Consider the following 57671-nt stretch of genomic DNA (forward strand, 5'->3'; position numbering starts at 1 on the left):
TGTCATGACTTACGTAGTCCCAAACATATGCAACGCTTGTTACAAGGCGATGTAGGGAGTGGGAAAACAGTTGTTGCAGCCATTGCCTTATATGCCACAGTCACAGCTGGTTTTCAAGGGGCGCTGATGGTTCCGACAGAAATTTTAGCGCAACAACATATGGAGAGTTTGAATCAGTTATTTGACCCAACCAAGGTTTGTGTGGCATTATTGACAGGTTCAACTAAAACGAAAGAACGCCGAGAAATTCTTGAAGCACTGGCTAATGGTGAAATTGACATTATTGTGGGTACGCATGCTTTAATTCAAGAAGGTGTTGATTTTGCCAATTTAGGTTTGGTTATTACTGATGAGCAGCATCGCTTTGGTGTCAATCAACGCCGCGTATTACGTGAAAAAGGCTTGCAACCAGATGTCTTATTTATGACAGCCACACCAATTCCAAGAACCTTAGCGATTACTGCGTATGGTGAAATGGATGTCTCCATTATTGATGAGATGCCTGCAGGAAGAATTCCAGTAGAAACCCGTTGGATTCAACCACCTCAATTGAATCAAGTGTTGGAATGGACATATAAAGAGTTAAATGCGGGCCATCAAATGTATGTCATCTGTCCATTAATTGAAGAGTCTGAAATGCTCGATGTCCAAAATGCTGTATCGATTTATGAAGAACTCAAAGAATTTTTCGCTCCTAAGTTTGAAGTAAGCCTGCTACATGGGAAAATGAAGAACAGTGAGAAAGACGAAATTATGGAAGCTTTCAAAAATAATGAAAGCCAAGTCTTAGTATCAACGACCGTGATTGAAGTTGGAGTGAACGTTCCGAATGCCACGATGATGTTAATTATTGATGCGGATCGCTTTGGGCTGGCTCAGTTACATCAATTACGTGGTCGTGTAGGTCGGGGTGCCGAGGCTTCATATTGTGTACTTGTCGCAAATCCTAAAAACGATACTGGGAAAGAACGCATGAAAATCATGACCGAAACAACAAATGGTTTTGTGGTCAGTGAGAAAGATTTGGAGCTTCGTGGACCTGGCGAGGTTTTCGGATTCCGTCAATCAGGTTTACCTGAGTTTTCAGCGGGCGATTTAGTAGCAGATGCGCATATTTTAGAAGTAGCTCGTGACGAAGCACAAAACGTATGGCAGATGGAGCAGTGGCAAATTTTACCAGAATATGCCGCCTTAGCGACCTATTTAGACCAAGAAAGCGAAAATCAATTCTTTGATTAGTGAAGTATGATATACTATGAACGGTCTAAAAAATGTTAGTTTACTAAAAACAACTGAAACTAAGACTTACAAATTAATAGAATAAAAAGAACGAGGATGTCAGTTCCACTTAACAAAGGTTGTAAACTAGTGGAATGATATACGGAGAGAAAATCAAACGAAAATTTTGTTAAAAATTTTAATACAATAAAAAGAACGAGGATGTCAGTTCCACTTAACAAAGGTTGTAAACTAGTGGAATGATATACGGAGAGAGAATCAAACTAAAATTTTGTCAAAAATTTTAATACATTAAAAAGAACGAGGAGTGCTTACACATGAAAATTGCTGTGGATGCCATGGGTGGCGACAATGCCCCTCAAGCGATTGTCGAAGGTGTCATGTTAGCGAAAAAAGAATTTCCTGACATCGAATTCCAATTATATGGTAAAGAAGCTGAAATCAAAAAATATGTAACCGATGAAACGAATATTACTATTATTCATACTGATGAAAAAATCGCAAGTGATGATGAACCAGTAAAAGCTATTCGTCGTAAAAAACAAGCATCGATGGTTTTAGCTGCACAAGCAGTTAAATCAGGAGAAGCAGATGCTATTTTTTCTGCAGGGAATACTGGTGCGTTATTAGCAGCAGGTTTATTCATTGTTGGGCGAATTAAAGGTATTGAACGTCCGGGTTTGATGTCAACTTTACCTGTGGTGGGACAAGACAGTGGCTTTGACATGTTAGATTTAGGCGCGAATGCTGAAAATAAAGCCGAGCATCTATTACAATATGGTATTTTGGGTTCTTTTTATGCTCAAAATGTGCGCAATATTGCCAAGCCACGTGTTGGTTTATTGAATAATGGAACAGAGGAAACCAAAGGTAGTGAAGTAACGAAAAAAGCCTTTGAATTATTAGCAAATGAACCAACAATTCATTTTGTAGGAAACGTTGAAGCGCGTGAAATTTTAAATGGCGTAGCTGACGTCGTCGTGACAGATGGATTTACCGGAAATGCTGTCTTGAAATCAATTGAAGGTACGGCATTAAATATTGTAAGTTTACTGAAAAAATCTATTTTAGGTGCTGGTGTTAAAGGGAAAATCGGTGCGTTACTATTGAAAGATGCGTTGAGTGGTTTAAAAGATGAAATGGACTATGCAAAATACGGTGGTGCCGTCTTATTTGGTTTGAAAGCACCTGTGATTAAAACCCATGGATCAACGGGTCCAGAAGCTGTCGCAACTACTATCCGACAAATTCATACGATGTTAGCAACAGATGTGGTAGGTAAATTAGTTAAACAATTTGAGCAAATTGAAAAAGAGAATTAGTGTCATAAAAATGCAAAGAATGTTACAAAATCGCAAAACAACTAGACAAATAGCGAATAAAATCGTAAAATATGGCGTAGCTCTTTAAAGATTATGTTCGAAAAAGCGTGGAGGTGAATACAGTTGACGCGTGAAGAAGTATTTACAAAAGTAGCAAATGTCATTGCAAACCATTTTGAAGTGGACGCAAGTCAAGTAAACGATGCAATGAGTATTAAAGACGATTTGAATGCTGACTCAATCAGTGTAATGGAATTCGTACTAGAACTTGAAGAAGAATTTGGTACTGAAATTTCTGATGAGGATGCAGAACAAATTCAAACAGTCGGTGCAGCAGTAGACTACATCGCAAACAATTTAGCTTAATAGAAAAAATGACTGAGTAGGGATGAATCTAGCTCAGTCATTTTTATTTTTATACATGTTAAACGTCTAATTACTAGTCTAATGAGTTATTGAATGATTTTTTATGTACAGAAAAGAAAAAAATTTTAATTTTCATGTGTTATTTTAAAATCGAATGAAAGAATAAATCAATTGGAAAAATAGAAATATTCACGAAAAAATAAAGAATTGCAAAAAAAATGAAAGTTTTTAGTTATTTTATGATTAAAATAGCAATTCCTCTATTGCAATTTTAATCAAAATTCTTTAAAATCTTAATTAACTTCAGAGGCGTTTAAATTTTCTGAAAATAAAAATAACGAAAAGAGAGGTTATAAAATGAAGAAGAATATTCTTTTTGGGTTACTTGCAACTAGTGCATTAGCTCTAGCTGCTTGTTCAACTGGTGGAGATACGACAGAATCTGGCGCAGCTTCAGGATCTGGTGAGCCTTCTGGTGAACAAGTATTAAATTATGTAGAAACAGGGATGATGCCAACGGCTGATTTGTCATTAGCAACAGATACAATTAGTTTTAAAGCATTAAACTCTGTTTATGAAGGGTTATACCGTGTTAATGCAGATCAACAAGTGGAACCTGCAGGCGCAGCAGAACTTGCAGAAGTCAGTGAAGATGGTTTAACTTATACACTTAAATTACGTGAGGATGCTGTATGGTCTAATGGTGACCCTGTAACAGCAGCTGACTATGTTTATGGCTGGCAACGTACCGTAGATCCAGCAACAGCTTCACAATATGCTTACCTTTATGCTCCAGTGAAAAATGCCAATGATATCATGGAAGGTAAAGCAGAAGTATCTAGTTTAGGGATTGAAGCAGTTAGTGATTATGAATTGAAAATCACATTAGATGTAGCAACACCATATTTTGACTATCTATTAGCATTTGTATCATTCTTCCCACAACACCAAGCAACAGTGGAAGAATTTGGCAAGGACTATGCAATGAATAGTGACAATGCTGTGTATAACGGACCGTTTACATTGACTGATTTTGATGGACCAGGATCTGATACAGAATGGTCTTACACAAAAAATCCTGATTACTGGGATGCAGACAATGTAAAATTAGATAAAGTTAATGTCAATGCTGTAACTGAAGTTGCAACTGGCTTGAACTTATTCCAAGATGGTCAAGGCGATTACACAACGCTTTCTGGTGAATTAGCACAACAAATGTCTAGTGACCCAGAATTTGTTACTGTCCCTGAAGGAACAACAGCTTACTTGGAAATGAACCAAGAAAAAGAAGATTCTCCATGGAGAAACGAAAACTTACGCAAAGCCATTTCTGCTTCTATTGACCGTGAATCATTTGTAAATAACATTTTAGCAAACGGTTCTGTTGCAGCACCTGGTATTGTACCTGGCGGATTAGCAGTTAGTCCAGAAGGTGAAGAGTTTACAGAAGCAACTGGTTTAGATGGCTTTAAATATGATCCGGAAGCAGCTAAAAAATATTGGGAAGAAGCTAAGAAAGAATTGGGTATCGACTCATTAACATTTGAAATTTTAAGTGATGATACAGACGGTGCAAAACGCTCAACTGAATATTTACAAGGTGCTATTTCAGATACATTAGACGGTGTCAATGTAAAAGTTGCCAACGTACCTTTCTCAGTTCGTTTAGATCGTTCAACAAAAGGTGATTTTGATATGGTTATCTCTCTATGGGGCGCTGACTATGCAGATCCAAGTAGCTTCTTAGATTTATTTACAACAGGTAACTCATACAACCGTGGGAACTGGAGTAATGAAGAGTACGATAAACTTGTTGAAGCAGCAGCAACAACAGATGCAAATAACCCAGAAGCTCGCTGGAAAGATATGATTGAAGCAGAAAAAGTTATTTCTACTGATTTAGGAGTAATTCCTGTATACCAACGTTCAACAGCGACAATGCAATCTTCACGTGTTCATGGATTAGTTCATCATGCGTCTGGTGTAGCACTTGACTTCAAATGGGCTTATATGACAGAAGAATAATCAGTTAATGATTAGAATTTTTTAATAAAAAAGACGAGGCGTATCTGAAAAGATACGCTTCGCCGTTGTCAAGGGATATGGTGGAATTTCATGTTACTTTCAATTTACAAGACACTGTAAATACCACCGTTATTTTTAAAAATTATATGTTAAAATACTTTACATCTACTAATTAAAGTTATATAAAAGAAGTTAGCAAAAAAATTAAAGAAAGTATAAATAAGATTCCGGTTGTTAGTAACCAGAAACGATAATTTTTTGCACCAACTTCGGAAAATTTAGTATAGGGCAAATCTCTTTTTTCTTTTCTAGCGACTGATTTTCGTATAGAATGTTGAAAGAAGTCAAAAAAGCCAGAAGCAAAGACGCTTAAGAAGCCGCCGATAATTAAAAAGAAGAGTGTGAACATAAATAAATAATCTGACATGGTACTCAAGGATAAGGTATTCTTGATAAGTGCAATTATTATACTACCAATCACACACAAGGCGCTAACAATTAAGGGATATCGCAATTTTTTCAAAGGAAGTCACTTCTTTTCTAAGATTTTGTTTTCGATGCTTACTGTACTGGATTTTTGATGAGAAGTCAAAATGTTTTAGGAGGCGAAAATTTTTGAACAGTTTTGTTAAGTATTTCTTGAAACGTGTATTTTTCATGCTGATTACATTATGGTTGATTGCGACAATTACTTTCTTCCTAATGAAACTATTACCAGGAACACCATACACAAACCAAGAAAGATTGAGTCCAGAAGTCATTGCACAGTTAAATGCGCAAAATGGTTTGGACCAACCAGTTATCGTTCAATATGGCATTTACTTGAAGAATTTAGTTCAAGGAAACTTTGGGATTTCATTCCAATTCCAAAACCAACCCGTGGCAAAATTATTGTCAGCTAGAATCGGACCTTCAGTTCAATTAGGACTGCAAGCAATTCTAGTAGGGACAATCGTAGGGATTGTATTGGGGACTATTTCAGCTATGCGTCAAAATTCATGGATTGATAGTATCTCTACATTAATTGCAATTTTAGGACGCTCAATCCCTAACTTCGTATTCGCAGTATTATTGCAATACATTTTTGCAATTCATTGGAAAATTTTACCAATTGCTCAATGGCGTGGATTTGAATATACAATCCTTCCGACAATTGCCTTAGCAATGTCTCCATTGGCAGATTCGGCTCGATTTATTCGAACTGAGATGGTTGAAGTCTTGCACAGTGATTATGTCGAATTGGCTCGTGCAAAAGGTTTAAGTCGCTGGCAAGTGGCTTTCCGTCATGGACTTAGAAACAGTTTAATTCCTTTATTAACATTATTAGGACCATTAGCTGTTGCGTTGATGACTGGTTCATTAGTAGTAGAGAATATCTTTGCTATTCCTGGAATCGGGGATCAATTTACGAAGTCTATTTTAACGAATGACTATCCAACAATTATGGCAGTAACCATGATGTATTCAACTATGCTTGTTGTGATTATTCTGGTTGTCGATGTCTTATATGGAATTGTTGATCCACGAATTCGTGTTTCAGAAGGGAGTAGAAGTTAATGGAATCTTTTAAACTAACAGATATCCCACAAAAAATTAAAGATCTTCCCGCTTCCAAATTTGATATTTTAACAAGAAATTCTGTGGAAGAGCGAGAAAAAATTGCTGCACCATCTTTGAACTTTATTCAAGATGCATGGCGTCGCTTGCGTAAAAATAAAGCGGCTGTTATCTCAATGGTTTTATTAGGGCTAGTTATTTTAATCTCAATTGTCTCAATTTTCTGGTCACCATTTGACCCAACAAAACAAAATATTGCCTATACAAACTTACCTCCACGTATTCCAGGGTTAGATATCGCTGGTTTAAATGGAACTGCTTATGTCAGTGGTAATTTAGTAGACCGTTATGCGCAAGCAAATGTTCCCGATGGCGTGAACTATTTACTAGGAACTGACAGCTTAGGTCGTGACTTATTATCTCGTTTATTAATGGGTACACGTGTATCCTTAATCATTGCCTTCTTTGCGGCTTTCTTAGATATTTTCTTCGGTGTAACATACGGAATTATTTCTGGTTTAGCTGGAGGTCGTGTGGATACAGTAATGCAACGTTTTGTTGAAATTCTATCAGGAATTCCCAACTTAGTTGTGATGATTTTGATGTTAGTTGTGTTTGATCCAGGTATTTTCTCAATCGTTGCGGCGATGGCAATTACCAACTGGATTTCAATGGCACGGATTGTACGTGCACAAACATTGAAACTAAAAGATCAAGAATTTGTTTTAGCAGCAATTACATTAGGTGAATCGAAATTTAAAATTGCCTTTAAGCATATTTTGCCAAATATCTCTAGTGTAATTATTATTCAAATGATGTTTAGTATTCCATCAGCGATTTTCTTCGAAGCGTTCTTGAGCTTCATTGGTTTAGGTATGTCTGCACCAACAGCGTCACTAGGTACCTTGTTAAATGAAGGGTATAAGACTTTCCGTTACTTGCCAAACTTAATGTGGGCACCAGCTATTACATTGTCAATCATCATGATTGCTTTCAATATGTTGGCGGACGGTTTACGTGATGCATTTGATCCGAAAATGAAAGAGGGATAATTTTGAAAAAAGTACTCGAAGTTAAAGACTTAAAAATATCTTTCGATACCTTTGCCGGAAAAGTGCATGCGATTCGTGGTGTCAGCTTTGATTTGTTTGAAGGGGAAACTTTAGCAATCGTAGGTGAGTCTGGAAGTGGGAAATCAGTTACCTCTCGTAGTGTAATGCAATTACTATCTTCTAACGCGAATATCGATAGCGGAGAGATTCTTTTCAAAGGCGAAGATATTGTTAAGAAAACCGAAAAAGAAATGCAAGGAATTCGTGGAAAAGAAATTGCCATGATTTTCCAAGATCCAATGACATCTTTGGATCCAACGATGCCAATTGGGAAGCAAGTAGCTGAATCATTGGTAAAACACAATAAAATCTCTAAAAAAGAAGGCTTAAAAGCCGCTTTAGAATTATTAAATTTAGTTGGTATTCCAAACGCTGAAAAACGTTTGAAAAACTATCCGCATCAATTCTCAGGTGGACAACGTCAACGTATCGTCATTGCGATTGCTTTGATTTGTTACCCAGAAGTATTGATCGCTGATGAACCAACTACTGCCTTGGACGTAACAATCCAAGCGCAAATTTTGGAATTGATGAAAGATATTCAAACGAAAATCAATACATCAATCATCTTCATTACACATGATTTGGGCGTTGTAGCCAACGTCGCTGATCGTGTAGCTGTGATGTACGGTGGTCGAATTATTGAAGTTGGAACATCCGAAGAAATCTTCTATAATCCACAACATCCATATACATGGGGCTTATTAGGTTCTATGCCTTCAATGGATGGTGGCGAAGAACGTTTGTATGCTATTCCTGGTTCACCTCCAGACTTGCTTGATCCACCAACTGGGGATGCTTTCTATCCTCGTAATGAGTATGCGTTGACGATTGATACGGAAGAAGCTCCACCGTTCTTTGAAGTATCAAGCACACATAAAGCAGCAACTTGGCTTCTTGCACCACAAGCGCCTAAAGTTGAACCGCCAGTTGAGATTCAACGTCGCTGGAAGATTTACGAAGAAAAACAAGCGGCAAAACAAGGATAAAGGGGTGGCAGAATGTCAAATAAAATCTTATTAGATGTAAAAGGCTTAAAACAATATTTTAATGTTGGACGTCCAGATGAAGTCAAAGCTGTGGATGACATTAGCTTCCACATTTATGAAGGAGAAACCTTTGGACTTGTGGGTGAATCTGGTAGTGGGAAATCAACAACTGGCCGTACAATCATTCGTTTGAATGAACGTACAGATGGTGAAATTCTGTTTGATGGCACAGATGTTGCAGCGATTAAATCTCGTTCTGATTTAGAAAAATTCCGTCGTGATGTGCAAATGATTTTCCAAGATCCTTATGCGTCATTAAACCCTCGTATGAAGGTCAATGACATCATTGCAGAAGGAATTGATATCAACGGTCTAGCTTCTTCTAAAGAAGAGCGTATGAAGCGCGTAACGGACTTATTACGTACCGTTGGATTAGATCCTAACCATGGCACACGTTATCCGCATGAATTTTCGGGTGGGCAACGTCAACGGATTGGGATTGCTCGTGCATTAGCAGTAGAGCCACGCTTTATCATTTGTGATGAGCCAATCTCTGCTTTGGACGTATCGATTCAAGCGCAAGTTGTAAACTTATTGCAAGATTTACAAGCCGAGCATAATTTAACGTATCTGTTTATTGCCCATGACCTTTCAATGGTAAAACATATCAGTGATCGTATTGGTGTTATGCATGGCGGTAAATTACTAGAAGTGGGAACAAGTGATGAGATTTATAATCACGGTGTACACCCATATACAGAAAGCTTATTATCAGCAATTCCATTGCCTGATCCAGATTATGAACGTTCAAGAAAACGTATCAAGTACAAAGATGATGTGGAACATGATGGCAAAACACGTTCATTAAAAGAAATTACAGAAGGTCACTATGTCTATGCAAGTGATGATGAAGTTGATTTCTATCGTGAAAAAATTGCGAAAAGTAAAGCAAAATAAAGTAAACCTTACTTATGACGATGTTGTAAGTAAGGTTTTTTTATGGTTAAAGTAAAACTTGCAAAAAGATGGCAGATTCTATATAATTATTAAGAAAATATAACATTCTAGTGAAAAAGTGGGAAGAAAAATCGATGATTTATTTTCTCCACGTTTTTTTGCGTGGTGCGAATATTAGAGAAAAGGAGGATGGCGATGAAAAAAATGTTGATAGGCAATTTGGTAGCCATAAGCGTACTATTTGCTGGTTGTGATGAGATTCAAAATGTGCCGACCACGCAATCGACAACGGTAGAACAATCAACAGATTTTCAACCAAAGGTATCGGCTACCGGTCAGCCAATAGATGATCAGACACTTAAAATCGCACAAGCCTCTGAAGGAGAATTTACTGGCATTTTATCATCGGTCTTCTCACAAAATACTGTTGATTCCCAATTTTTTGAACCAGCTAACGAATCGCTTTTTTATTATGACGAAAATTTACGCCTAATTGATGGCGGTGCAGCAAGTATCGATTTTGACGAAAAAGAGAAGCAAGTGAGGATTACTTTGCGCGATCGTATCACATGGAACGATGGCACGAAAGTCACTGCCGATGACCTAATTTTTCCATATGAAGTGATTGGGCATCCCGATTATCAAGGGGTACGTTACGATGCAAGTAAACAAAATATTGTTGGAATGGAAGAATATCATGCAGGTAAAGCTTCAACGATATCGGGGATTGAAAAAGTGAATGATAAAGAAATTCGGATTCGTTTTAAAGAGATGACACCAGCGATTTTGCAAGGTGGGGGGAGTATTTGGAGCGATGCAATGCCAAAACATGTATTTGAAGGGATTCCAGTGAAAGAGATGGCAACTTCTGATCCTGTTCGCAAACAACCAATTACATTTGGTCCCTATTATGTGAGTAAAATAAATGGGAAGAATTCGGTAGAGTATGCACCTAATCCTTATTATTATGGAGAAAAGCCCAGTTTAGCTAAAATTGTGATGACGAAAATTCCTGTTTCAGAAGCTGTTCCGTCCTTGCAAGCCAAAGAGCATGATATCTATATGGATATGCCGGCAGCTGAGTATTCTTCGTGGCAAAGCGTTGATGGATATGAAAATATTGGGCAACCTAGAACAGCTTACAATTATCTTGGTTTTCGCTTAGGTCATTGGGACGAGAACAAAAAAAAGAATGTGATGGATGTCAATATCAAGATGGGAGACAAACGATTGCGTCAAGCCATTGGGTATGCAATTGACAACGAAACAATCGCTAAACGTTTGTATAATGGCTTACAAATTCGTGCGAACTCTTTAATTGTGCCGGCATTTACGACACTTCACGATGCAAATTTTACTGGTTTTGACTATAATCCGACGAAGGCAAAGGACTTATTAGACGAAGCTGGTTACAAAGATATTGATGAAGATGGTGTGCGAGAAGATCCAGAAGGCAAACCATTCACTATTCAATTTGCCGTGCGTGAAGGTGGCGATACGGCAGAAGCTTTGGCAAATTTTTATATTCAACAATGGGAAAAAGTTGGTCTAGATGTTCGACTTGCTACCGGCAAATTAATTGAAGCAAGGACGTTTTCAGAAATGCTTAACAACAATGATGAACGCATTGATATGTATAGTGCAGGGTGGTCGACTGGTTACAATCCAGACCAAACGAATTTCTTTGGTGAAACCAATCGTTTTAATTATACGCATTTCGTATCGAAAGAGAACAATCAATTATTAGCAGCGATGAGTTCCTCTCAAGCACTGAATGAGAAAAACGCGAAAGAAATTTATCAAAAATGGCAACAATATGCCTTTGACCAAGCTTTTGCTATCCCAACAACGTATATTTATCAAGTCTACCCTGTTTCCGAACGTGTCATTAATTATAATCTGTCCTATACAGCGACACAGAATCGTTATGCAACGGTAGGAGTTATCAAAGAAAAACGCTAAAAAAAGGAAGTGAACAAGCATCGTTCGCTTCCTTTTTTTTTTACCAAATATTTAAGACATGTTGCACGGCTAAACTGGCCAGCATAATACTAATCCAACAAGTGAATCCTAATAGAATTGGTTTGCCACCACTTTTGACAAGTTTGACAAGATTGGTGTTCAATCCAATGGCAGTCATCGCCATCGTAATCATAAATTTTCCAAGAGCTGTCAAATTCGTTGTTAGGGTTGCTCCTAAAGGAAAAATCGTGCTAATAATAGATGCTAACAAGAAAAACAAAATGAACCATGGAAATGTTTTGGTTAATTTAACTGAAGCATGACTGTGTTTCTTGGTTTGGTAGACGGATAAAGTTAGCGTAATTGGAATAATCGCTAGTGTGCGTGTTAATTTGACAATCGTAGCATAATTTAATGCAGTATCGTTGCCGTGTGTTAGTGACCATGATTGACCGGCTGCAACGACCGAAGACGTATCATTAATGGCAGTTCCCGCCCACATGCCAAAACCAGTGTCAGACATTTGGAGTAATTCACCAAATGTTGGGAAGAGCAGTGCCGCCAAAATATTAAACAAAAAGATAACCGAAATAGAAGTTGCAATATCTTCATCTTCTGCTTGAATGACAGGTGCGGTGGCAGCGATGGCTGACCCACCACAAATAGAAGACCCGACACCAACTAAAGTAGCAACGACTGCTGGAATATTGAGCCACTTACTGACAAAATAAGCCACAACTAAAGCGGTCGTGATTGTGGAGAGAATGATAATAAGCGACTGACTGCCGACAGCCATTACTTGATACAAATTCATGCCAAATCCTAAAAGAATAATTGCATATTGTAAAATCTTTTTTGATGTGAAGCTAATTCCTGATTGAAATGCAGTAGGTCGTGGGAATAAAGCGACTAGCAGACCTAATAAAATCCCAAAAACAGGTCCGCCAATGACAGGAAATTGTGTACCTAAAAACGCAGCGACACCGCCGAGAACTAAGGAAAGCAGGAAGCCCGCATAATTTTTTTTGATAAACGACATAAAAAACATTTCTCCTTACTAAATGAATTGAGATTATCGTATCATAAGAGTAAGATAAATTATAATTATTTATTATTATTTAATGATAACTATTCGTTATGAATGGGGGACAAGCATGTTAGATTTTAGAATAGATACTTTTTTGAGTGTCGTGAAATGGATGAATTTTACTAAAGCAGCTGAGGAACTATGTATTACACAACCCGCTGTATCTCAACACATTAAATATTTAGAAACAGCATATCAGACCAAATTTTTCTCCTATGAAGGGAAAAAATTACGTTTAACAAAAGCCGGTCAAGTATTCTATGAAACAGTTTCAGTCATGCAACAAGATGCACAACGTCTAAAAGAAATGATGCATCAAACCCAGCCAACCACGCATTTGAAATTCGGTGCAACTTTAACGATTGGAGAATATATTTTACCTAAGAAAATTGAGCAGCTACTAAAGAATTATCCCAACGCAAAGATTACCATGCTTGTAGAGAACACTACCATGCTGCTGGAAAAATTAACGCAAGGCGCACTCGATTTTGTGGTTTTGGAAGGCAATTTTCCCAAGCAAGAGTACGACTATACTAAGTATTCACAAGAAAAATATATTTGTGTAGCAAGTGCAAATTATCCTTTTCAGCGACCGATTCAAAAAATAGAAGACCTCATAGTAGAACCATTGATTGTGCGTGAAAAAGGCTCAGGGACGCGTGATATTTTTGAACGAAATTTAGCGAATGATAATTTACAGTTGAAGGATTTTAAGCAAGTATTGGAAGTGGGAAATATTCAAGCAATTAAACAATTAGTCCAACAGCAAGTAGGTCTCACAACCATTTATGAAGTAGCTGTAAGGGAAGAATTGGCGAGTGGAAACATGCAAGTCGTACCACTTAGTGATTTGAAGGAAATGCATGACTTTTATTTAGTTTGGCGAAAGAACAGTGTCTTTTCAGCAGATTATCGCAAATTGGCAGAAATGATTTGTTAAGAATAGCAGGGTGATTGATTGTTTTTAATTTTTCGTGGGACAATCGTTTCCTATTTCACTAAAAACCAGTATAATGGAGCAGTGTGAATAAATAAAAAAGGAATGGAACGAATGGATAATCAGTTAATTAGTGAATTAAAAGAAGAATTTAATATTGTTTTCCATGATGTCAGCTTATTGGAGCAGGCATTCACCCATTCATCTTATGTGAATGAGCATCGTAATTTGCAACTATCGGACAATGAACGCTTGGAATTTTTAGGAGATGCGGTGCTAGAATTACTTGTTTCACGTTTTCTATATCATCAATTTCCAACTGTCCCAGAAGGTAAATTAACAAAATTACGTGCAGCAATCGTTCGAGAAGACACGCTAGCGAAATTTGCGAAAGAATGTCATTTTGATTGCTACATTCGTCTTGGTAAAGGAGAAGAAAATTCTGGTGGGCGTAATCGTCCGTCCTTATTATGTGATTTGTTTGAATCATTTTTAGGTGCATTGTATTTGGACCAAAATTTGCAAACAGTCAATGAATTTTTGAAGAAGGTTGTCTTCCCTAAAGTCCAAGCAGGTGCTTTTTCACATGAGATGGATCATAAAACAAGATTACAAGAAGTACTACAACGAGCAGGTGATGTCTTCATCGATTATCGTTTAGTCAAAGAAGAAGGACCGGCGCATGAACGTCTGTTTTGGACGGAAGTTTTTTGTGATGAAAAACTAATTGGGAAAGGTCACGGAAAATCAAAAAAATTAGCAGAACAAGCAGCAGCAGCCGATGCGTTGTTGCGTCTTGAAGAGTAAGTGAGGAACGCAAGTGTACTTAAAACGAATTGAAATAGCAGGTTTCAAATCTTTTGCGGATCGAACCGTCATTGATTTTGAAAATAGTGTAACGGCCATTGTGGGACCAAACGGCAGTGGGAAAAGTAATATTACAGAAGCCATCCGCTGGGTGTTAGGGGAACAGTCTGCTAAAAATTTACGTGGAGGCAAAATGCCCGATATTATTTTTGCAGGATCTGATTCACGTAAATCATTGAATATCGCTGAAGTCACCGTTGTGTTAGATAATACCGACCATTATTTACCCGTTGATTATAGTGAAATCAGTGTGACACGCCGTTTACGCCGCACGGGGGAAAGTGATTTTTATCTAAATAAGCAAGCCTGTCGCTTAAAAGACATTCAAGAATTATTTATGGACTCTGGTTTAGGAAAAGAGTCCTTTTCCATTATCTCTCAAGGGAAAGTGGAGGCTATTTTTAGCAGTAAACCAGAAGATCGCCGTGGCATTTTTGAAGAGGCTGCAGGCGTCTTAAAATACAAACAACGCAAGAAGCAAGCGGAGCAAAAACTATTTGAGACAGAGGATAATTTAAGTCGGGTACAAGACATTATTTATGAACTTGAAGATCAGATGGCGCCCCTTGCAGAACAAAGTAAAACAGCTAAATTGTATTTAAAACTAAAAGAGACCTTTACCCAAATTGATGTTGCCTACACGGTTGCTGAAATGAAGGAAGCGAAGGCAGTTTGGGATAAGACGCAGCAAGAATTAGAAACGATTGTTGAACAGCTAGAGACAATTGCCCAAGCAATTCATAGCGAAGAAACCAAATTGCATGATTGGCGTTTACGTCGTAGTGAACTGGATCAACAACTCGAAGAGGGCAATCAAAAACATTTACGCTTAGTCGAAGCGCTGAAGCAAGCTGAAGGACAACGTGAAGTCTTATTCGAGCGCTCCAAACATACGCAAAAAAGCAATCAGGAATACCAAGAAAGTTTAGAGAATGTTTCTCAAAAACTAGAAGAACTGGAAGCTGAGAAAGCCCAGTTAATTAAAGAATTATCACAAAAAAATGGTTCTGTTCAACAATTAGAGAAACAAATGAAAGAAACGGAAGCAGAATTGCATAAATACCAAAAAACGACCAAAGAATTGATTGAAGACTTGCGAGGTCAGTATGTAGACTATATGCAAGAACAAGCCAATATTGGGAACGAATTGAAGTATTTAGAGCGTCAGCACCAACAAGAACTAGCGAAAAACCAACATGCTCTAGAAAAACAAGCGACTGTCAGCGCCGAAGTTCAAGAAAAAGAAGCGCAATTGCAAGCAATTGTGGCTGCTTTAACGGTTGAGCAAGAGAAGCTATCCGAACAACGTCGCACCTATACACAAACCCAAGAAAAAGCGCAAAAAAACCAACAACAATTTATTGATGCCCAAAAGAAAATGTATCAATTGATGAATGATTTGCAACAAGTCAAAGCGAGACAGAAAAGCTTGCAAGACATTCAAGAAAATTATACTGGTTTTTACCAAGGGGTACGTTTGGTTTTACAACATAAAAAAGAATTATCAGGAATTGTCGGAGCAGTTGCCGAATTGATTGATGTACCAAAAGAATACACTTTGGCGATTGAAACAGCTTTAGGTGGTGCAGCGCAACATATTGTCGTGGAAGAAGAACGTGATGCTCGTGCAGGAATCACCTTCTTGAAAAACCGTCGGGGCGGGCGAGCAACCTTCTTACCGTTAACTACGATTAAGCCAAGACCGATTTCAGAAGTCATGCGTAACCAAGCAAGTATGGTCGAAGGCTTTTTAGGAATGGCGAGTGAATTAGTGTCCTTTCCTGACCATGTCCGTACAATCGTGGAAAATTTATTAGGACCAATTGTCATTGCCCAAGATTTACAAAGCGCCAATCAATTAGCACGTACCATGAATTATCGCTACCGTGTTGTTTCTCTTGAAGGAGATGTCATGAATGCGGGTGGTTCAATGACTGGTGGAGCTACGAAACGTGGCAATCAAGGCAATTTATTTGGCCAAACCAATGAATTGCAAGAACTAACCAATCAAGTGAAACAATTGGATGAACGACTGCATGTAACTGAAAAGCAAGTTCAACAATTTGAATCAGCGGCGAAAGAAGCACAAGCAGCACTGGAAACCTTACGACATTCAGGAGAAGCGGCGCGCATGAAAGAGCAAGAATTATCTAGTGAGCGTCAGCATTTACAAACAGAGTTGGACCGTTTGAAAAAAGAACAACAAATCTTTGCATTTGAAAACCGCGAAGTGCAACTTTTCTTTGAAGAATACGCAGAGCAAAAAGAAGTATTAACCGAAAAACAACAAACCGTTGAAAAAGCTTTAGCTAAAGTGAATCAAGAAATGGAAGAATTAGGTGCCCAAGAAGATTTGATTGAAGAAAAGCGGGCAACGTTAAGTCAAACGTTGAGTCAGTTGCAAGCAGATTTTGCCGTAAATAAAGAACAAGCGACTCATTTGCAACAAAAAATTGCGACGTTAAGTCAATCAGAAGCCGAATATGGTGCGCGAAAAGAATCGTTAGAACGTCAAATCGCAGCTTTATCAATGAATTTTTCAGACCATGAGATGACCGAAGAAGCGCTAGACAAACAAGTGAGCGAATTGACAACCGCAAAAGAAACCTTACAACAAGAGCTACAAGCGTTTCGTGATGAACGCTATCAATTACAACAAACGATTACTTTGAAGGACGAACAAGTCAGTCAGTTGAATATCCAACAAAAAGAAACATTGGCAAAACAAACCAAGGTGGAAGTGGAGAACAACCGTGCAGAACTCGTCTTAGATAATCGATTGCATTACTTGCAAGAAGAATATCAAGTCACTTTTGAAGCAGCGGAAACAATGTATCCAACTGTTGAAAAAAATGACGAAAACAAGCAAGAAATTCAACGTTTGCGTCGTGAAATTGATGCGTTAGGACCGGTAAACTTAAATGCGATTGAATTGTATCAACAAGTCAAAGAACGCCATAGTTTCTTGACTGGTCAACGTGATGATTTGTTATCGGCCAAAGGTCAATTATTTGATACGATGTCAGAAATGGATGAAGAAGTCAAAACACGCTTCAAAGCTGTTTTTGAAGGCATCCGCCAGCAATTTAAAGTCGTCTTTCCTAATATGTTTGGCGGCGGACGTGCGGAATTAATTTTAACGGATCCGACCGATTTATTAAATACAGGGATTGAAATAGAAGCACAACCACCAGGGAAAAAATTACAAAATTTAAGTCTATTATCAGGTGGCGAGCGGGCGTTAACTGCCATTGCGTTACTATTTTCTATTATTCAAGTTTGCCCAGTTCCTTTCTGTGTGCTTGATGAAGTGGAAGCAGCCTTGGATGAAGCGAATGTCTTGCGTTTTGGTCATTACTTACGGACATTCCAAAACGATACACAATTTATCGTAGTGACACATCGTAAAGGCACAATGGAAGCAGCCAATGTTTTATATGGTGTGACGATGCAAGAATCAGGCGTTTCCAAAATCGTTTCTGTACGGTTAGAAGATGTTTCTGAAGAAGGAAAAATAGTGGAAAAAGGAGAATAACATGATTAAATTAATTGCCATTGATTTAGATGGTACATTACTTGATGGACAGAAGCAGATTTCAGAACGTAATAAGCAAGCCTTGAAACAAGCGAAAGCGCAAGGCGTAAAAGTGGTCATCTGCACAGGTCGTCCATTACGAGCGATTGAACCGATTTTAGAAGAGTTGGATTTATTAGATGAAGGTGACTACAGCATTACGTTTAACGGTGGCTTAGTGCAAAAAAATGATACTGGTGAAGTCATGGAACGTGCAGGTTTACAATTAGCTGATGTGCATCGCTTAGTCGATTTAGCCAAAATGTTAGATTTACCATTGGATGTATTATCACAAGAGCACGTGATTATTTTTAATACGTCAGAGAACCACCAAACGATTTATCCGGAACTTTCACCATTGTTATTGCCAGAACCAGCTCATACAGCGGATTTATCAGAAGAACGTCTGTATAATAAAGCGGTCGTAGCTTATCATCAAGAGTATTTAGACCAACAAATTCAAAAAATTCCAGATGTTTTCAAAGAAACTTATGAAGTAATTAAAACTCGAGAAAACTTGCTGGAATTTATGCCAAAAGGAATTACCAAAGCCTATGGGATTTCCTTATTAGCGCAAGATTTAGATATTTTACCAGAAGAAGTGATGTGCATTGGTGATGAGGAAAATGATTTACCAATGATTGAGTATGCTGGTATCGGGGTAGCGATGGCAAATGCCATTGACCGTGTGAAAGCAATTGCGGATGTCGTGACGGATTCAAATGAAGCAGATGGTGTTGCAAAAGCCGTTGAAAAATATGTGTTACAATAAAGAAAAAGGATAGAAAAAAGGAGTGAATCGGATGGGATTATTTGATAAAATCAAAAACGCCTTTGTCAAGGATAAGCAAAAAGAACAAGAAGTCAAACCTGAAATAGATGACGTATCTGATATTGATGAATCAGCCGATGTCGAAGAGACCGTTGATTCAGCTGAGGAAGTCATCCATGAAGAAGCTCCCGAAGTGACAGAAACACTAGAAGAAACGATGGAAGAGGTTATTGAACCTGAACCTGAAGCAGAAGTCTCTGTTGTGGAAGTCGAAGAAGCAGTTGAAGAACCTGTTGTAGAAGAACCGATTGCTGAACCAGAGCCAATCGTTGAAGCGCCAAAGGATACCCAAGAAAAATACAACAAAGGGTTGGCTAAGACACGTAAGACCTTCAAGCAACGCATGAATGAGTTATTTGCGAATTTCCGTTCAGTTGATGAAGACTTTTTTGAAGAAGTCGAAGAGACCTTGATTGGTGCTGACGTCGGTTTTGAAACGTCGATGCGGATTGCAGATGAGCTACGTCAAGAAGTCAAATTACGTAATGCCAAGAAACCTGCCGCTGTTCAAAATGCCATTATTGAAAAATTAGTGGACTTGTATGAAGAAGAAGGTCTAAACGAAGTCAATGAACTAAACGTACAAAAAGATGGCTTATCTGTTTTCTTATTTGTGGGTGTCAATGGTGTTGGTAAAACCACAAGTATCGGTAAATTAGCACATCAATACCGTTTAGAAGGTAAAAAAGTCTTGCTGGCTGCAGCAGATACCTTCCGTGCAGGAGCGATTGATCAGTTAGTTGTTTGGGGCGAACGTGCAGGTGTTGAAGTGGTACGTGGCAAAGCTGGTGGCGATCCAGCTGCGGTTGTCTTTGATGCAATGCAACGAGCAAAAGAAGAAAATGCTGATGTCTTATTAGTCGATACTGCTGGACGCTTGCAAAATAAAGTTAACTTGATGAATGAATTAGATAAAATTAAACGAATCATTCAACGTGTCGACCCTCAAGCACCACACGAAGTATTACTAGTGTTAGATGCGACAACTGGTCAGAATGCCATGACGCAAGCCAAACAATTTAAAGAAACAACCGATGTGACTGGTCTAGTATTAACTAAATTAGATGGTACAGCAAAAGGTGGCATTGTTTTAGCCATTCGTAATGAACTGCATTTACCAGTGAAACTAGTCGGACTAGGTGAACGCATTGATGACTTAGAAACATTCAATCCAAATGATTTTGTAATGGGACTATTTAAAGACTTGTTACAAGAAGAATAGCTGAAAAAACCAACGGACTTTTGAGAAGGACGTTGGTTTTTTTGTAGTGGATAATTGTCTTTTCAATGAGCAACCATTAGTAGGTGGTTCATTATTGATGATGTTTTCATTAAAAATTGTGATGTTACTAAATGCCAGTGCATGATTTTGACAGCTATTCTCTATTTTTGTAATAAGTCGATTTATGGCTTAGAGACGGTAACCCAGATCCAGCCTGTAACGAATGAAGCACTATGAAGGTGAGACCATGCCAGCAATAAATTTCAGTGAGGCAGTATTTAAAGGCACACTTTTTAAATAACAAATACCGATGGAACGTTTGGGGATTTGCTCGGTTAATTGAATTTCGGTCAAGCTACCGTCTTTGAGATAATCTGCTGCAAACTCACGAGTGACACAGGCAATTCCGAGATTGATTTTAGCAAAGTCTAACAATAAATCATGCGCACCTAATTCAAATTCTGGCACGAGTTGGATGCCGTGACTCTCCATAAACTCGTCAATAAACTGGCGTGAAATCGAGGCATTATCTAAACAAATTAAAGGATACTTCACTAGCTCGGTTAAGGAAATCGGGTTGGTGAAGTCTTTTTTATATTGTTCTCCGCAAACGAACGTATCTTGAATTTCTTGGCAAGGAATTAATTCTAGTTTGTCGTCTTCAATTGGGAAATTACAAATCGCAATGTCGATTTGTCCGGTTTTTAAAATTGTACAGAGCTCGGACGTGGTCCCGTTGATTAGTTTGAACTTAATATCAGGGTAGCGGCGATGGAAATTTTCTAAATAAGGTAGCAAATAATACCGAGAAATAGTATCTCCAACCCCAATCGTAATAGTACCAGCGGTGAGTGTTTTCAGTTCTTGCACTTTATTTTCACCCGATTCGATTAAATGGATGGCGGAATGGACGTAGTCGTATAATAACGTGCCTTCTTGTGTTAAGGTGACGCCTTTCGATGTACGTTTGAATAAGCGAACAGCTAATTCATTTTCCAGTTGCATGATAGATTGGCTCACTGCGGGCTGAGTCAGAAATAATTGTTTGGCTGCTTGTGAAAAACTACTGTTTTGTGCAACAGCATCAAAAATCCGATACAAATCTAATTTCGATAACATATAAGCACTCCTTATATCTATCATAATATATATTCACTTTATTTATAACGCAAAAAGCGCTATAGTACAATAGTAATGCAATAAAATAGGCTACATAAACTAAAGGAGCGAATATAATGGGTCGAACAGTCGGTACTGTGACAAGAGGATTACGTTGTCCAATTATTAATGAAGGAGACAATATCGAACAAATCGTTGTTGATAGTGTCTTACAAGCATCAGAAGCAGAAGGTTTTTCATTTGAAGACCGTGACATCGTGGCAATTACAGAGTCCATCGTAGCACGAGCACAAGGAAATTATGCAAGTGTAGACCAAATTGCAAAAGACATCAGCAATAAGTTTGGTGACGATACAGTCGGTGTGATTTTCCCGATCTTAAGTCGTAATCGTTTTTCAAACTGTTTGAAAGGAATTGCTCGTGGAGCGAAAAAAATCGTCTTAATGTTGAGCTATCCTTCTGATGAAGTCGGAAATCATTTAATTTCATTGGATGCATTGGATGAAAAAGGCGTAAATCCTTGGACAGACGAATTAACAGAAGCCGAATTTAGAGAATTATTTGGTTATAACAAACATCGCTTTACCGGTGTGGATTATATTGATTATTACAAAGAATTAATCACATCAGAAGGTGCATCATGTGAAGTAATTTTCTCTCAAAAACCAAAAACAATTTTGAAACATACAAAAAGTGTGTTGACATGCGATATTCATACACGTTACCGTACAAAACGAATTTTAGAACAAAATGGTGCTGAAAAAGTATATACAATGGATGACATTTTATCTGAATCTGTGGACGGTAGTGGCTACAATGAACAATATGGCTTATTAGGCTCAAATAAATCAACTGAAGATGCCGTGAAGTTATTCCCAAGAAATTGTCAACCAGTCGTTGATAAAATTCAAGAAATACTTCAAAAAGAAACTGGCAAAAACATTGAAGTAATGATTTATGGTGATGGTGCCTTTAAAGATCCTGTAGGTAAAATCTGGGAACTTGCTGATCCAGTTGTTTCACCAGCGTATACTGATGGTTTGGACGGTACACCGAACGAAGTGAAATTGAAATATTTGGCAGACAATAATTTTGCCGGTTTACGTGGTGCGGAATTAGAAGCAGCTATTAAAAAACACATTAACGATAAAGAGGACGATTTAGTTGGCGCAATGGAAGCACAAGGTACAACACCTCGTCAATTAACTGATCTAATTGGTTCATTAGCAGATTTAACTTCTGGTAGTGGCGATAAAGGGACACCCATTGTCTTCATTCAAGGTTACTTTGATAATTTTACAAAATAAGTTTTTCCCCTATGCAAACAGTAAGGATTGCATAGGGGCTTTTTTATAAACAAAAAGTAAGCAAACCTCTTTGAAAGTTTGCTATAATACGTGTAGCGAAAATGAAAAGAGGGGACACCCATGAATATACAAGCACTGTTACAAAAAAAGTCGGTTCAACCGTACTTATTAAAAGCACGTTATGGTTTAGAAAAGGAGAGCCAACGAACATCATTAACTGGTGAGTTAGCAACAAGTGACTATCCAAGTTGTCTCGGAAATCGCACGCACCATCCATATATCCAAACTGATTTTGCGGAAACACAAATGGAATTAATTACACCGGTAACTAATAGCATTCCAGAATTGTTCCGTTATTTAGCAGCGATTCATGATGTTGCTTATCGTTCAATGGATCAAGTAGAAATGTTATGGCCATTAAGTATGCCACCGGCGTTACCTGAAAAGGAAGAAGAAATTGTCATTGCAAAATTGGATAATTTTGAAGGCGTACTTTATCGCCGTTATTTAGCAAAAACGTATGGCAAACGTAAACAAATGGTAAGTGGCATTCATTTTAATTTTGAATTTGATGACGCACTTGTGCAACAATTATTCAATCAACAAACAGCGTTCACTGACTATTTAAAATTCAAAACAGAATTATATTTAAAAGTAACCCGTAATTATATGCACTATCGTTGGCTTGTTACTTATTTTTATGGCGCTTCTCCTGTTAGCGAGGCCTGTTATTTTGTTGATGAAAAAGGGCCAAAGGAACCTGTACGTAGTATTCGTAGCAGTCAATATGGCTACACGAATCATGAAGACGTTAAAGTGACTTATCGCACATTAGAGGGCTACTTATCGGACATTGCTCGAATGGTTGAAGAAGGAAAATTATCTGAAGACAAAGAATATTATGCCTCTGTCCGTTTGCGTGGTGGCAAGAAAGTAGCCGATTTAGCTGATGCGGGAATTCGTTACATTGAGTTAAGAAACATTGATTTGAATCCGTATGAACCATATGGCATTAGTGAAGAACAAGTAGCATTCTTGCATGTCTTTTTACTATTTTTATTGTGGAAGGACGAAGGTGCCGATGCCGATGCTTGGATTGCTGAAGGTGAACGCAAAAATAATCTGGTTGCATTGGAACATCCATTGGCGGTCACAGCTTTTGCGGAAGAAGGTAGACAGCTCGTGGCAGAGTTAGCAGCCTTTATCGAGCAGTTTGACTTATCTGTACCTGCTGATATGATTGTTCATCTGGAACAAATGCTGGCAGAACCGACCCAGACATTAGCTGGAAAAATATATACCGACAGCCAACCAAGCCAACAGGCATTTGCTGTTGAAAAAGGTCGTCATTATCATACACAAGCGTGGAAGAAACCTTATCAATTAGCAGGTTTCCGCGGGATGGAATTGTCCACCCAAATTTTATTGTTTGATGCGATTCAACGCGGCATTCAAGTGGAAGTCTTAGATGAAAGTGATCAATTCGTGAAATTAACTGCCGGCAAACATGTGGAATATGTCAAGAATGCCAACATGACAAGAAAAGATAGCTATATTGTCCCTTTAATCATGGAAAATAAAACGGTGACTAAAAAAGTCTTAAAAGCAGCGGGCTTTCGTGTTCCGGCAGGGAGTGAATTCGCTGATGTGCAATCCGCGCTACAAGCTTATCCAGAATTTGCTGAACAAGGATTTGTTGTGAAGCCAAAATCCACAAATTATGGGCTAGGCATTTCTATTTTTAAAGAAGGTGCCTCTTATGAAGCTTATCAAGAAGCGGTAGAAATTGCTTTTTCGGAAGACTCGTCTATATTAGTGGAAGAATTTTTACCTGGAACAGAATATCGTTTCTTTGTGTTAGATGGAGAGACACGTGCCATTATGTTGCGCGTACCAGCTAATGTCAAAGGTGATGGCGTGCATACTGTTGCCGAATTAGTGGCAAAGAAAAATGAAGATCCATTACGTGGTTCGCACCATCGTTCACCATTAGAATTGATTCAATTAGGAACAATTGAAAAATTAATGCTAAAAGAACAAGGCTATACGATTGATAGTATCCCTGAACCAGAAACAATTGTATACCTACGTGAAAATTCCAATATTAGTACCGGTGGTGATTCGATTGATGTGACCAATCAAATTCCACAAGGCTATAAAGATATTGCTGTCAAAGCAGTTGAAGCGTTGGGTGCGGTGATTTGTGGCATTGATTTAATTATCCCTGATACGACCCGTTCAGCGGACGAACCGAACGCTTACGGTATTATCGAAGCCAATTTTAATCCTGCGATGCACATGCATATGTATGTTTATCAAGGAGAAAATCGTCGATTAACAAAAGATGTGTTAGATCTATTATTTCCAGAAGTATAACTAACTATGAAACCCTTACTAGCTCTGGTTAGTAAGGGTTATTTTTTGGTGTCAAATCGTTGAATGATCAGTATTACACTTATTGTCTAAGAATTGAATTTTTGATTATATCAAGTGGTTGCGAATTATCCGTCCGACTATTTCAATTAGAGCTATTTCTAGATTTGTTAGATTGTGTTATTATGAACAATGTGTTGTACATAGTAAAAATAGAGTGTAAATCCCAAGTTATGTATAACAAGAAAGCGAAGAGGAGGAAAAAAGATGTCATTATCACCGAAAGAATTAGTTGATGAAGCAATTATTAGAGGGAAAGCCAAAGCCAACTATAGCTTTTTGACAACAGCAACCTTAGGAATTATGGCGGGAATATTTATTGGTTTGGCAGGTGCTGCGATGATTCGGGGCATGGGCAGTATGCCAGCTGAATGGGGAACGTTAGTGAATGTTATCGGCGGGCTAATCTTTCCTTTTGGGCTGATTTGTTTGCTATTGGTTGGTGGCGAACTGGTGACTGGCAATATGCTAGTTGTGACGATGGCTTTATATGCAAAAGCCATCACGTGGAAACAATGGGGGCGTAATATGTTGTTGGTTTCCATTTTCAATTTAGTTGGGACAGTGGTTGTTGCAGTATTTTTTGGTTATTTTTCTTATACATTACAAGGGAATTTTGTAGATAGGACGATTGCTGTGGCGGCAGGCAGAACAGCGGATGCACCGTTGCAAGCTTTTTTATCAGGGATTGCATGTAATATTTTAGTATCAACGGCTGTTTATATGAATATTGCAGCTAAGGATTTTATTGGTAAAATTTTTGGAACCTTTTTGCCAATTGCCGGCTTTGTCATTGCGGGGTATCAACACGTGGTTGCGAATATGTTCTTACTAGCTGCTGGTATGTTAGCAGGGGGCGTGACGATGGGGCAATTTGTCCAAAATATTGTTTTTGTATGGCTAGGAAATCTTGTCGGTGGTGGCGGGATTTTAGCTGGCATGTATTACTTGGCATTCAAAGTAGGAATGAAAAAATAAAAGAAGCGATGACTAGTTTAGTCATCGCTTCTTTTGCTAATTATTTAAGCTTTCAATTTCAATTGTTTGTTTGCTGTCATCCACGTGGAGACCTGTTAGTTGTTCCCACCAGACTTTCATCTCCTTTTCATAAGTAGTCGGAAAGAGTTGGACAATTTCTTCTAGTGAGCGTTGTTGTAAATGAGCATGTGGATAATTTAGTCGAAGATTGTACTTTAATTCACTTAATAGGCTATAATACTGAAACATCAAAAAATTCATCTCTTCTGGATTTTCTTCTAGCAACACTTTGGGTGCTCGGTCAAGCATAAACCCAAAGCTACGCATCATAAACATAATTCCATCCAGATGCTCTGGATCAATCAACGAGGTATCTTTTAGAATGTCGATATGAATATCTAATGCGCGAACAAGCTCCTTTTTTAATTCATCATAAGTTGGTGTGTGCATGAGTCATTCCTCCTTTAGTGAAATAATTTGTGCCAAAAACTCTTTTTTTCTTGTATATCAGACGACGGACTGGGTGCTGAAGGGGCAAATTTTTCTTCTATATCAATGGTTTGCTCATTGACGGCTGTTTTAGCAACCACTAGTAAACCAATGCTATCGGGAGAATCTGTTGCTTGATCGATAATGGTAAAAGGAATGCCAGTTTGTGTCGCAAGTTGGATGTAACTTGTTTGCACATTTTCTGGTAATTGACCATTTAGTAAGATACTACTATTTGAATAATCTGCTACATGTTTTGCAAGTAATTTTTTATTAGAAGGTTTCTTCATTTGAGCAATCGTCATGCTGAGGTAACAACGCTCGCGAAAGGTACCTAAATATTTTCGTTGTTCATCTGGTTTAACTAAGGGCGCGCCATAGAGACTTTTATCCAAATGTTTTTGTAATTCATCAGACATTTGTCTTCCTCCTAACGTGTACTTTGTTGTATTATAACACACAAGAGGTGAGGAAAAACAGCCTGAATGATGACTTGCTAATTTTTTTGTGAGCTGTATAATAGATTGTTAAAAAGGACGTGGTACAATGGAAACACCATTGGTTTTAGCAGAAAATAATCGAATTGAAACAGAGCGTTTGGTTTTACGTCCTGTCACGCTGGCAGATGCACAAGATATGTATGAATACGCAAGCGATGAAGAGACAACAACTTTTGTTTTCCCGAGGCATCAAAGTTTAGCAGAAACCAGACAAGCAATTGCTGAATTTTTCATGGCTGCGCCGTTAGGAAAATTTGCGATTGAATATAAAGAGAACCACAAAATGATTGGTACGATTGACTTGCGTGTAAATCCAGATAGTACGGCTGAACTTGGTTATACGATTAATAAAGCCTACTGGGGACGGGGTTTAGTACCAGAAGCAGCAAGAGCTTTGTTGGCATTAGGGTTTGAGCAATTAGATTTGGTACGCATTTTTGCTATTCATGAAGTCGAAAATCCCAATTCTGGACGAGTGATGGAAAAGATTGGCATGAGCAAAGAAAGTACCGTTTATGAAGCGAAAAAAATGCGTGATCGTGTCGTCAATATTGTTAGATATAGTGTGTCAAAAAAAGAATGGAGCGAGCAACGATGAAATTGCATTTTACAGAAGAAGCACAAGCAAGAATAAAGACTTTCATGAAAGAAGATGACCGATTATTACTTGATTTTGAAGATGCGCAAGGACCTTTTGTGGATTCGGCAGCTTCATGTCAATTGTATCCAAATTTTCGTTTTTTGATTGTACCAGAAGCGTTATCGGAAGAATTAGCTGTCTATGACGATCAGTTAGCGACGGAATTGGGGACAGTATGGATGAAGAAAACATCGGAGCGCTATTTGGATCAATCGGTCTGTGTCCGTATTGAAAAGGCCTATCAACGACTACAATTAACATCAGATAACGGTATTTTAGTGGCGAATGTACCGATTAAGCGAATTGAATTAGATGAAATGAGAGGATCATATGGGGAAATTAGCAGTAGTCACCGACCTTCATGCTGATATCAATCATTTAACGATTGCTGATTTGCAACGATTTCGTGATTATTTAGAAGCACAGGAAGTCACACATTTTCATCTAGCAGGTGATATTGCGAATAAAGTGAAGACAGCAGTAGAAGTTGTCGAGTTTTTTCAACAAGGCTTGCCGACAACATTTCATTGGGGCAATCATGAAATGGCAGATATTGGCAAAGAGCAGGATTTTGAAGACTACAATCACCAACATTTCTTGAACTTTTCGACTGTGGAGTTATCTTCCTCGCATGTCTTACTCGGAGTCAATGGTTGGTACGATTATCAGTTTTCGGATATAAAAGATGCGAATGAAATTTTGCGATTGAAAAATTTATTTTGGTATGACCGCATGATTCAGCGTGCTGGGACGGATCCTGAAATTAGTCAGCGAGTATCCGAACGCTTAGGAAAGGTATTGACGACCATTCCGGCAGATAAAAAAATTGTGGTCGCCACTCATTTCGTTCCTAAAGAAGAATTTATCGTTCAACATACAGGAAAGTACCAACGATGGAATCATTTAAATGCTTTCTTAGGTGCCAAAATATTTGGCGAAACTTTGGAACAATTTCCAGCAGTAGAGCAAGTGGTTTTTGGGCATACACATCGTCGATTTGGTACCCAAACGATTGACGATATTATTTACCATTGTCGTCCGTTTGGTTATTATTTTGAATGGCAATTAACACGCGCCTTTGTTTTAGATAACCAATTGGCGGAAGTATTTAATCCAACGAAAATACGCGGGATTTTACGACGAAATCAACCAGCTTTTGATAGGTATAAAGAACAACACGTATTGGATGAATTTAAGCGAAGCGTCACGATGATTGATTATTAAAAACGACTTGTTTTTTTTAGCAGGTCGTTTTTTGTTGTGCTATACTAAAACCAACTATTTAAAAGGAGGAGCCTATGAAAAATTATGTGAAAAATATTTTGTTGATTATTGTGGTTGCGTTTAATTTAAGATTGGGTATTTCTAGTGTCCCACCAGTCATGAATGAACTAAAAGAGACGTTACATATCTCAAACTTTCAGGCAAGTTTATTGCCGAGTATCCCTGTTTTTTGTATGGGATTATTTGCTTTTTTTATTGGCCGTTTTCAACAACAATTCGGTCGTAGGAAAAGTATTTTCTTTCTGCTGATTTTGATGGGATTAGCCACCCTAAGCAGAGGATTAATGCCAAGTTATGTTATTTTAGTTTTCTCTGCTTTTCTGATTGGTTTGAGTGTTGCAATTATTGGTCCGATGCTTTCGGGTTTTATTAAAGAAGAGTTTCCAAATCAAGCAGGATTATTAATTGGCATCTATTCATTGGCTATGGGCTTAGGTTCAGTCTTTGCCTCAAGTTCTAGTTCGAAATTAGCGGGAGTGTTTGATAGTTGGTTACCTGCTTTAGCGATTTGGGGAGTAATTGCGTTAGTGGCAGCCATTTTATGGCTACTGTTTTCCCCGCAAGAAAAAGCAGTAACGGTTCAATCAAGTCATTTGCCATTAAAAGAACGGCAAGCTTGGAAAATGGTCATCTTTTTTGCGATTCAATCGGGAATGTTTTATAGTCTGCTGACTTGGATTACCGAATTTTATCGTCATGATCCAGAATTAGCTAGTCGAAGTGTTGTTTTATTAACTACTTTTACGGTGATACAAACGACTTGTAGTTTCTTGATTCCGACATTTATGGATCGCATTGGTCAGCCGATTTATTGGATTTATGCTTGTAGTGGGGCAATGCTACTGGGAACGATTTGTTTTAGTATGTCGCATTTGGTACCAGCTGTTTTAGCGATGTGTTTATTTGCTTTTGGGACGGGCGGTTTTTTCCCGATTGCGATGTTATTGCCTTTGGTACACACCAAGACCCCGAAAGAAGCTAGTTTGTGGACGGGAATGACGCAAGCTTTTGGTTATATGATTGGTGGGCAAATCCCCGTATTAATTGGGTCATTAATTGATGCAAGTGGTGATTTTCAAATTTTAATTTATATGGTTGTATTATTTAGTGGGGTATTAGCCTTTTTAGGTTGGCAAATGTTAAAACCAGGTGATGCGTAGTCGACTGGTTTTATCGATATATAATTACCGCATGTGAAAAAGAAAGGTGAGAAAAGCATGGCGTATCCTTTGCTGGTCAATCAAATGCCAGAAAGAATCAAAAAAGTTTGGCAACGTACATTAGTTGTCACTAGTTGCATCAGCTTCGTAGTCCTCATTGGGATTAGTATCGCTGCCTATTATTTTGGGTGGTGGAATCAGTATTGGACAATTGTCATGAGTAGCTTGTTTGGCGTGGTCCTTGTTGCAACAATTAGTAGTTGGTGGCTTTTGCCGTATCGCTATTTGTATTATCGTTATGAGTTAACCAATGACGAGATGTTGTTTCAAAAAGGTTATTTCTTTCGTTCAACAACCATCGTGCCAATTGTTCGTATCCAACACATTGAAACAGAACAAGGTCCCTTTCTTCGAAAAGAAAATTTAATGGAAATCGTTGTACATACGGCGGCAACGACCCATCGAATTGCTGGTTTAGATATCGAAGAAGCCCAACAGTTGCGAGCAGAAATTATGCGTCAAGTGAGGTTGAGAGAGTATGAATGAGAGGTGTCGTCAACACAGCTTAGCTTTTTTAGTAGATGTCGTCACTAAAATTCGCTCCGTTTTTTTCTTGGTAATTCTTGTGCTAATTCGTTGGCATGATGTGTATGCATGGCTGACTTTGCTAGGTTTGAGTGTTATCTTGTTGATTTGGTCAGGACTCGGTTATTTTTTCCACACCTATCAGTTGCTACCAGATATGTTAGTGGTCTCGTCTGGTATTATAAATAAACATGAAACAAGTATTCCGTATGGACAAATCCAAACGATTAAGCAACAACAGTGGTTTTTCTACAAGCCATTTCATGTGGTACGTCTGGCTATTGAAACAGCCAGTGGTCATACAGAACAAGCAGAAGCTATATTGATTGTGCCAGAGAACGTGTTGCGAGAACTGAATCTTCGCAGAAAAACAGATACAAAAACGCAGCCATTGCAACGATTATACGAAGTATCCTCACGACAAATTCTATTATTTAGTCTGACGAATTTAAGTGTTTTTGCAGGTGTGGTAGCTTTTGCGGCGATGGTTGAGCAGTTTTTACCAGAGTCTTGGTATGATCAAATATGGAATTTAGGCAATGAATTGGTCCGAGCAGGTTGGCTCGTAGTGACGGGAGTGCTTGTCAGTCTGGTTGTAGTCTCCATTCTTCTTGCGCTTATCAAAAATTATCTTTTGTATTATGCTTTTCAAGTAAAACGGCAAGAGAATCAGTTAATCATTGAAAGTGGTTTGTTACAGCGGAAAATTCAAACCATTCCTTTAGCTAAAATTCAAGGCATTACGATTCAGCAAGCTTGGTTACGTAAAATTTTTGGACTGGTTTCAGTCGAAGTGCTTTTAATGGGTGGCTACGAAGAAGAAACGACGACTAAACTATTTTTATTGCCGATTGTTTATGAGAAAGATGTCTATCATATTTTGGACTTTCTATTGCCAGAGTGGCAATTGAATGCGCCGGTGCTACAGTATCCTTCTCGTCATTATTGGTGGTATTTTATTCGTATTCCTTTGGTGCTGACAGTTCTAGGGATGGTTGGAAGTTATTTTCTTTTTCCTTGGGGAAGTGTTATTGTAGGAGGAGTGGGTCTTATATTGATGAGTATTTTTTGGCATGCTAGTTATTTTCAAGGATACGATTTACAGACTTCTACCCGTATTTGTGTCCAAAACTATTTTTTATTGACGCGCGTACAGACGTTTATTGAGCGCAGTAAAATCCAATCTTTCTCAGAAAAAACGACGAAATGGTTGTATCCCAAAAAGATAGGACATGTGGTGTTTTCTTTTAAAGCGGGGATTGCTCAGTCATCGGTTCAATTGAACTTTATGCATCAAAATGGCATCCAACAATTGAAAAATTTTTATCAGAATAAATGAATCTATACAGAAAGAGTGAACGAAATGTTTAACGAAACAAGTTTTGAAGTATTTCAAGTTGAAGGACTGGACGAACGAATGGCAGCTATTCGCAAGGATATTCAGCCTGTTTTTCAATCCTTAAATGAATATTTTAAAGCTAAATTAGAACCAGAAGTCGAAGATGAGCTATTTATTCATATTGCACAACATATTCGTCGGACGGTCCATCCTCCTGAAAATACTTGGTCAGCATTGAGTCGCCAAAAACGTGGTTATAAAATGGAAGCTCATTTTCAATTAGGAATCTTTCCTGAGTATGTATTTATGTGGCTGTCAATTATTGATCAACCAAAAGGCAAAGAGCAAATGGCGGATGCCTTACTGGCACATCCAGAGTGGTGGACTAATTTGCCGAAGGATTTTGTTTTCAACAAAGATCATACTAAAAGTGATTATGAACCATTGACACACGAAGCATTCGAGAAAGCTTTGCAGCGTTTGAAAAAGGTGAAAAAAAGCGAACTTCAAATCGGCCGCATTATTCCAAAAGACAGTGAGTGGGATTTGGAGCGTATGAGACAATATATGTTAGAAACTTATCAAGCTTTAGTTCCGATTTATATCGGTTTAAAAGAGGTTGGCGAATAAAATCGCCAACCTTTTTTTGTTATTTGGAGCTTAAAAATTTTTCAGGCAATCGTCGCAATAACAGGACACCAATCGTGCCAGCGGCAATAGCTTTAATGATTTCTGGTAGTAAGAAATGTAAAAAGCCTCCTAGCATAGCAGCTGTCCAAGTTAAATCGTTGGCGATTTTTAACCAAATACTACCAAATAATAAAGTCACGATAAAACTAATTAAATTCGCTAAAATCACCCAAAAAAAGGTTAGTGGCACTTTTTTTAATAATGTTCCAAGTAACAGCCCTGTAAATAAAAATCCCACCAAATAACCACCAGTCGGACCTAAGACAGCACCAATTCCGCTGCCCGCGCCTGCATAAACAGGTAAACCAATTAAACCTAATAATAAATAAATGATAATTGCCCAAGTTCCTGTTTTGCGACCGAGTAAGGTAACGGTTAGACCGACAATAAATGTTTGTAGGCTTAATGGAACAGGACCTAATGGAATAATGATTTGTGAAAAGACCGCAATCACACCGGCAAAAATGGCGGCTGTTAGTTGTTCTCGTAAGGATAATTTCATTTTTTCAACTCGCTTTCTGTCAACTTGTTATTAATGTTTGGTTAACGTTGTGAGTATAACATATCGTTAACCTGTAGTAAATAACAAGGTAACAAAAAGACAGCCACGAATGACTGTCTTCTTATTTATTCTTTAATAATCGATACGAGTAACGAACCAAATTCTTGGGTTGTTAATTGAGTAGCATCTGGCAAGGCATGCGCAAAGTCCGCTGTGACTTGCTTGGTACGAATGGCTTGCTCAATAGCTGAAGTGATTAAATCTGCCGCTTCTTGCCAACCAAGAAATTCTAACAACATACCACCAGAAAGTAAGAGTGAGCATGGATTAGCTTTGCCTTCACCCGCAATATCGGGTGCTGTCCCATGTGTCGCTTCAAAGATAGCATACCCTGTTTCATAATTAATATTGCCACCAGGAGCAATTCCGATACCGCCAACTTGTGCAGCTAATGCATCAGAAATGTAATCACCATTTAAGTTACACGTTGCCACGACATCGTATTTTTCAGGATACAACAAAATTTGTTGTAAGAAGTTATCTGCAATCACATCTTTGACAATGATTTTACCTGCCGCTTCCGCCGTCGCAAGAGCTTCATCTGCTGCTTTGGCACCTTCTGCTTGTTTAATTGCTTGGTATTGATTCATTGTAAAGCATTGTTCTTTATACGTAGTTTCTGCTAACTCATAGCCCCAGTTTTTGAAGCCACCTTCTGTGAACTTCATGATATTTCCTTTATGAACAAGAGTTACCGTTGGGCGTTTTTGTGCAATCGCAAAGTCAATAGCAGCGCCAATTAGTCGTTTACTCCCTTCTTCAGAAACGGGCTTAATACCAATTGCTGAAGATTCTGGGAAGCGAATATTTTTGACTGCAAATTGTTCTTGTAGGATTTGAATAAGTTGTTTGGTTTCAGGTTGATCTTTGGCAAATTCAATCCCAGCGTAGACATCTTCCGTGTTTTCACGGAAAATCACCATATCGGTTTTTTCAGGTTCTTTCACTGGAGAAGGGACACCTTCAAAGTAACGTACTGGGCGAACACAAGCGAATAAATCTAATGTTTGACGCAAAGTGACATTCAATGAACGGATGCCACCACCGACAGGCGTTGTCAAAGGTCCTTTTAAAGCAACTTTGGCTTGTTCAATGGCAGCTAAGGTATGATCAGGGAGCCAACTACCGGTTTCTTCGAATGCTTTTTCGCCAGCTAAAATTTCTTGCCAGAAAATTTTGCGGCTATCACCATACGCTTTCGTAACGGCAGCGTCAAGGACGGGTTGAGAAGCCGCCCAAATTTCTGGCCCCACGCCATCCCCAGCAATAAAGGGGATGGTTGGTGTGTCAGGAATGGTTCGTTGCCCATTGTTTACAGTAATGTAAGTCATAAAATTTCTCCTTTGTTACGCCATTTTTTTACGGATAACCATTGGTAAAATACCTTGGTTTTTCCAATAACGGATATCAGCTGGTGCATCAAAGCGTAGGCGTGTCATGAAGCGTACTTCAGAACCATCCGCTTTTTTCGCAACAACATCAATTAGTTGTTGAACTTGTGGTTCTTCTGGTAAGAAGACATTAAAGGTTTCTTCGCCAGTCAAGCCCAGTGATTCAGCAGTATCGCCCTCTAAATATTCTAAAGGTACTACACCCATCATCACAAGGTTACTACGATGAATTCGCTCAAAGCTTTCAGCTAGTACGACTTTGACACCCAATAATTGGGTTCCTTTGGCTGCCCAGTCACGGGAAGAACCCATGCCATAATCTTTACCAGCTAGGACGATGCCACCAATATTATTTTCTTGGTATTTCATCGCAGCATCATAAATCGACATTTCTTCGCCAGTTGGCAAATATTTTGTCACGCTACCAGTACTTCCTGGAACCAATTCATTTTGTAAACGAATGTTACCAAATGTTCCACGCATCATCACTTCATGATTGCCTCGTCGAGAACCAAAAGAGTTAAAATCACGATAAGCGACTTCTTTTTCTTTCAAGTATTTTCCAGCAGGGGAATCTAAGCCGATGCTTCCAGCAGGCGAAATATGGTCAGTTGTAACAGAATCTGCTAATTTTGCTAACACATGTAAATCTTCCAAAGTTCCTTGTTTTGGTAATTCTTTGGTTAATCCTGCAAAGAATGGTGGGTTCGCGATGTAAGTCGATTCATCATCCCATTCATAACAATCACTGGTTGTTGTTTCAATTTCATTCCAACGTTCATTGGCATCAAATAAATGTGAATAAGCTTCTTTGAAGGCATCTGGTGATACGTATTGTTGAATGCAAGCATTGACTTCTTCCGCACTTGGCCAAAGCTCATCTAACATCACTGGTTGACCGTCTTTGTCAAAGCCAACTGGCTCTTTGGTCAAGTCTTTACGGACTGTTCCAGCTAAGGCGTATGCTACAACCAATGGCGGTGAAGCCAAGTAGTTGGCTTTAATCAGTGGATGAATTCGACCTTCAAAGTTTCGATTCCCTGATAAAACAGAAGATACAACCAATTGTTCGTCTTGAATAGCATCAGCAATAGCCTCGTCTAAAGGACCAGAATTTCCGATACAGGTTGTACAACCGTAGCCGACTAAATAGAACCCTAATTTTTCCAAGTAAGGAAGTAAACCACTTTTTTCTAAATAAGATGTAACGATTTTTGAACCAGGAGCTAAAGAAGTTTTGACATAATCAGGAACTTTCAAGCCTTTTTCCACAGCATTTTTAGCTAATAAACCAGCAGAAAGCATAACGAACGGATTGCTAGTATTCGTACAGCTTGTGATGGCTGCTAGTAAAACATCCCCTGTATGCAATGTTTTATCTTCTTTGTCCCAATCAATAGTGGCGGTTTTATCCAATTCATCTGGAGATAAACCAAAACCTTTTGGTCCAACTGGCGCAGGAATCGATGTATTGAAATCTTCTGCTACCTGAGACAAGGCAATTCGATCTTGTGGACGTTTTGGTCCAGCAAGTGATGGCATAATGTCGCCTAAGTCCATTGTGACAACTTTGGTATAGGTTGGAACGACTTCTTTATCATAAAACAAGTGATTTTCTTTGGCGTAAGTTTCAACAAGGGTTATTAACTCGTCGGAACGTCCAGTAGTTGCCATATAATTTAATGTTTCTTCATCAATTGGACAGAATCCACATGTTGCTCCGTATTCTGGCGCCATATTGGCTAAAGTTGCTCGATCAGCCAAGCTTAATTCAGAATAACTTGGTCCGAAAAATTCCACGAATTTACCGACCACTTTTTCATTACGCAATCGTTCAGTCACGGCTAACGCTAAGTCAGTAGCCGTTGTACCAGCAGGGAAGGAGCCCACAAATTCCACACCGATTACTTCTGGTGTTGGGAAGAAAGAGGCTTCACCTAAAATTGCCGCTTCGGCTTCAATGCCGCCAACGCCCCAACCTAATACGCCTAAACCATTAATCATCGTTGTATGTGAATCTGTTCCTTGCAACGTATCAGGATAAAGTAAGAGCCGATCATCAACTTCTTTTGTAATTACTACATCTGACAACGATTCAATATTTACTTGGTGAATGATTCCTGTTTCAGGTGGAACAACTTCGAAATCATCGAATGATTGTTGTGCCCATTTCAAAAATTGATAACGTTCTTGATTACGTTCAAATTCTCGTTCAGTATTAATAGCGATAGCTTCTGGACGGCCAGAGGCATCAACTTGCACGGAATGGTCAACAACCAAGGTAACAGGAATTTCAGGATTAATATCGGAGGCTTTGCCACCAAGGGAAACAATCGCATCTCGCATAGCTGCTAAATCAACCACTGCAGGGACACCGGTAAAATCTTGTAGCACAACACGCGCAGGTTTAAATGGAATAACGCCTTTTGGTTCAGCAGGATTCCAGTTAACAAGGGTCTCAATATTTTCTTCTGTGACATCTTCGCCTAAATGACGAGCAACACTTTCTAATAAAACACGAATCGAGTAAGGTAAGGCAGTTAAGTCTCCGTTAAAGGAGTTCGCTACCTCTTGAATATCACAAAAATCATATTCTTTTTTATTCAAGGTTAGTTGTTTCTTCCAATTCATCAAAATGCCTCCAATTCTAATTTAAGGTCTTAGGTATAATTATACGTTTTATATTTAAGAAAATCAAATAAGTAAATTAAAAAACTTTCATTTTTACGTTATCGTGTTATAATGATTTCTATGATTTGTTTTAAAACAAAAGAGATAATTAGAGAAAATGAGACAGATAGGAGGAGAAAATGTGACGGAAAAGAAAAATACCTTTCCAAGTTTAGAAGAACTTGCATCAAGATGTTATGAAAATGATAAAATTGATATGCAACTTTATACAGATTATGATGTGAAGCGCGGTTTACGAGACCAAAACGGAAAAGGGGTTGTTGTTGGGCTAACCAATATCTCAACTATTTACCCTGAAAAGATTGTCGATGGTAAGAAAGTACCGGGATGTGGCGAGTTACGTTATCGTGGGATAGACATCGAAGAACTTGTGAATGGCTTTGTGTCTGAAGGACGTTTTGGGTTTGAAGAGGTTGCATATTTATTACTTTTTGGAAATTTGCCTTCAGAGAAACATTTGGTTGATTTTCAAGAGATTATTGCCAGCAGACGAACACTTCCAAGCGATTTTGTACGTGATGTTATTATGACTGCCCCGGCTGCAAGTATTATGAATAGTTTATCACGCAGTATTCTGACATTGGCAAGTTATGATGAGTACGCAGATGATGTGAGTATTGAAAATGTGTTAAATCAGAGTTTGGATTTAATAGCTGTTTTTCCTTTACTTGCGGTATATGCGTATCATGCGCATAATCATTACGGGAATGGCGGTAGCATGTACATCCACCAACCGAAAGAAGGGTTGAGTACAGCGGAAGCGATTTTGATGATGTTGCGTCCTGATCAAAAATACACACACCAAGAGGCACAAACGTTGGATATGGCGCTTGTTTTGCATATGGAACATGGCGGTGGGAACAACTCGACATTTACCACACGTGTTGTGACTTCCAGTGGCTCGGATACGTATTCGACAATCGCAGCAGCATTAGGTTCATTAAAAGGGCCGAAACATGGTGGCGCGAATATTAAAGTAACGCAGATGATGGAAGATTTGAAAGCAACTGTGAAAGACTACTCTGATGAAGAAGCGGTTCGAGAATACTTAGTGAATATTCTAGATAAAAATGCCTTCGATAAAAAAGGGTTAATTTACGGAATGGGGCATGCTATTTATAGTGACAATGATCCAAGAGCCGCTATTTTTAAACGTTACGTATCCAAACTTGCGGAAGAAAAAGGCGAAGAAGCGCAAGCGGAATTTGATTTGTACCGCTTGGTGGAAAGAGTGGCACCTGAAGTCATTATGGAAAAACGGAAAATGTACAAAGGCGTTAGTGCCAATATCGATTTTTTCAGTGGTTTTGTTTACAACATGTTAGGTTTACCGCAAGAGTTATATACGCCGATATTTGCTATCGCTCGTATCGTTGGTTGGTCTGCGCATCGAATCGAAGAATTAATTAATTCACAACGAATTATGCGTCCGGCATATAAAGAAGTCTCGGAGGACCGTCATTATGAAGCGTTAGACGAACGCTAAAAAATATCTGTGCATCTTAAGAGATGCGCAGATATTTTTTTGTTTGGAAAGGTGTCATAAGAGAAGATTTTATTCATGTTATACTTAAGTAGAAGGGGTGAAAGCAATGAAAAATTTTTCGATTTTATTTTTTAGTGTCTTTTTGCTATCCGCATGCTCTGGAAACACAGTTGAAACCAATGGAATATGAAGTGAATCGAACAGTAGTGAGACAACGCAATTTTCTGAAAAAACTACTTCACAATCGATGACTGAATCAAGTGAAGAGGGTGAAGTATTTCCTTATGCAGTCACTCTAGATGATTTTATTCAGGAAATCACACTATCTAATGGAGATAAAAAAGTAATCTATCACCTAGATTTTTCGACAAAACAAGAAAATTTGCCAACAACTATTGTCTTAAATATCAAAGACAATAACGATTTGGGTCAAGCTATTTACCTAACATCGAGTGAAGGAGAATCGGCTTTTTATCCGATTTCTATCAAAACTATCCCAACTAAAAAGCTGACGATTGTGGGGGATGATGGAAGTGAGCGGGCAGTTGCTGTCAATACGAGGGTAAAAATTGAAGCGACTCATGATAACGCTGATTCAATGGCATTAATCGGAAAGGAAGGGTATCTTTTTTACAATGACCAAGGGACAATCTCGTTCGCACTTGCGTTTGATAAACATCATCTGATTGAATATGTCCAAATTGAGCAACGAAAAAATGATACAGAGCAAACGAAGGACAACACGGAAGAAGATTCATATTATCAATCCATCCTTCTTGCTTGGGAAAAACAGCAAGAATATATTGATTCAATTGATGACCCAAAAGTAAAACAATCTGTACAAACGCCACACGCTGCCGCTGTGATGGAAGCGACGCGGTTAGAAATAATCTATCCTGAAGATGTTGAAGTGATAAAAGAAAGTTTACAAAAAGTTCTTGCAGGAGAGTGAGGTCGTTGGTGTGTATCGGTAAAAACACATTCTTTCTCAGAGTATTTGGTTAGAAAGGATGTGTTTTTTAGCGAACATAAAAAAACAACCAAAACTCTGTAAACAAAGTTTTGGTTGTAAGAATAAAATTCTTATAGTTTTTGGTTGTAGTATTCAACGACTAATGCTTCGTCAACTTCAAGAGGTAATTCGTCACGTTCTGGTAAACGAGTCAATGAACCTTCTAGTTTTTCAGCATCGAAGCTTACGAATGCTGAGCGACCTACAGTTGCTTCAACAGCTTCTTTAATTGTTGGGATACCTTTAGATTTTTCGCGAACGCCGATCACTTGACCAACTTCAACGCGGAATGAAGGGATATCAACACGTTTGCCATCAACAGTGATGTGACCGTGGTTAACTAATTGACGTGCTTGACGACGAGTAGTTGCTAAACCTAGGCGGTAAACAACGTTGTCTAAACGACGTTCTAGTAAAATCATGAAGTTAACACCGTGTTTTCCTTCTTTAATTTTGCTTGCTTGTACGAATAAAGTACGGAATTGACGTTCGTTCATGCCGTACATATGACGTAGTTTTTGTTTTTCGTTTAATTGCAAACCGTATTCAGAACGAGAGCCACGGCTATTTGGTCCGTGTTGTCCTGGTGCGTATGGGCGACGAGCTAATTCTTTCCCTGTGCCAGATAAAGAGATACCTAAGCGACGAGAGACTTTCCATGATGGTCCTGTATAACGAGACATTATAAAATTCCTCCAATAAAATAAGTTTTTTTTGGAGTAAAATAATCCGATGAAAAATTCATGATACGTGTAGTTCATTCTTCAATCTTCGCCTTCGCAGCCGCGGTTACGCAATTGAACCCGAATGGGCAATGAACTGGGGACGTATGATTATTCTTCTGCTGCATTATTTTACACAAAGAATAGTATAACCTACAAAATAGAGCTACGTCAATGGTTATATTCTTATTAATTAATAAATAATGTTAATGAAAACACAAAGAAAACGAAAAGAGTTTTTCTGTAAAATGTTATTTTTTTCACAAAATCCTTTACAAATGATTAATTTCTCTTTAAAATAAGAGAGTAAAATTTGATAATGAAAGAAGCGAAGGTGAAAAAAGTGATGAATCCAATCTCTCCATTGTTTGAAAAAATTGATTCTTCCATCGCAAAAAAAGTTGATCTAATCGAAAAAAGTTATGTTCGCTATGCGGTGCGAGCAATGTTAGCTTGCTTATTTTTAACATTAGGATCAGCAGTAGCATTTGCAATTGCAATGAAAGGTGAAGACATTGCACATGGTCTAGGAAAAATGTTGTATGCCTTCATGTTCAGTTGGTCACTGGTAATGATTTTGTACATGAATGCAGAATTAGGAACCTCAAATATGTTATACATGACAGTAGGTGTTTATCGTAAACATCTTTCAGTAGCGACTGCCTGCAAAATTTTATTTACTTGTATTTTATTTAATTTGATTGGTGGCTTTGTATTTGGGTATTTGATTTCATTGACGGGGCCTTTTCAAAATTTGGCACCAGATAATTATTTATTTGAAGCTATTACTGGAAAATTAGGAAAATCAACGATACAAATTATTGTGGAAGGTGCATTTGCTAATATTGTTGTTAATACAGCAGTACTTGCAAGTATGCGAATGAAAGACGACGCAGGAAAAGTCATGTCGATTATTTTCATTATTTTCATTTTTGCTTTTTTAGGATATGAACACGTGATTGCCAACTTCCCAGCATTTAGTTTGGCATATTTTGCTTCACACGGTACCTTAACGGCTATGACAGCTGGAAGTGTCATTCACAATTTCTTCTTTGCTTTAATCGGGAATTATATTGGTGGCGGATTGGTCATGGGGATGGGGTATGCTTGGTTGAATAATTCAAAATCAAACTATGTCGATTAATCGGTGAAAAAAGTTGCTTGTCTCTTATGATGAGCAACTTTTTTTATAATAGTTTTTATTGTCAGAAAAATTAGAATTGTATGAAAAATATCTTGCAATTCGATGGATAGTTCGTTAATATATCTCTCATAGAATGTTTAGGGGGATTGTGGAATGAAGAAACAATGGTTATTAGGTGGTTTATTGGTAAGTACATTTGCACTAGCAGCTTGTGGTGGAAATGCAGAAAAAACAGAAAGTACAGGTTCTGAAAGTGCTGCAGAACAAGTCATTAAAATTGCAGTAGATCAGGAAATGCCAAGTGCGGATTTGTCGCTAGCGACAGATAGAATTAGTTTTTCCGCATTGAATAATGTTTATGAAGGGCTATATCGTGTAAATGGGGAAAATAAAGTAGAGCCAGCTGGAGCAGCAGAATTAGCTGAAGTTAGTGAAGATGGCTTAGTGTACAAATTAAAATTAAGAGAAGATGCGAAGTGGTCAAATGGTGATCCAGTCACAGCAGCAGATTATGTGTATGGTTGGCAACGAACAGTAACGCCTGAAACGGCTTCTGAATATGCCTATCTTTTTGAACCAGTTGTAAATGCAGCGGAAATTAGCGCAGGAAAAGCAGAACCATCAACTTTAGGTATTAAAGCTGTTGGCGATTATGAGTTAGAAATTACATTGAATGTCGCAACGCCATATTTTGATTTCTTACTAGCGTTTCCTTCATTTTTCCCACAACATGAAGCAACAGTCACTGAAAAAGGCGATCAATATGCCCAAACGAGTGATGATTCTGTTTATAATGGTCCGTTTGTATTAGAGAATTTTGATGGACCTGGAATTGATACAGAGTGGACGTATCAAAAAAATGAGACCTATTGGGATGCTGAGAACGTACAGTTAGATGCGGTAGAGGTTATCGTAGCAAAAGAATCAGCGACAGGTTTAAATATGTTTCAAGATGGTCAAGTTAACGATGTGACATTAACTGGTGAATTAGCTCAACAAAATGCTAATGAATCTGCCTATGTGATTGATAAAGAATCACGTACGACGTACTTTGAAATGAATCAACGTGAAAGTGATTCACCGTTTAACAATGTGAATTTACGTAAAGCTTTATCGTATGCAATTGATCGTGAAACAATGGTTCAACAAGTATTAGGAGATGGTTCGGTTGCATCAACTAGTTTGATTCCATCTGGGATGTCATTTGATCCAACTAATGAAAAAGATTTTGTGGAAGAATCAGCAGCTGATTTAACGTATGATGCAGAAAAAGCCAAAGAATATTGGGAAAAAGCCAAAGCAGAGTTAGGAATTGATAAATTAGAATTTGAATTTGTGGCAGATGATACAGATTCTACACGTGCTGTGGCGCAATACTTACAAGGTGCTTGGCAAGATACCTTAGATGGTCTCTCTGCAAAATTAGCGATTGTGCCATTTTCTGTCCGTTTGGATCGTGGTGCAAATGGTGAATTTGATGTCATTTTAGGTGGTTGGGGAGCAGATTATGCTGACCCAAGTAGCTTCACAGATTTATTTGTAACTGGCAATCCGTATAATCGTGGTCAATGGTCAAACTCTGAGTATGATAAATTGATTAAAGAGGCAGCGACAACGAATGCAACTGACCCAACAGCACGTTGGCAAACACTGTTAGATGCTGAAAAAATTGTGATGGATGACTTTGGTGTGATTCCAGTTTACCAAAGAGCTTCTGGTCATTTACGTTCAGAAAATGTCAAAAATATTGTTGTACATGGTTCAGGCGCAACGTATGATTATAAGTGGGCGTTTGTTGAATAGTATATTTTGATTTAGGAAACCCATTCGGAATCGTATGTAGATTTCGAATGGGTTTCTTTATAAATTATACCTGTATTGAAAGAGAGCAAGTAAAAATTTGATCGGAGTTGAAATATCAAGATATCTCCTCTATGATAAAAGAGAAAAGTGAGAAAAAAGAAAGAGAGTAAATTTTATGGAAAATACGCGTAAATTATTTGCATTTGACATCGACGGTACATTATTAGATTCAAATAAACAAGCTTTACCGAGCACAAAGAAAGCGCTCGCTAAATTAAGAGAAGCAGGACATATCGTGATGATTGCTACTGGACGTAGTCGTTACCTGGCAAATACAGTTATTCAAGAGTTAGGATTTGATCATTATGTATTATGTAATGGATCAGCAGCATTCTTAAATCATCAGCAGATATATCAAAAGCTATTACCTAATGAGGAATTGGTGTCATTTTTAGAAGAAGCGCACCAACTCCAAATTGATACATCTTTTATCGGTTTAGATGCATCCAAACGTTCCACAACATTTAATCCCGAGCGTATGGAAGAAGCCATGCAATCATTTGGTTCAACGACACCGGATTTAGATCCAGATTTTTTGGACAAAGAAGATGTTTATCAAGCGCTGGCCTTTTATGATGAGAGTTATGAAGGGGCTTTTGATGAAAAATACCCTGCACTATCTTTTGTTCGTTGGCATGAAAAATGTGTAGATGTGATTCCGAAAGGTGGTTCAAAAGCAGCTACTATTTTAGAAGTGGCTAATCACTTAGGTATGAATCAAACAGACGTGATTTCTTTTGGAGACGGCATGAATGACAGGGAAATGCTTGAAGCTTCAGGTACGGGAATTGCTATGGGAAATGCACCAGAAGAAGTGCGCCGTTATGCAAATTGGGTCACAGAAGACAATAACAATGATGGCATTTGGCATGCATTGGTACGTATGGGTTTTTTAGAAGAATAAGTTAAAGTAAATCAATTAAAGGAGGCAACAACGATGAAAATTGCGTTAATTGCTCATGATAGAAAAAAAGACTTAATGATTAAATTAGTGAGTGCTTATCGTCACGTATTGGAAAAGCATGAACTGTTTGCGACTGGTACAACTGGCGGTAGAATTATCGATGAAACAGGTTTACCTGTTCATCGTTTCAAATCCGGGCCACTAGGCGGCGATCAACAGATTGGTGCGATGATTTCAGAAGATGCGTTAGACATGGTCATTTTTTTACGAGATCCATTAGCTGCGCAACCGCATGAACCAGATGTGACAGCGCTTATTCGTTTGTCAGATGTATACGAAATCCCACTAGCAACAAATATTGGGACGGCTGAAATGCTGATTCGCGGCTTGGATGCTGGTTATGCTGACTTTCGAGAAGTCGTTCATGAACTAGATAACAAGCCATTGTCGTTATAGTGAAAAGGAACGCTTTGTTTCAAAAAACAATGTAATAGTAGTAAAGAGCATAATATCAAAGCAATTACAGGTTATCTATCAATTATTTTAGATGCAGAAGATGATATGTAAATATCTGGCATTTTATGATTGATGAAGCTTTTCAAGGAAGAGGATTGGGAAAAGTAGCATTAGGTGTTGAATTGGAAAATACAGTTGCTATTTATTTTGTATGAAGTGATCTGTTTTGTTGATAATAACAAACGTGATGAAAACGGTGAAATGATTATGACTTGTAGGTTGTAGTCTGTCAAAATAGCAGTTAAGTTTAGTTTAGAGAGTACAGGCGATGAATTTTGCTATTCATTCCTCACTCTCTTTTTTATTTAGCTTTGAATAATCCAAACAAGGCTAGAATGAAGGAGCTTTTTGTTTTATAGGAGAAGTGATTAGGTTCATGCGATACTAGTCAGCGAATAGGGAAATTGACTAGCAACCAGTATCCGCTAAGGGTACTGGCTTTTATTCTATAATCTCGTTGCAACAAGTGAACATTTTGTTTAAAAACTTGTTGCAACGAAATGTAATATTCAGTGTTAAGTTATCAGCCTATAATGAACATGTATTAATGATAACGCTAACAAAAAGAAAGTTTTTTAAGTTAGGATGTGCGTATCATATGTTAACCAAACGACAAAAGGAATTACTTGAACTATTAGAATTGCAAGAAGGTTTTTTAACGGTTCAATTCATTGCGAATAAATTAGGTGTATCGAAGCGAACAATTCATTCTGAGTTGAATCAGCTAGAAGATTATATTCAAAGTTTAGGTAAGTACTTTGAAAAAAAGAGAGGAGTTGGGATTGTATTAAGGGGATTGAAAGAATATGAAGATCCTAAAGCAACGGATGAAGTGACTAATTTGTCTGACACAATTGCCAGACGGATAGATATTATGAAGATACTGCTTTTTGAAGGAAGGAATGTTAGTTTTAATCACTTATCAGAAATGTATCTGGTGAGCAAAACTTCTATTATCAAAGATTTTGAATATATTATGCGTATTTTGCAAGCTGGTTCGACGATTGAATTAGTTAGTGATATTCACGGCACAAGGATTGCAGGTAGTGAATTAGCTATACAAAAAGCCTGTCTACAATTTAATCGATATATTATCAGTAATTCTGATGTCTATTATGAAGATACTGTTCCGCTGAAAATGAATGTTCTTGCTCCTTATTATGGGGAAAAAATCATCTCTGTATGTACAAATATTTTATATAACTACGTCAGAGATAACAGCAATGCGATTTCTGATTATTACGTCCAAAATGTATTGAGTATTTTTATTATCTTAGTTTATCGTAATTTGAACGGATACCATATTCAGGAGAATGAAGAAACTGAATATGCTGAATATACGCTATTTTTTGAAGAAAGTGCTGTTCGTCTATTGCACAAAGCTGCATTGCGTTTGAATTTTTCTTACACAAACGAAGACGTGAAATTCTTCTCTCAACATTTAGTATCGAATCGCTTTGAATCTTTGCCGGAAGAAAATATTGATGATGACCTTATTCGTAAGCTGCTAGCCCGAGTATCAGAAGCATTGTCTATTGATTTTTCAAATGATAAGAAGCTGGAGGAACAATTAATCAATCATATCCCACCGATGATTTATCGCTTGCGTTCACATAACAAAACCGATAACCCTTTTACAGAGCAAATCAAAACAGAATTTTCTTTAACCTTTCATGTTATCTGGGTAATTTTGAGTGAATACGAGAAGCTTTTGGGAATTTCATTTAACGAAGATGAAATTGCGTTTTTAACAATTTATTTTCAATCAGCAATTGAACGGGCAAAAATTAATCGTAAAATTTTGGTCATTTGTCAGATGGGGATTGCAACATCGGAGCTATTAATGAATCGAATTAAAAATATTTTACCATCTCTGGATACCATTGAAGTCGCATCAGTTGCGGAATTAGAACATATTGATGTTCATCAATTTGATTTAGTGATTTCAACAATCAAAATCGAAATTCCCAGAAAGAATGTGTTATTTGTTTCACCTTTTTTAACAGATAATGATATCGAAAAAATTAAAAATTCTGGCTACCAGCCAAGTAGTATTAATAAAGTAAATCCGTTATTTTCGCATCATTTAAAGAGATATATTCAACCCTCATTTATTTATATGGATACAGATTTTTCATCTAAAGAAGAAGTATTCAATACTATTGGAACAGAATTAGTAAACAAGCAATTTGTCACATCAAATTTTGTAGAAAATCTTTTTCAACGAGAAGAATTAGGTGGCACCGATCTTCCTTCAGGGACAGCTGTTCCTCATGGAAATCCAATGCATGTGAACCAAACTGTAGTGGTAATTATAAAAAATAAGAAGAAATTCAAATGGGAAAAGTACTATGTCGATATTATTTTCCTCATTTGTATTGCGAAAAAAGACACGTCACAGACAAGACACATTTTAGCTGATATTTATAACATAGTTGATGATTTAAACAAGCTTAAAGAAATAAGAGGAAAATTTTCTAAAAGGGATTTATTGAAAAGTTTAGGGAGTGAGTAAATGTGGGAAAAATAGAAAGTAATAAGAATGTTATTTCAGAAGACTTAATTTTTTTAGATAAAGAAGTCAACAGTCAAGATGAAATTATTCAACTTATTGTCGATAATGCGCAGGAAAAAGGATATGTCAGCCAGAAAGAAATTCTTTTTAAAGCAGTCAAAAATAGAGAACGAGAAGTTCCTACTGCTATAGGTTTTTCTATTGCTATTCCGCATGGAAAAACAGATGCGGTAAGACACCCCTTCATCGCTTTTGTCCGGACAAAGTACGAAGTTAGATGGACAGAAAAAAGTGAAGAAATGGTTCGCTTAGTTTTTCTAATTGGTGTTCCAGAAAATAGTGAAAATAATTTACATTTAAAATTCATTTCACGTTTAAGTAAACGTCTTTTAGATGAGGAATTTAGAGGTAGGCTATTGAGTCAAAAAAATAAAATAGGTGTCTTTGAACAATTAAGTTCAATTGAAATTTAAGGAGGAATTACAAATGAAAGTAGTAGCAATCACAGCATGCCCAACAGGAATCGCCCATACCTATATGGCACAAGAAGCCATTGAAAAAGAATGTAAAAAACGTGGTTACGATGTAAAAGTTGAAACACAAGGAAGTATGGGGATTGAAAATGAATTAGAACAAGAAGAAATTGATGCAGCCGATGTAGTTATTCTAGCAGTAGCAATTGGTATTGAAGGTGAAGACCGTTTTGAAGAAAAGGAAGATGCAGGAAAAGTTATTAATGTAGAACCTGGTGACGTGATTAAACATCCTGTTGAAGTGATTGATCGAGCTGAAAAACTATAATCTTTTAAGGGGGAAAGGCAATGAAAAAAGAAAATAAGTTCTGGAAGGATTTACAAAAAGCATTTAATACCGGTGTTTCTTTTATGTTACCGGCAGTTGTAGTTGGTGGTATTTTCTTGGCTATCTCGTTAGCAACTGGTGAAGCCACAGATGCTGGGATGGAAGTAACAAATCCATTTATGAAAAACTTATTAGATATGGGGTCGGCTGGTTTTGCAATGATGATTCCATTGCTGTCAGGTTATATAGGTAACTCTTTAGCAGGGAAACCAGCTTTAGTACCTGCTATGATTTTAGGATATATTGCGAATAATCCAATAGGAGAGCAGCAAGTTCAAACTGGATTCTTAGGTGCCATGATTTTAGGGGTAGCGACTGGTTATTTTGTTCGTTGGATTAAAACATGGAAAGTACCTGCAACAATTCGCACAATTATGCCAATTTTAATTGTTCCAGTGATTACAACCTTTGTTTTAGGGTTGATTTACATTTATATCATTGCAGTCCCAATCGGTGCAGCAATGGATTGGTTAGTGAATGTTTTAGCTGAAATGCAAGGTGGTAGTGCGATTGTTCTAGGATTGATTATTGGTGCTATGACAGCAGTAGATATGGGCGGTCCTATCAATAAAACGGCTACAGCATTTACAATTGCCTTAATGGCTGAAGGTGTTTATGAGCCAAATGGCGCACATCGGGTAGCTGTAGCAATCCCTCCTTTAGCGTTAGCCATCTCCACATTTATTGATCGCAAAAAATATACGACAGAAGATAGAGATTTAGGTATATCCGCATTCTTTATGGGATTAATTGGCATTACAGAAGGCGCAATTCCGTTTGCTGTTAAAGATATGAAACGTGTCCTGCCAGCACTTGTAGTAGGTAGTGCTGTTGGTGGTGCACTAAGTATGGCCAATGGTGTTGAAGCTTTGGTACCACACGGAGGTTTGATTATTTTACCAGTCGTTAACGGTAAATTATGGTTTGTACTTGCAATGTTAATTGGTACATTGGTATCTGTAGCTATTTTACATTTTACCAAACCAAATATAGAACAAATAGAAGCGTAATAAACATTACCTTATACTTTCAATATTTATAACATAAGAAAATGGAGATGAATGAAGAATGGAAAAATTACCAATCAAAACAATTGTCGAAGGTTTATTAGAGTTACAAAAGACCGGTGAAAGTGCAACACTACTTGGTATTGGTCCGATGTCAAAGAATTGCGTGCAAGCAACACTAGAATTGTCTCATGAGGATGATTATCCAGTAATGTTTATTGCGAGTCGGAATCAAGTAGATGCTGATGAATTAGGCGGCGGTTACGTCAATGGTTGGAACCAATTCACTTTTGCTAAAGCTGTTGAAGAAGTTGCAGAAGAAATTGGCTATGACAATTTGTATTATCTATGTCGTGATCATGGTGGTCCTTGGCAACGTGACAAAGAACGTAACGATCATTTACCAACTGAGTTAGCAATGGAGCTTGGAAAGCAATCATATGTTGCAGATATTGAAGCAGGTTTTGATTTATTGATGATTGATCCTACGAAAGATCCATTTGAAATTGGAAAAGTCATTCCATTAGATACGGTTTTAGAAAGAACAGTTGATTTGATTGAATTCTGTGAAAAAGAACGTAAAACACGTAATTTACCTGAAATTGGTTATGAAGTAGGAACCGAAGAAACCAATGGTGGATTAACATCAACAGCAACTTACGAAATGTTTATTTTAAGATTAAAAGATGAATTGGAAAAACGCGGTTTACCAATGCCAACATTTATCGTTGGACAAACAGGCACATTGACTCGTAAAACGGAACAAGTGGGAACATTCAATTTTAAGAATGCGTATGATTTAGCACAAATGGCAAAACAATACGGTGTAGGGCTAAAGGAACACAATGGCGATTATTTAGATGATGTCACTTTGTTAGAACATATTCCGTCTGAAATTACAGCAACCAATGTCGCGCCTCAATATGGTACAGAAGAAACACGTGCTTATCTAAATCTTGCAGCAGTAGAGGCACGTCTAGCAGAAAATGGTCTAATTCAAGACGCGTCTAACACTCGTGAAACGCTATTGGTTCATGCAATTAAGAGTGAACGTTGGAGAAAATGGATGGTTGGTGAGCAAAAAGAATTGACTGTTGACCAAATCTTAACCTCTGGTGATGATCAATTACAAGCAGATATCTTAGATATTGCAGGTCATTATACATTCAATGATGATGAAGTGAAATCAGAAATTGAAAAAATGTATGTTAATTTAAAAGAATACAATATTGATGGACAACGCTATGTAGTGGATCATATCAAACGTCCAATTCGTGATTATGCAGAATGCTATAATCTTAAAGGCGTCACAACTCGAATTAAGAATATTTCGAAATAGTTGATTTAAATTTGTAGTAAGAAGCACTCTTAGTAATAGAAGTATGCAAGTGATTCGTTTGCTAATTTTTTACGATAGTTCAAATTGAGGAGAGAAACAATGAAAATTGCGATTGCTTCAGACCATAATGGTTTTGAGCTGAAAGAGGTTATCAAAGCCCACCTCTCTGAAAGAGAGGTAGCTTATGAAGACTTCGGCACGAAGGCTGCTATGGTTAGTGTGGATTATCCAAAGTATACACAAAAAGTTGTGGAAGCTATTTTAAGAGAGTCAGTTAACGGTGGCATTTTGATTTGTGACACAGGGATTGGCATGAGCATTACCGCAAATAAAAGCAAAGGAATTCGAGCAGCAGTTGTTGGAGATGTGTATTCTGCAAAAGTGACAAAAGAACATAATAATGCCAATATTATTTGTCTAGGTCAACGTGTAATCGGTGATAGTCTAGCTCAAATGATTGTGGATGCTTGGTTGGATGCAGAATTCCAAGGAGAACCTCATCAAAATCGAATTGCTATGATTGAAAAATAGGATGAAGAGTGTATTCAATTAGTTTGAGTAAATTTTATTTACTATGATAGAACAATTTGCGTTGTAATACGTAAATATAAAGGGGGATAAGTACAAAAGTCTTCAAGCAGCAGTTGGTGTTATATTGAATAGTTAATCTGACAATAGAAAAAAAGTATCGTATGATATAGAAAGAAATTTTACGATAAAGCAAAAAAGAGTTTGGAACCTCAAACTCTTTTTTTTCTATCTTAAAACCTTTATAATAGGAAAAGATATGAATAGAGAAGAGGAAAATGTGTGCGAGTTTTATTTATAGGCGACGTTGTCGGTTCATTAGGAAGACAAACAGTCACGGATTATTTGCCAAAATTGAAAAAGGCTTATCGTCCACAAGTAACCATTTTAAATGGAGAAAATGCGGCAGCCGGCCGTGGAATTACAGAAAAAATTTATAAGAAATTTTTACAAGATGGTGTCGATGTGGTGACCTTAGGAAATCATACATGGGACAATCGTGGTATTTTTGAATTTATTGATGATGCAAAAAAAATGATTCGTCCAGCAAACTTCCCAGAAGCAGCCCCTGGTAAAGGGATGGTGTTTGTGAAAGTCAATGCGATTGAATTAGCGGTGATTAACCTACAAGCTCGTTCATTCATGGTAGATATTGATGATCCGTTTAAAGAAGCAGAAAAATTAGTCGAAGAAGCGCGCAAACGTACGCCGTTTATTTTTGTTGATTTCCATGGTGAAACGACAAGCGAAAAACAAGCGATGGGTTGGTTTTTAGATGGTCGTGTTTCGGCAGTTGTTGGAACGCATACCCATGTGCAAACGAATGATGCACGGATTTTACCACAAGGGACGGCCTTTTTATCCGATGTTGGTATGACGGGACCATATGATGGTATTTTGGGAATGCGACGCGAAGCAATTATTGAGAAATTTTTGACGGCATTGCCACAACGATTTGAAGTCGTTGAACAAGGACGCAGTATTTTATCTGCTTGTGTCATTGAAATTGATGAACAAACAGGAAAGGCTAAATCGATCCAACCGATTCAAATTAGCGAAGACCGTCCGTTTACGGAATAATAGGTATAAAGTGAGGTGCAAATGGTGAGTCCACTAGAACAAGAACCCGAAGTACAGCAGGCACTGGCAAAATTAATTGACCTATTATCTGAGCACGAGTCAATTAAGGAATTTAAGAAAATTCAAGCCAAAGCAGTGCAAAATGAGCATTTGAAAGAATTAGAAGCAGCCATTAAAGCCGCCCAAAAAGATGCTGTGCAATATGCACATTACAATAAACCAGAAGCAGAAAAACAAGCGATTGAGCGGATTAATGCATTAAACAAAGAATACGCAGAACATCCGCTTGTAATTGCTTACCGAGAAAAATTAATCGAAGCAGATGAGCTGTTACATTATGTGACTAGCAATCTGCAACGGCAAGTGAACCAATCAATTGAGGAGGAAAATTAATTATGCCTCAAAAAACGAAGCATACACCCATGATGGAACAATATTTCAGCATCAAGGCGCAATACCCCGATGCTTTTTTGTTCTACCGTTTAGGTGACTTTTACGAATTATTTTATGAAGATGCAATTCAAGTAGCACAAATTTTGGAATTAACATTAACAAGCCGGAATAAAAATGCGGATGAGCCAATCCCAATGTGTGGTGTCCCTCACCACGCAGCTGCAGGTTATATTGATACATTAGTAGAACAAGGGCACAAAGTAGCAATTTGTGAACAAGTGGAAGACCCAAAAACTACTAAAGGAATGGTTAAGCGAGAAGTTGTGCAATTAGTAACCCCAGGAACAGTGATGGATGGTAAAGGTCTATCTGCCAAAGATAATAATTATTTAACAGCTTTGTCTTTTGATGGGAAAGCATATGGTTTTTCTTATGTTGACTTAACGACTGGTGAATTACGAACAGCAACATTAATCGATGATGAAGCAGTTTTGAATGAAGCGTCCGCGTTGCAGACTAAAGAAGTTGTTTTTACAACCGATATTCCTGAAAGTGTTTCGCAATTATTAACTACACGCCTTGGCGTTGTTTTTTCTGAACAACAAACGTACGACCAAAATGCCGAATTTCAGTTTTTAACAAGTGATTTGGAGACGGAATTAGAAAAAGAAGTCACTGGGAAACTATTAAGCTATCTTTCTGTGACGCAGAAACGGAGCTTAGACCATATCCAAAAGGCGGTTTCTTATCAACCAGACCATTACCTAAAAATGGATTACTACTCAAAATTCAATTTGGAATTAAGTCAATCCATTCGAACAGGTAAAAAGCAAGGGACGTTACTTTGGTTATTAGATGAGACGAAAACGGCAATGGGTGGTCGCTTATTAAAACAATGGCTAGATCGTCCGTTGATTCAAGAATCGCAAATCAATGCACGCCAAGATCAAGTTGCTTCATTATTAGAGGCCTTTTTCGAACGTGTAGATTTACAAGCAGCGCTGACCAAAGTTTATGATTTGGAGCGCTTGGCTGGACGAGTGGCTTTTGGTAGTGTGAATGGACGCGATTTAATTCAGTTACGTACGTCGTTACAACAAGTGCCTTCGATTCGCGGTATTTTACAAGGAATTGATACAGGCGAGTGGACAGATTTATTAACGCGACTAGAGCCCTTGGATGACTTAGTTACTTTAATTGGTGAAGCAATTAATGAGGAAGCACCGCTGCAAATTACAGAGGGAAATGTGATTAAAGACGGGTTTAATGAACAATTGGATCAGTATCGTGAAGCCATGCGTAATGGCAAACAATGGTTGGCAGAATTAGAAGCAAAAGAACGCCAAGCGACGGGCATTAAAAATTTAAAAGTCGGCTATAACCGTGTCTTTGGTTATTATATCGAAATTACCAAAGCGAATTTAGTCCATTTAGAAGAAGGTCGTTATGAAAGAAAGCAAACGTTGACTAATGCAGAACGATTTGTGACACCAGAATTAAAAGAATTGGAAAAACTAATTTTAGAAGCAGAAGAACAATCTGTTGACTTAGAGTATCGTTTATTTTTAACTGTCCGTGAAGAAGTGAAAAAAGCTATCGAACGTTTGCAACGCTTAGCAAAAGCGATTAGTAGTGTCGATGTGCTCCAAAGTTTTGCGACGGTTAGCGAACGTTACCAGTATGTTCGTCCGACATTAAGCAATGACAAACAGCTCACAATTACAGATGGTCGTCACCCAGTCGTTGAAAAAGTGCTAGGCCATCAAGAGTATATTCCCAATACGATTGAAATGGATCCAGATACGATGATTCTATTGATTACAGGTCCTAACATGTCCGGGAAAAGCACGTATATGAGACAACTTGCTTTGACAGTCGTTATGGCGCAAATCGGTTGTTTTGTACCTGCTCAAGCTGCGAAGATGCCGATTTTTGATCGTATCTTTACACGTATTGGCGCAAGCGATGATTTGATTGCTGGTCAAAGTACCTTTATGGTCGAAATGATGGAAGCCAATCAAGCCTTGCGCTATGCGACACCAAATAGTTTAGTGTTATTTGATGAACTAGGACGAGGCACAGCGACTTATGATGGTATGGCGTTGGCACAAGCAATCATTGAGTACATCCATCAAGAAGTACGTGCCAAAACGTTATTTTCTACTCATTACCATGAACTGACTGTCTTAGATGAAGAGTTGGCTCACTTGCGAAATATTCATGTAGGTGCAGTTGAAAAAGATGGCGAAGTTGTCTTTTTACACAAAATGATGGAAGGTCCAGCAGATAAGAGTTATGGGATCCATGTTGCCAAAATTGCTGGCTTACCAGATGAATTACTGCAACGCGCCGATATTATTTTACAAGCTTTGGAAGCTGGCCATGAAGCACAACATCCTGCTCCTGAAGTCAGTCAACCAGTGACAATAAAGGAAGAAACGCAACAATTATCGTTATTTAGTGAAGTCTCTGAGGAAGAACAAGTAGTTATGGAACGTTTGAAAAAATTAAATGTGTTCGAGATGAACCCGATTGATGCTATGAAAGTATTGTATGAACTGCAACAACAATTGCAAAAATAGAAAGAAGGGAAGACCATGGGGAAAATTCAAGAATTATCCGAACGTCTTGCCAATCAGATTGCTGCTGGTGAAGTTGTTGAACGACCCGCTTCTGTCGTCAAAGAGTTAGTCGAAAATGCGATTGATGCTGGAAGTACTCAGATTGATATTTTATTAGAAGAAGCAGGTTTACGAAAAATTCAAGTGATTGATAATGGGGAAGGGATTGCTAAAGAGGATGTTAAGAGTGCCTTTAAGCGTCATGCAACCAGTAAAATTCACACACGCGATGATTTATTCCGTATCCGGACGCTCGGTTTCCGTGGGGAAGCTTTGCCGAGTATTGCTTCTGTGTCGGTTGTGACGATTGAAACAGCTTCGCAAACCGAAGAACAAGGGACGTATTTACGGATGAAAGGTGGCGCAATTGAAGAGCACCGTCCGTCCGCTTTGCGCCAAGGAACCAAGATTATTGTTGAAAATTTATTCTATAATACACCGGCTCGCTTAAAGTATGTCAAAACTTTACAAACGGAATTAGCAAATGTAGGAGATATCGTCAATCGTTTGGCTTTGAGTCATCCTACGATTGCCTTTCGTTTAGTCCATGATGGCAATAAAATGATGTCAACTTCTGGTAATGGTGATTTAAAACAAGCCATAGCAGGTATTTATGGTTTGCAGACTGCCAAAAAAATGCGAAAAATTACAGCTAAAGATTTGGATTTTGCAATTAACGGCTATATCTCATTGCCAGAAGTAACTCGGGCAAGTAGAAATTACTTATCAACGATTATCAATGGTCGTTACATTAAAAACTTTGCTTTGAATAAAGCTATCGTGAATGGTTATGGTTCAAAACTGATGGTAGGACGTTTTCCCATTGCAGTCGTTGAAATTACAATGGACCCTTTATTAGTGGATGTGAATGTCCATCCGACAAAACAAGAAGTTCGTTTGTCTAAAGAAGAAGAGTTAACGATCCTCATTAGCAAAACAATTAATGACGTTTTACGAGAAGAAAATTTAATTCCAAATGCTGCCGATAATTTGCGTTTTAAGAAAAAAGTAGAGAACCAAGAGAAAGTAGAGCAGTTGTCAATTGGACTAGAACAACCGAAAAAAACGAAATCTGGCTTAACCTTTAATCGGGAGACAGGTAGCTTTTATGTTGATAAGAGTTTTCAACAACCTGTGGAAAAATCTGTGGATAATGTTGGGGACAAAAGTGGAAAACTTCCACAAGAATCGGAATTGCCTGTTGAAAACGAAACGCCAGATGAGACGTCCTATGTTCAGGAAGCTCCGCCAGTCCAATATGAAATACAGGAACCAGAACAAATAGAACCCTTGGAAATAAGTGGTCACGAAGAAGTAAATACAAAAATGATTCAACGGATGATGGAAGAAGAAGCCCCTCAACAACGTTTCCCTCATTTAGAATATTTTGGGCAAATGCATGGAACATATTTATTTGCTCAAAGTCAAGAAGGTTTATACATTATCGACCAACATGCTGCACAAGAACGCATTAAGTATGAATATTTCCGTCAAAAAATTGGCGAAGTAGGCGATGATTTACAAGAATTACTGGTGCCAATTGTGTTAGACTACCCGAATAGTGATGCGTTGAAATTGAAAGAGCAAAGTGATGCACTGAAAGAAGTGGGGATTCATTTAGAAGAATTTGGAGCGAGTAGTTTTATTGTTCGGGCACATCCAACTTGGTACCCAGCTGGGCAAGAAGAAGAGATTATCCGTGAAATGATTGATATGTTATTAACAACTGGTAAAGTTAGCGTACACCAATTCAGAGAAGCAACAGCTATTATGATGAGCTGTAAACGTTCGATTAAAGCCAATCATTATTTGAATCCACAACAAGCACGTGTATTATTAGAAGAATTAGCAACTTGTGAGAACCCTTTTAATTGTCCGCATGGACGTCCGGTGTTGATTCATTTTACAAATGGCGACATGGAACGCATGTTTAAACGAATTCAAGACCCGCATCAATCAAGAGGTGGTAGCGAATGACAGTCATTTTAGCTTCACAGTCACCAAGAAGAAAAGAATTACTTCGCTTATTAATAGAAGATTTTACAATTTTACCAGCAGATATTGACGAAACAATCCATGAAACGGATGAACCAACAGAGTATGTTAGTAGAATGGCCCAAGAAAAAGCCGCCGTTATTAGCCGGCAATACCCAGAGGATCTAGTCATAGCGAGTGATACCATTGTTGCTAACGATCGTATACTAGGAAAACCAACTTCGCGAGCGCATGCCAAAGAAATGCTGCTCTCGATGAGTGGGAAGACCCATAGTGTTTATACAGCAGTTGTTTTACAAACAGCAACAAAGAAAGTCCAACGTCTAGCCTCGGCTGAAGTAACCTTTTATCCATTAACGGAAGATGAAATTGACCGTTATTTAGAGAAAAATGAATATATGGATAAAGCTGGTGCGTATGGAATACAGGGATCAGCTGCCGTTTTTGTTGAAAAAGTCGTCGGAGATTT

General features: G+C 37.9%; 50 protein-coding genes (2 of these 50 cut by a window edge). 41 read left to right on the forward strand and 9 right to left on the reverse strand.

Annotated elements, in window-relative coordinates:
* The 4 genes from recG to BAU17_RS05160 form a co-directional block, all read left to right on the forward strand.
* Positions 1 to 1239, forward strand: the 3' portion of a protein-coding gene (gene recG, locus BAU17_RS05145; RefSeq protein WP_161901751.1) for an ATP-dependent DNA helicase RecG. 789 nt of this gene lie to the left of the window's left edge; the window shows 1239 of its 2028 coding nt (coding positions 790-2028); its start codon lies off the left edge, out of view; its stop codon occupies positions 1237 to 1239.
* A gap of 317 nt (positions 1240 to 1556) precedes the next feature.
* Positions 1557 to 2561, forward strand: coding sequence for a phosphate acyltransferase PlsX (gene plsX / locus BAU17_RS05150; protein WP_161901752.1), 1005 nt, complete (start codon positions 1557 to 1559; stop codon positions 2559 to 2561).
* 123 nt (positions 2562 to 2684) lie between these two features.
* Positions 2685 to 2927, forward strand: a complete 243-nt coding sequence (gene acpP / locus BAU17_RS05155) for an acyl carrier protein (protein WP_161901753.1) — start codon at positions 2685 to 2687, stop codon at positions 2925 to 2927.
* A 357-nt stretch (positions 2928 to 3284) separates the two neighbouring features.
* Positions 3285 to 4952 (forward strand): peptide ABC transporter substrate-binding protein, encoded by a 1668-nt coding sequence (locus BAU17_RS05160; protein ID WP_161901754.1) that lies wholly within the window; start codon positions 3285 to 3287, stop codon positions 4950 to 4952.
* A gap of 178 nt (positions 4953 to 5130) precedes the next feature.
* Here BAU17_RS05160 and BAU17_RS05165 read toward each other — a convergent pair whose 3' ends face one another.
* The gene (locus BAU17_RS05165; RefSeq protein WP_231474555.1) at positions 5131 to 5475 is read right to left on the reverse strand and encodes a DUF3899 domain-containing protein; all 345 of its coding nucleotides are present in this window, start codon (positions 5473 to 5475) and stop codon (positions 5131 to 5133) included.
* A gap of 92 nt (positions 5476 to 5567) precedes the next feature.
* On the opposite strand from BAU17_RS05165, the gene opp3b reads away from it, so the two are divergent.
* The 5 genes from opp3b (at position 5568) to BAU17_RS05190 (ending at position 11529) form a co-directional block, all read left to right on the forward strand.
* On the forward strand, positions 5568 to 6509 hold the full coding sequence (opp3b, locus tag BAU17_RS05170; RefSeq protein WP_161901755.1) for an oligopeptide ABC transporter permease: 942 nt from the start codon (positions 5568 to 5570) through the stop codon (positions 6507 to 6509).
* The gene (locus BAU17_RS05175; RefSeq protein ID WP_161901756.1) at positions 6509 to 7561 is read left to right on the forward strand and encodes an ABC transporter permease; all 1053 of its coding nucleotides are present in this window, start codon (positions 6509 to 6511) and stop codon (positions 7559 to 7561) included. Before opp3b ends, BAU17_RS05175 begins: the two co-directional genes overlap by 1 nt.
* A complete protein-coding gene (locus BAU17_RS05180; RefSeq protein ID WP_231474605.1) occupies positions 7558 to 8610 on the forward strand; it encodes an ABC transporter ATP-binding protein in 1053 nt (350 codons plus the stop codon). Before BAU17_RS05175 ends, BAU17_RS05180 begins: the two co-directional genes overlap by 4 nt.
* A 12-nt stretch (positions 8611 to 8622) precedes the next feature.
* Entirely contained in the window at positions 8623 to 9567 is a 945-nt protein-coding gene (locus BAU17_RS05185; protein WP_161901758.1) for an ABC transporter ATP-binding protein, read from the forward strand.
* 195 nt (positions 9568 to 9762) lie between these two features.
* Entirely contained in the window at positions 9763 to 11529 is a 1767-nt protein-coding gene (locus BAU17_RS05190; protein WP_237579083.1) for an oligopeptide ABC transporter substrate-binding protein, read from the forward strand.
* A 40-nt stretch (positions 11530 to 11569) separates the two neighbouring features.
* Here the strand turns inward: BAU17_RS05190 and BAU17_RS05195 are convergent, their stop codons facing one another.
* A complete protein-coding gene (locus BAU17_RS05195; protein WP_161901760.1) occupies positions 11570 to 12568 on the reverse strand; it encodes a YeiH family protein in 999 nt (332 codons plus the stop codon).
* Positions 12569 to 12683: 115 nt separating this feature from the next.
* Here BAU17_RS05195 and BAU17_RS05200 point away from each other — a divergent pair, with 115 nt between their 5' ends.
* The 5 genes from BAU17_RS05200 (at position 12684) to ftsY (ending at position 20048) form a co-directional block, all read left to right on the forward strand.
* Positions 12684 to 13556, forward strand: a complete 873-nt coding sequence (locus tag BAU17_RS05200; RefSeq protein ID WP_161901761.1) for a LysR family transcriptional regulator — start codon at positions 12684 to 12686, stop codon at positions 13554 to 13556.
* A gap of 111 nt (positions 13557 to 13667) precedes the next feature.
* Positions 13668 to 14360, forward strand: coding sequence for a ribonuclease III (gene rnc, locus BAU17_RS05205; protein ID WP_161901762.1), 693 nt, complete (start codon positions 13668 to 13670; stop codon positions 14358 to 14360).
* Between the two features lie 13 nt (positions 14361 to 14373).
* On the forward strand, positions 14374 to 17955 hold the full coding sequence (gene smc / locus BAU17_RS05210) for a chromosome segregation protein SMC (RefSeq protein ID WP_161901763.1): 3582 nt from the start codon (positions 14374 to 14376) through the stop codon (positions 17953 to 17955).
* Between the two features lies 1 nt (position 17956).
* Positions 17957 to 18766: a Cof-type HAD-IIB family hydrolase gene (locus BAU17_RS05215; RefSeq protein WP_161901764.1), complete on the forward strand. Its 810-nt coding sequence runs from the start codon at positions 17957 to 17959 to the stop codon at positions 18764 to 18766.
* Between the two features lie 31 nt (positions 18767 to 18797).
* Entirely contained in the window at positions 18798 to 20048 is a 1251-nt protein-coding gene (gene ftsY / locus BAU17_RS05220; RefSeq protein WP_161901765.1) for a signal recognition particle-docking protein FtsY, read from the forward strand.
* A 231-nt stretch (positions 20049 to 20279) separates the two neighbouring features.
* Here ftsY and BAU17_RS05225 read toward each other — a convergent pair whose 3' ends face one another.
* On the reverse strand, positions 20280 to 21167 hold the full coding sequence (locus BAU17_RS05225) for a LysR family transcriptional regulator (protein ID WP_161901766.1): 888 nt from the start codon (positions 21165 to 21167) through the stop codon (positions 20280 to 20282).
* Positions 21168 to 21283: 116 nt separating this feature from the next.
* Here BAU17_RS05225 and BAU17_RS05230 point away from each other — a divergent pair, with 116 nt between their 5' ends.
* The 3 genes from BAU17_RS05230 (at position 21284) to BAU17_RS05240 (ending at position 25885) form a co-directional block, all read left to right on the forward strand.
* Positions 21284 to 22474, forward strand: a complete 1191-nt coding sequence (locus BAU17_RS05230; RefSeq protein WP_161901767.1) for a coenzyme F420-0:L-glutamate ligase — start codon at positions 21284 to 21286, stop codon at positions 22472 to 22474.
* Positions 22475 to 22594: 120 nt separating this feature from the next.
* Positions 22595 to 24850, forward strand: a complete 2256-nt coding sequence (gshAB, locus tag BAU17_RS05235; RefSeq protein ID WP_161901768.1) for a bifunctional glutamate--cysteine ligase GshA/glutathione synthetase GshB — start codon at positions 22595 to 22597, stop codon at positions 24848 to 24850.
* A gap of 264 nt (positions 24851 to 25114) precedes the next feature.
* A complete protein-coding gene (locus BAU17_RS05240; RefSeq protein WP_161901769.1) occupies positions 25115 to 25885 on the forward strand; it encodes a formate/nitrite transporter family protein in 771 nt (256 codons plus the stop codon).
* Positions 25886 to 25921: 36 nt separating this feature from the next.
* On the opposite strand, the gene BAU17_RS05245 is transcribed toward BAU17_RS05240, so the two are convergent.
* Entirely contained in the window at positions 25922 to 26335 is a 414-nt protein-coding gene (locus tag BAU17_RS05245; protein ID WP_161901770.1) for a hypothetical protein, read from the reverse strand.
* Positions 26336 to 26349: 14 nt separating this feature from the next.
* Positions 26350 to 26793: a YueI family protein gene (locus tag BAU17_RS05250; RefSeq protein ID WP_161901771.1), complete on the reverse strand. Its 444-nt coding sequence runs from the start codon at positions 26791 to 26793 to the stop codon at positions 26350 to 26352.
* A 127-nt stretch (positions 26794 to 26920) separates the two neighbouring features.
* On the opposite strand from BAU17_RS05250, the gene BAU17_RS05255 reads away from it, so the two are divergent.
* The 7 genes from BAU17_RS05255 to BAU17_RS05285 all read left to right on the forward strand — a co-directional run bounded on the left by BAU17_RS05255 (position 26921) and on the right by BAU17_RS05285 (position 32512).
* Positions 26921 to 27472, forward strand: a complete 552-nt coding sequence (locus tag BAU17_RS05255) for a GNAT family N-acetyltransferase (protein WP_161901772.1) — start codon at positions 26921 to 26923, stop codon at positions 27470 to 27472.
* Positions 27469 to 27882 (forward strand): iron-sulfur cluster biosynthesis family protein, encoded by a 414-nt coding sequence (locus BAU17_RS05260; RefSeq protein WP_161901773.1) that lies wholly within the window; start codon positions 27469 to 27471, stop codon positions 27880 to 27882. The genes BAU17_RS05255 and BAU17_RS05260 overlap by 4 nt, the downstream gene beginning before the upstream one ends.
* On the forward strand, positions 27845 to 28738 hold the full coding sequence (locus tag BAU17_RS05265; protein ID WP_161901774.1) for a metallophosphoesterase: 894 nt from the start codon (positions 27845 to 27847) through the stop codon (positions 28736 to 28738). Before BAU17_RS05260 ends, BAU17_RS05265 begins: the two co-directional genes overlap by 38 nt.
* A 74-nt stretch (positions 28739 to 28812) precedes the next feature.
* Positions 28813 to 29958, forward strand: a complete 1146-nt coding sequence (locus BAU17_RS05270; RefSeq protein WP_161901775.1) for an MFS transporter — start codon at positions 28813 to 28815, stop codon at positions 29956 to 29958.
* 57 nt (positions 29959 to 30015) lie between these two features.
* On the forward strand, positions 30016 to 30504 hold the full coding sequence (locus tag BAU17_RS05275; protein ID WP_161901776.1) for a PH domain-containing protein: 489 nt from the start codon (positions 30016 to 30018) through the stop codon (positions 30502 to 30504).
* A complete protein-coding gene (locus tag BAU17_RS05280; RefSeq protein WP_161901777.1) occupies positions 30497 to 31882 on the forward strand; it encodes a PH domain-containing protein in 1386 nt (461 codons plus the stop codon). The genes BAU17_RS05275 and BAU17_RS05280 overlap by 8 nt, the downstream gene beginning before the upstream one ends.
* A gap of 24 nt (positions 31883 to 31906) precedes the next feature.
* The gene (locus tag BAU17_RS05285) at positions 31907 to 32512 is read left to right on the forward strand and encodes a DUF1054 domain-containing protein (RefSeq protein ID WP_161901778.1); all 606 of its coding nucleotides are present in this window, start codon (positions 31907 to 31909) and stop codon (positions 32510 to 32512) included.
* A 19-nt stretch (positions 32513 to 32531) separates the two neighbouring features.
* Here BAU17_RS05285 and BAU17_RS05290 read toward each other — a convergent pair whose 3' ends face one another.
* The 3 genes from BAU17_RS05290 to acnA form a co-directional block, all read right to left on the reverse strand.
* Positions 32532 to 33074, reverse strand: coding sequence for a biotin transporter BioY (locus BAU17_RS05290; protein ID WP_161901779.1), 543 nt, complete (start codon positions 33072 to 33074; stop codon positions 32532 to 32534).
* Between the two features lie 125 nt (positions 33075 to 33199).
* Positions 33200 to 34465, reverse strand: a complete 1266-nt coding sequence (gene icd, locus BAU17_RS05295; RefSeq protein WP_161901780.1) for an NADP-dependent isocitrate dehydrogenase — start codon at positions 34463 to 34465, stop codon at positions 33200 to 33202.
* Positions 34466 to 34480: 15 nt separating this feature from the next.
* On the reverse strand, positions 34481 to 37156 hold the full coding sequence (acnA, locus tag BAU17_RS05300; RefSeq protein WP_161901781.1) for an aconitate hydratase AcnA: 2676 nt from the start codon (positions 37154 to 37156) through the stop codon (positions 34481 to 34483).
* 157 nt (positions 37157 to 37313) lie between these two features.
* Between acnA and BAU17_RS05305 the strand changes: the two genes are divergently transcribed.
* Together BAU17_RS05305 and BAU17_RS05310 are read left to right on the forward strand one after the other, a co-directional pair.
* Positions 37314 to 38702: a citrate/2-methylcitrate synthase gene (locus tag BAU17_RS05305; protein WP_202622282.1), complete on the forward strand. Its 1389-nt coding sequence runs from the start codon at positions 37314 to 37316 to the stop codon at positions 38700 to 38702.
* 247 nt (positions 38703 to 38949) lie between these two features.
* Complete coding sequence (locus tag BAU17_RS05310) at positions 38950 to 39654, forward strand: hypothetical protein (protein ID WP_161901783.1); 705 nt, start codon at positions 38950 to 38952, stop codon at positions 39652 to 39654.
* 131 nt (positions 39655 to 39785) lie between these two features.
* Here the strand turns inward: BAU17_RS05310 and rpsD are convergent, their stop codons facing one another.
* The gene (gene rpsD, locus BAU17_RS05315; protein WP_161901784.1) at positions 39786 to 40397 is read right to left on the reverse strand and encodes a 30S ribosomal protein S4; all 612 of its coding nucleotides are present in this window, start codon (positions 40395 to 40397) and stop codon (positions 39786 to 39788) included.
* A 385-nt stretch (positions 40398 to 40782) separates the two neighbouring features.
* Between rpsD and BAU17_RS05320 the strand changes: the two genes are divergently transcribed.
* From BAU17_RS05320 to BAU17_RS05390, 15 genes are all read left to right on the forward strand, one after another.
* Positions 40783 to 41580, forward strand: a complete 798-nt coding sequence (locus BAU17_RS05320; protein ID WP_161901801.1) for a formate/nitrite transporter family protein — start codon at positions 40783 to 40785, stop codon at positions 41578 to 41580.
* A 153-nt stretch (positions 41581 to 41733) separates the two neighbouring features.
* Positions 41734 to 43383 carry a peptide ABC transporter substrate-binding protein gene (locus BAU17_RS05325; protein WP_161901785.1) on the forward strand — a complete coding sequence of 550 codons (1650 nt, stop codon included), beginning with the start codon at positions 41734 to 41736 and terminating at the stop codon, positions 43381 to 43383.
* Positions 43384 to 43558: 175 nt separating this feature from the next.
* On the forward strand, positions 43559 to 44347 hold the full coding sequence (locus BAU17_RS05330) for an HAD family hydrolase (protein ID WP_161901786.1): 789 nt from the start codon (positions 43559 to 43561) through the stop codon (positions 44345 to 44347).
* Between the two features lie 33 nt (positions 44348 to 44380).
* On the forward strand, positions 44381 to 44803 hold the full coding sequence (locus BAU17_RS05335; RefSeq protein WP_161901787.1) for a methylglyoxal synthase: 423 nt from the start codon (positions 44381 to 44383) through the stop codon (positions 44801 to 44803).
* A gap of 658 nt (positions 44804 to 45461) precedes the next feature.
* Complete coding sequence (locus tag BAU17_RS05340) at positions 45462 to 47378, forward strand: BglG family transcription antiterminator (RefSeq protein ID WP_161901788.1); 1917 nt, start codon at positions 45462 to 45464, stop codon at positions 47376 to 47378.
* Between the two features lie 2 nt (positions 47379 to 47380).
* Positions 47381 to 47851 (forward strand): PTS sugar transporter subunit IIA, encoded by a 471-nt coding sequence (locus tag BAU17_RS05345; protein WP_161901789.1) that lies wholly within the window; start codon positions 47381 to 47383, stop codon positions 47849 to 47851.
* 13 nt (positions 47852 to 47864) lie between these two features.
* On the forward strand, positions 47865 to 48179 hold the full coding sequence (locus BAU17_RS05350) for a PTS fructose transporter subunit IIB (protein WP_161901790.1): 315 nt from the start codon (positions 47865 to 47867) through the stop codon (positions 48177 to 48179).
* A gap of 20 nt (positions 48180 to 48199) precedes the next feature.
* Entirely contained in the window at positions 48200 to 49249 is a 1050-nt protein-coding gene (locus BAU17_RS05355) for a PTS fructose transporter subunit IIC (protein WP_161901791.1), read from the forward strand.
* A gap of 58 nt (positions 49250 to 49307) precedes the next feature.
* Positions 49308 to 50585, forward strand: coding sequence for a class II D-tagatose-bisphosphate aldolase non-catalytic subunit (locus BAU17_RS05360; RefSeq protein WP_161901792.1), 1278 nt, complete (start codon positions 49308 to 49310; stop codon positions 50583 to 50585).
* 99 nt (positions 50586 to 50684) lie between these two features.
* Positions 50685 to 51116 (forward strand): ribose 5-phosphate isomerase B, encoded by a 432-nt coding sequence (gene rpiB / locus BAU17_RS05365; RefSeq protein WP_161901793.1) that lies wholly within the window; start codon positions 50685 to 50687, stop codon positions 51114 to 51116.
* A 279-nt stretch (positions 51117 to 51395) separates the two neighbouring features.
* Entirely contained in the window at positions 51396 to 52193 is a 798-nt protein-coding gene (locus BAU17_RS05370; protein WP_161901794.1) for a TIGR00282 family metallophosphoesterase, read from the forward strand.
* A 21-nt stretch (positions 52194 to 52214) separates the two neighbouring features.
* Positions 52215 to 52586, forward strand: coding sequence for a YlbF family regulator (locus tag BAU17_RS05375; protein ID WP_202622283.1), 372 nt, complete (start codon positions 52215 to 52217; stop codon positions 52584 to 52586).
* Between the two features lie 2 nt (positions 52587 to 52588).
* A complete protein-coding gene (gene mutS / locus BAU17_RS05380) occupies positions 52589 to 55168 on the forward strand; it encodes a DNA mismatch repair protein MutS (protein ID WP_161901795.1) in 2580 nt (859 codons plus the stop codon).
* A 15-nt stretch (positions 55169 to 55183) separates the two neighbouring features.
* Positions 55184 to 57184, forward strand: a complete 2001-nt coding sequence (gene mutL / locus BAU17_RS05385) for a DNA mismatch repair endonuclease MutL (protein WP_161901796.1) — start codon at positions 55184 to 55186, stop codon at positions 57182 to 57184.
* Positions 57181 to 57671: the 5' portion of a Maf family protein gene (locus tag BAU17_RS05390; protein ID WP_161901797.1), read on the forward strand. Its footprint extends 58 nt past the window's final position; 491 of the gene's 549 nt are visible here — the first part of the coding sequence; its start codon is at positions 57181 to 57183; the stop codon falls past the right edge of the window. The genes mutL and BAU17_RS05390 overlap by 4 nt, the downstream gene beginning before the upstream one ends.

Origin of the sequence: Candidatus Enterococcus willemsii (assembly GCF_009933335.1) — a bacterium.
Classification (GTDB): Bacteria; Bacillota; Bacilli; order Lactobacillales; family Enterococcaceae; genus Enterococcus_F; species Enterococcus_F willemsii.

Bases quoted from the DNA above. Each gene is read 5' to 3' on its own strand.
- BAU17_RS05250 (WP_161901771.1), bottom strand. From the start codon at position 26,793: ATGTCTGATGAATTACAAAAACATTTGGATAAAAGTCTCTATGGCGCG.
- BAU17_RS05195 (WP_161901760.1), bottom strand. From the start codon at position 12,568: ATGTCGTTTATCAAAAAAAATTATGCGGGCTTCCTGCTTTCCTTAGTT.
- plsX (WP_161901752.1), top strand. From the start codon at position 1,557: ATGAAAATTGCTGTGGATGCCATGGGTGGCGACAATGCCCCTCAAGCG.
- BAU17_RS05305 (WP_202622282.1), top strand. From the start codon at position 37,314: ATGAGACAGATAGGAGGAGAAAATGTGACGGAAAAGAAAAATACCTTT.
- BAU17_RS05215 (WP_161901764.1), top strand. From the start codon at position 17,957: ATGATTAAATTAATTGCCATTGATTTAGATGGTACATTACTTGATGGA.
- mutS (WP_161901795.1), top strand. From the start codon at position 52,589: ATGCCTCAAAAAACGAAGCATACACCCATGATGGAACAATATTTCAGC.
- ftsY (WP_161901765.1), top strand. From the start codon at position 18,798: ATGGGATTATTTGATAAAATCAAAAACGCCTTTGTCAAGGATAAGCAA.
- rpiB (WP_161901793.1), top strand. From the start codon at position 50,685: ATGAAAATTGCGATTGCTTCAGACCATAATGGTTTTGAGCTGAAAGAG.
- BAU17_RS05260 (WP_161901773.1), top strand. From the start codon at position 27,469: ATGAAATTGCATTTTACAGAAGAAGCACAAGCAAGAATAAAGACTTTC.
- BAU17_RS05265 (WP_161901774.1), top strand. From the start codon at position 27,845: ATGGGGAAATTAGCAGTAGTCACCGACCTTCATGCTGATATCAATCAT.
- acnA (WP_161901781.1), bottom strand. From the start codon at position 37,156: ATGAATTGGAAGAAACAACTAACCTTGAATAAAAAAGAATATGATTTT.
- BAU17_RS05310 (WP_161901783.1), top strand. From the start codon at position 38,950: ATGACTGAATCAAGTGAAGAGGGTGAAGTATTTCCTTATGCAGTCACT.
- BAU17_RS05185 (WP_161901758.1), top strand. From the start codon at position 8,623: ATGTCAAATAAAATCTTATTAGATGTAAAAGGCTTAAAACAATATTTT.
- BAU17_RS05280 (WP_161901777.1), top strand. From the start codon at position 30,497: ATGAATGAGAGGTGTCGTCAACACAGCTTAGCTTTTTTAGTAGATGTC.
- BAU17_RS05355 (WP_161901791.1), top strand. From the start codon at position 48,200: ATGAAAAAAGAAAATAAGTTCTGGAAGGATTTACAAAAAGCATTTAAT.
- BAU17_RS05160 (WP_161901754.1), top strand. From the start codon at position 3,285: ATGAAGAAGAATATTCTTTTTGGGTTACTTGCAACTAGTGCATTAGCT.
- BAU17_RS05320 (WP_161901801.1), top strand. From the start codon at position 40,783: ATGAATCCAATCTCTCCATTGTTTGAAAAAATTGATTCTTCCATCGCA.
- BAU17_RS05255 (WP_161901772.1), top strand. From the start codon at position 26,921: ATGGAAACACCATTGGTTTTAGCAGAAAATAATCGAATTGAAACAGAG.
- gshAB (WP_161901768.1), top strand. From the start codon at position 22,595: ATGAATATACAAGCACTGTTACAAAAAAAGTCGGTTCAACCGTACTTA.
- BAU17_RS05270 (WP_161901775.1), top strand. From the start codon at position 28,813: ATGAAAAATTATGTGAAAAATATTTTGTTGATTATTGTGGTTGCGTTT.
- BAU17_RS05200 (WP_161901761.1), top strand. From the start codon at position 12,684: ATGTTAGATTTTAGAATAGATACTTTTTTGAGTGTCGTGAAATGGATG.
- BAU17_RS05225 (WP_161901766.1), bottom strand. From the start codon at position 21,167: ATGTTATCGAAATTAGATTTGTATCGGATTTTTGATGCTGTTGCACAA.
- BAU17_RS05240 (WP_161901769.1), top strand. From the start codon at position 25,115: ATGTCATTATCACCGAAAGAATTAGTTGATGAAGCAATTATTAGAGGG.
- icd (WP_161901780.1), bottom strand. From the start codon at position 34,465: ATGACTTACATTACTGTAAACAATGGGCAACGAACCATTCCTGACACA.
- BAU17_RS05275 (WP_161901776.1), top strand. From the start codon at position 30,016: ATGGCGTATCCTTTGCTGGTCAATCAAATGCCAGAAAGAATCAAAAAA.
- mutL (WP_161901796.1), top strand. From the start codon at position 55,184: ATGGGGAAAATTCAAGAATTATCCGAACGTCTTGCCAATCAGATTGCT.
- BAU17_RS05175 (WP_161901756.1), top strand. From the start codon at position 6,509: ATGGAATCTTTTAAACTAACAGATATCCCACAAAAAATTAAAGATCTT.
- BAU17_RS05230 (WP_161901767.1), top strand. From the start codon at position 21,284: ATGGGTCGAACAGTCGGTACTGTGACAAGAGGATTACGTTGTCCAATT.
- BAU17_RS05285 (WP_161901778.1), top strand. From the start codon at position 31,907: ATGTTTAACGAAACAAGTTTTGAAGTATTTCAAGTTGAAGGACTGGAC.
- BAU17_RS05360 (WP_161901792.1), top strand. From the start codon at position 49,308: ATGGAAAAATTACCAATCAAAACAATTGTCGAAGGTTTATTAGAGTTA.
- BAU17_RS05325 (WP_161901785.1), top strand. From the start codon at position 41,734: ATGAAGAAACAATGGTTATTAGGTGGTTTATTGGTAAGTACATTTGCA.
- BAU17_RS05350 (WP_161901790.1), top strand. From the start codon at position 47,865: ATGAAAGTAGTAGCAATCACAGCATGCCCAACAGGAATCGCCCATACC.
- BAU17_RS05190 (WP_237579083.1), top strand. From the start codon at position 9,763: ATGAAAAAAATGTTGATAGGCAATTTGGTAGCCATAAGCGTACTATTT.
- rpsD (WP_161901784.1), bottom strand. From the start codon at position 40,397: ATGTCTCGTTATACAGGACCATCATGGAAAGTCTCTCGTCGCTTAGGT.
- BAU17_RS05330 (WP_161901786.1), top strand. From the start codon at position 43,559: ATGGAAAATACGCGTAAATTATTTGCATTTGACATCGACGGTACATTA.
- BAU17_RS05290 (WP_161901779.1), bottom strand. From the start codon at position 33,074: ATGAAATTATCCTTACGAGAACAACTAACAGCCGCCATTTTTGCCGGT.
- BAU17_RS05375 (WP_202622283.1), top strand. From the start codon at position 52,215: ATGGTGAGTCCACTAGAACAAGAACCCGAAGTACAGCAGGCACTGGCA.
- BAU17_RS05245 (WP_161901770.1), bottom strand. From the start codon at position 26,335: ATGCACACACCAACTTATGATGAATTAAAAAAGGAGCTTGTTCGCGCA.
- BAU17_RS05335 (WP_161901787.1), top strand. From the start codon at position 44,381: ATGAAAATTGCGTTAATTGCTCATGATAGAAAAAAAGACTTAATGATT.
- rnc (WP_161901762.1), top strand. From the start codon at position 13,668: ATGGATAATCAGTTAATTAGTGAATTAAAAGAAGAATTTAATATTGTT.
- BAU17_RS05340 (WP_161901788.1), top strand. From the start codon at position 45,462: ATGTTAACCAAACGACAAAAGGAATTACTTGAACTATTAGAATTGCAA.